The sequence below is a fragment of the Paenibacillus oceani genome (genome assembly GCF_014705615.1).
Lineage (GTDB): Bacteria > Bacillota > Bacilli > Paenibacillales > NBRC-103111 > Paenibacillus_AB > Paenibacillus_AB oceani.
Genome location: NZ_JACXJA010000007.1, coordinates 1 through 57671 on the forward strand (window position 1 = coordinate 1; position 57671 = coordinate 57671).

The 57671-nt window shown below is 56.1% G+C and carries 46 protein-coding genes and 1 other RNA gene; 42 read left to right on the top strand and 5 right to left on the bottom strand.

Annotated elements, in window-relative coordinates:
* Positions 1 to 276: 276 nt before the first annotated feature.
* The 5 genes from IDH45_RS06960 (at position 277) to IDH45_RS06980 (ending at position 7673) form a co-directional block, all read left to right on the top strand.
* Complete coding sequence (locus tag IDH45_RS06960) at positions 277 to 2034, top strand: ABC transporter ATP-binding protein (RefSeq protein ID WP_317891160.1); 1758 nt, start codon at positions 277 to 279, stop codon at positions 2032 to 2034.
* Between the two features lie 61 nt (positions 2035 to 2095).
* A complete protein-coding gene (locus IDH45_RS06965; protein ID WP_190926485.1) occupies positions 2096 to 4066 on the top strand; it encodes an ABC transporter ATP-binding protein in 1971 nt (656 codons plus the stop codon).
* 119 nt (positions 4067 to 4185) lie between these two features.
* A complete protein-coding gene (locus tag IDH45_RS06970) occupies positions 4186 to 5196 on the top strand; it encodes a LacI family DNA-binding transcriptional regulator (RefSeq protein WP_190925989.1) in 1011 nt (336 codons plus the stop codon).
* Between the two features lie 398 nt (positions 5197 to 5594).
* Positions 5595 to 6041, top strand: a complete 447-nt coding sequence (locus tag IDH45_RS06975) for a MarR family winged helix-turn-helix transcriptional regulator (RefSeq protein ID WP_190925990.1) — start codon at positions 5595 to 5597, stop codon at positions 6039 to 6041.
* 6 nt (positions 6042 to 6047) lie between these two features.
* Complete coding sequence (locus IDH45_RS06980) at positions 6048 to 7673, top strand: MDR family MFS transporter (protein WP_190925991.1); 1626 nt, start codon at positions 6048 to 6050, stop codon at positions 7671 to 7673.
* A 126-nt stretch (positions 7674 to 7799) separates the two neighbouring features.
* Here the strand turns inward: IDH45_RS06980 and IDH45_RS06985 are convergent, their stop codons facing one another.
* Entirely contained in the window at positions 7800 to 9758 is a 1959-nt protein-coding gene (locus IDH45_RS06985; RefSeq protein ID WP_190925993.1) for an LTA synthase family protein, read from the bottom strand.
* Positions 9759 to 9998: 240 nt separating this feature from the next.
* On the opposite strand from IDH45_RS06985, the gene addB reads away from it, so the two are divergent.
* Complete coding sequence (gene addB, locus IDH45_RS06990; RefSeq protein WP_190925995.1) at positions 9999 to 13574, top strand: helicase-exonuclease AddAB subunit AddB; 3576 nt, start codon at positions 9999 to 10001, stop codon at positions 13572 to 13574.
* A gap of 44 nt (positions 13575 to 13618) precedes the next feature.
* Positions 13619 to 17677, top strand: coding sequence for a helicase-exonuclease AddAB subunit AddA (addA, locus tag IDH45_RS06995; RefSeq protein ID WP_190925997.1), 4059 nt, complete (start codon positions 13619 to 13621; stop codon positions 17675 to 17677).
* A gap of 241 nt (positions 17678 to 17918) precedes the next feature.
* Here addA and IDH45_RS07000 read toward each other — a convergent pair whose 3' ends face one another.
* Entirely contained in the window at positions 17919 to 18155 is a 237-nt protein-coding gene (locus tag IDH45_RS07000; RefSeq protein ID WP_190925999.1) for a hypothetical protein, read from the bottom strand.
* Between the two features lie 83 nt (positions 18156 to 18238).
* Positions 18239 to 20044 carry a putative bifunctional diguanylate cyclase/phosphodiesterase gene (locus tag IDH45_RS07005; protein ID WP_190926001.1) on the bottom strand — a complete coding sequence of 602 codons (1806 nt, stop codon included), beginning with the start codon at positions 20042 to 20044 and terminating at the stop codon, positions 18239 to 18241.
* 538 nt (positions 20045 to 20582) lie between these two features.
* On the opposite strand from IDH45_RS07005, the gene IDH45_RS07010 reads away from it, so the two are divergent.
* Positions 20583 to 20924 (top strand): DnaJ family domain-containing protein, encoded by a 342-nt coding sequence (locus tag IDH45_RS07010; RefSeq protein WP_190926003.1) that lies wholly within the window; start codon positions 20583 to 20585, stop codon positions 20922 to 20924.
* A gap of 257 nt (positions 20925 to 21181) precedes the next feature.
* Here the strand turns inward: IDH45_RS07010 and IDH45_RS07015 are convergent, their stop codons facing one another.
* A complete protein-coding gene (locus IDH45_RS07015; protein WP_190926486.1) occupies positions 21182 to 23092 on the bottom strand; it encodes an FAD-dependent oxidoreductase in 1911 nt (636 codons plus the stop codon).
* Between the two features lie 510 nt (positions 23093 to 23602).
* Here IDH45_RS07015 and IDH45_RS07020 point away from each other — a divergent pair.
* The 33 genes from IDH45_RS07020 to rnpB all read left to right on the top strand — a co-directional run bounded on the left by IDH45_RS07020 (position 23603) and on the right by rnpB (position 54493).
* Entirely contained in the window at positions 23603 to 24481 is an 879-nt protein-coding gene (locus tag IDH45_RS07020) for an SMR family transporter (protein ID WP_190926005.1), read from the top strand.
* Positions 24482 to 24511: 30 nt separating this feature from the next.
* A complete protein-coding gene (locus IDH45_RS07025) occupies positions 24512 to 25333 on the top strand; it encodes an alkaline phosphatase family protein (RefSeq protein WP_190926007.1) in 822 nt (273 codons plus the stop codon).
* A 76-nt stretch (positions 25334 to 25409) separates the two neighbouring features.
* On the top strand, positions 25410 to 25709 hold the full coding sequence (locus IDH45_RS07030) for a hypothetical protein (protein WP_190926009.1): 300 nt from the start codon (positions 25410 to 25412) through the stop codon (positions 25707 to 25709).
* A gap of 187 nt (positions 25710 to 25896) precedes the next feature.
* Positions 25897 to 27003, top strand: a complete 1107-nt coding sequence (locus IDH45_RS07035; protein WP_190926011.1) for a M24 family metallopeptidase — start codon at positions 25897 to 25899, stop codon at positions 27001 to 27003.
* A 192-nt stretch (positions 27004 to 27195) separates the two neighbouring features.
* Positions 27196 to 28116 (top strand): proline dehydrogenase family protein, encoded by a 921-nt coding sequence (locus IDH45_RS07040; protein WP_190926013.1) that lies wholly within the window; start codon positions 27196 to 27198, stop codon positions 28114 to 28116.
* Positions 28117 to 28141: 25 nt separating this feature from the next.
* Positions 28142 to 29689: an L-glutamate gamma-semialdehyde dehydrogenase gene (gene pruA / locus IDH45_RS07045; RefSeq protein WP_190926015.1), complete on the top strand. Its 1548-nt coding sequence runs from the start codon at positions 28142 to 28144 to the stop codon at positions 29687 to 29689.
* A gap of 175 nt (positions 29690 to 29864) precedes the next feature.
* Positions 29865 to 30749 (top strand): cation diffusion facilitator family transporter, encoded by an 885-nt coding sequence (locus IDH45_RS07050; RefSeq protein WP_190926016.1) that lies wholly within the window; start codon positions 29865 to 29867, stop codon positions 30747 to 30749.
* A 156-nt stretch (positions 30750 to 30905) separates the two neighbouring features.
* Positions 30906 to 31673 carry a hypothetical protein gene (locus tag IDH45_RS07055; protein ID WP_190926018.1) on the top strand — a complete coding sequence of 256 codons (768 nt, stop codon included), beginning with the start codon at positions 30906 to 30908 and terminating at the stop codon, positions 31671 to 31673.
* Positions 31674 to 31694: 21 nt separating this feature from the next.
* Positions 31695 to 32045: a histidine triad nucleotide-binding protein gene (locus IDH45_RS07060; protein WP_190926020.1), complete on the top strand. Its 351-nt coding sequence runs from the start codon at positions 31695 to 31697 to the stop codon at positions 32043 to 32045.
* Between the two features lie 119 nt (positions 32046 to 32164).
* Positions 32165 to 32338 carry a 30S ribosomal protein S21 gene (gene rpsU / locus IDH45_RS07065; RefSeq protein WP_010491812.1) on the top strand — a complete coding sequence of 58 codons (174 nt, stop codon included), beginning with the start codon at positions 32165 to 32167 and terminating at the stop codon, positions 32336 to 32338.
* Between the two features lie 9 nt (positions 32339 to 32347).
* Positions 32348 to 32794 carry a GatB/YqeY domain-containing protein gene (locus IDH45_RS07070; protein WP_190926022.1) on the top strand — a complete coding sequence of 149 codons (447 nt, stop codon included), beginning with the start codon at positions 32348 to 32350 and terminating at the stop codon, positions 32792 to 32794.
* Between the two features lie 391 nt (positions 32795 to 33185).
* The gene (locus IDH45_RS07075; protein WP_190926024.1) at positions 33186 to 34574 is read left to right on the top strand and encodes an NfeD family protein; all 1389 of its coding nucleotides are present in this window, start codon (positions 33186 to 33188) and stop codon (positions 34572 to 34574) included.
* Between the two features lie 51 nt (positions 34575 to 34625).
* Entirely contained in the window at positions 34626 to 35621 is a 996-nt protein-coding gene (floA, locus tag IDH45_RS07080) for a flotillin-like protein FloA (protein ID WP_190926026.1), read from the top strand.
* Complete coding sequence (locus IDH45_RS07085; RefSeq protein ID WP_190926028.1) at positions 35621 to 36097, top strand: hypothetical protein; 477 nt, start codon at positions 35621 to 35623, stop codon at positions 36095 to 36097. Before floA ends, IDH45_RS07085 begins: the two co-directional genes overlap by 1 nt.
* A 19-nt stretch (positions 36098 to 36116) precedes the next feature.
* Complete coding sequence (locus tag IDH45_RS07090) at positions 36117 to 37313, top strand: PQQ-dependent sugar dehydrogenase (RefSeq protein ID WP_190926030.1); 1197 nt, start codon at positions 36117 to 36119, stop codon at positions 37311 to 37313.
* Between the two features lie 287 nt (positions 37314 to 37600).
* A complete protein-coding gene (gene yqfC / locus IDH45_RS07095) occupies positions 37601 to 37879 on the top strand; it encodes a sporulation protein YqfC (protein WP_190926032.1) in 279 nt (92 codons plus the stop codon).
* A 49-nt stretch (positions 37880 to 37928) separates the two neighbouring features.
* On the top strand, positions 37929 to 39113 hold the full coding sequence (gene yqfD / locus IDH45_RS07100; protein WP_190926034.1) for a sporulation protein YqfD: 1185 nt from the start codon (positions 37929 to 37931) through the stop codon (positions 39111 to 39113).
* A 66-nt stretch (positions 39114 to 39179) separates the two neighbouring features.
* Complete coding sequence (locus tag IDH45_RS07105; protein WP_190926036.1) at positions 39180 to 40151, top strand: PhoH family protein; 972 nt, start codon at positions 39180 to 39182, stop codon at positions 40149 to 40151.
* A gap of 42 nt (positions 40152 to 40193) precedes the next feature.
* Positions 40194 to 42440, top strand: a complete 2247-nt coding sequence (locus tag IDH45_RS07110; RefSeq protein WP_317891162.1) for an HD family phosphohydrolase — start codon at positions 40194 to 40196, stop codon at positions 42438 to 42440.
* Between the two features lie 14 nt (positions 42441 to 42454).
* Positions 42455 to 43006, top strand: a complete 552-nt coding sequence (ybeY, locus tag IDH45_RS07115; RefSeq protein WP_190926038.1) for an rRNA maturation RNase YbeY — start codon at positions 42455 to 42457, stop codon at positions 43004 to 43006.
* Positions 43003 to 43704 (top strand): diacylglycerol kinase family protein, encoded by a 702-nt coding sequence (locus IDH45_RS07120; protein ID WP_190926040.1) that lies wholly within the window; start codon positions 43003 to 43005, stop codon positions 43702 to 43704. Before ybeY ends, IDH45_RS07120 begins: the two co-directional genes overlap by 4 nt.
* Before the next feature lie 18 nt (positions 43705 to 43722).
* On the top strand, positions 43723 to 44145 hold the full coding sequence (gene cdd, locus IDH45_RS07125; protein ID WP_223836450.1) for a cytidine deaminase: 423 nt from the start codon (positions 43723 to 43725) through the stop codon (positions 44143 to 44145).
* 408 nt (positions 44146 to 44553) lie between these two features.
* Positions 44554 to 45450, top strand: a complete 897-nt coding sequence (gene era, locus IDH45_RS07130) for a GTPase Era (RefSeq protein ID WP_190926042.1) — start codon at positions 44554 to 44556, stop codon at positions 45448 to 45450.
* Positions 45451 to 45546: 96 nt separating this feature from the next.
* Positions 45547 to 45690, top strand: a complete 144-nt coding sequence (locus IDH45_RS07135) for a YqzL family protein (RefSeq protein WP_190926045.1) — start codon at positions 45547 to 45549, stop codon at positions 45688 to 45690.
* 59 nt (positions 45691 to 45749) lie between these two features.
* On the top strand, positions 45750 to 46496 hold the full coding sequence (recO, locus tag IDH45_RS07140; protein WP_190926047.1) for a DNA repair protein RecO: 747 nt from the start codon (positions 45750 to 45752) through the stop codon (positions 46494 to 46496).
* Between the two features lie 115 nt (positions 46497 to 46611).
* On the top strand, positions 46612 to 47424 hold the full coding sequence (locus IDH45_RS07145; RefSeq protein WP_190926049.1) for a pyruvate, water dikinase regulatory protein: 813 nt from the start codon (positions 46612 to 46614) through the stop codon (positions 47422 to 47424).
* Positions 47425 to 47523: 99 nt separating this feature from the next.
* On the top strand, positions 47524 to 47985 hold the full coding sequence (locus IDH45_RS07150) for a YaiI/YqxD family protein (protein WP_190926492.1): 462 nt from the start codon (positions 47524 to 47526) through the stop codon (positions 47983 to 47985).
* A 38-nt stretch (positions 47986 to 48023) separates the two neighbouring features.
* Positions 48024 to 49862, top strand: coding sequence for a DNA primase (gene dnaG / locus IDH45_RS07155; RefSeq protein WP_190926051.1), 1839 nt, complete (start codon positions 48024 to 48026; stop codon positions 49860 to 49862).
* A 60-nt stretch (positions 49863 to 49922) separates the two neighbouring features.
* Positions 49923 to 51038, top strand: a complete 1116-nt coding sequence (gene rpoD / locus IDH45_RS07160; RefSeq protein ID WP_190926053.1) for an RNA polymerase sigma factor RpoD — start codon at positions 49923 to 49925, stop codon at positions 51036 to 51038.
* Between the two features lie 241 nt (positions 51039 to 51279).
* Complete coding sequence (locus tag IDH45_RS07165) at positions 51280 to 52104, top strand: hypothetical protein (RefSeq protein WP_190926055.1); 825 nt, start codon at positions 51280 to 51282, stop codon at positions 52102 to 52104.
* 1 nt (position 52105) lies between these two features.
* Positions 52106 to 52867: a tRNA (adenine(22)-N(1))-methyltransferase gene (locus tag IDH45_RS07170; RefSeq protein WP_190926057.1), complete on the top strand. Its 762-nt coding sequence runs from the start codon at positions 52106 to 52108 to the stop codon at positions 52865 to 52867.
* On the top strand, positions 52843 to 53958 hold the full coding sequence (locus tag IDH45_RS07175) for a Nif3-like dinuclear metal center hexameric protein (RefSeq protein WP_190926059.1): 1116 nt from the start codon (positions 52843 to 52845) through the stop codon (positions 53956 to 53958). The genes IDH45_RS07170 and IDH45_RS07175 overlap by 25 nt, the downstream gene beginning before the upstream one ends.
* Positions 53959 to 54081: 123 nt before the next feature.
* Positions 54082 to 54493: RNase P RNA component class A (gene rnpB / locus IDH45_RS07180), an RNA gene on the top strand.
* A gap of 223 nt (positions 54494 to 54716) precedes the next feature.
* On the opposite strand, the gene IDH45_RS07185 is transcribed toward rnpB, so the two are convergent.
* Positions 54717 to 56540, bottom strand: coding sequence for a S8 family peptidase (locus IDH45_RS07185; RefSeq protein ID WP_190926061.1), 1824 nt, complete (start codon positions 56538 to 56540; stop codon positions 54717 to 54719).
* 241 nt (positions 56541 to 56781) lie between these two features.
* Here IDH45_RS07185 and IDH45_RS07190 point away from each other — a divergent pair, with 241 nt between their 5' ends.
* Complete coding sequence (locus tag IDH45_RS07190; RefSeq protein ID WP_190926063.1) at positions 56782 to 57282, top strand: YpuI family protein; 501 nt, start codon at positions 56782 to 56784, stop codon at positions 57280 to 57282.
* The last annotated feature ends 389 nt before the right edge of the window (positions 57283 to 57671 follow it).

The following is a 57671-nucleotide window of genomic DNA, read 5'->3' on the forward strand; positions in this document are numbered from 1 at the left end:
TGGTTTTCATTTTCCATGACTTCCAGCTCCCAACCTCGTGCTTCTTCCACCATCTTCCTTCAATTCCTGTCTAATTCCGAGAGGCTATAAATATATAGTTTAACACGCCAAAGGACCGTCCGGATGTTTTGACCGGACGTTTTTCTTCGTTCACAGGCCCAAACAATTAAACCGAAAAAATCAGCTTACCAGTTTATTCACATTCATGTATAATGATTAAACCGAATTCATAAACCAAACATATGTTCCTTTGTGAGAAAGGTTCGAGGTGATTTCGTGAATTTTATCGTAAAGCTTCAATGGTTTTTCAGGCAGCAATGGTCGAAGTACGTCTGGACCGTCATTCTGATGACGATCGTCAACGTCCTTAACGTCATCCCTCCGAAGATGATCGGGAACGTGATCGACAGCATCCGCCTGGATCAGCTGAGCGCGCCCCAGCTTACGAAGACGGTGGCGTTTCTGTTCGCCCTCGGCATTTTTCTGTACATCTTAAACTTTATATGGGTGTATTCGCTGTTCGGCAACTCATTTCTGCTGGAGAAGATGCTGCGCTCCAGGCTGTTCGGGCATCTGACCCGGATGGCGCCCTCGTTTTTCCATCGTAACCGGACCGGTGACCTGATGGCGCTCGCTACCAACGACGTGCCCGCGATCAGCCAGACTGCCGGCTATGGCGTTCTGACGCTCGTCAGCACCGTATCGGGGACGACCGTCGTTCTCATCACGATGGTTACACTGATCGACTACAAGCTGATGCTGGCGGCGCTTTTGCCGCTTCCGTTTCTGGCATTTGCGATCAGCGTGCTCGGCAAGCAGATGCGCAAACGTTTTTTGGCGGCGCAGGCGGCCTTCGGCAAAATGAACGACCACGCCCTGGAGTCCATATCCGGCATGAGAGTGCTGCGCTCCTATGTTCAGGAGACGAAAGATATGGAAGCGTTCGGCGGCGTGACGCAAGATGTGATGGACAAAAACAGAAGGGTCGCTTTCGTCGGCGCCTTGTTCCAACCGGTCGTCCAGACGATCGTCGGCATCAGTTACGCAATCGGGATCGGCTACGGCTCGTATCTCGTCTTTCACAGCGAGCTTACGCTCGGTCAGCTCGTCTCCTTTAACATTTATCTCGGCATGTTGATCTGGCCGATGATCTCGTTCGGCGAATTTATCAATGTGCTTCAGCGGGGAAGCGCTTCGGCCGACCGGGTCGATGCGGCGCTGCGCCAGCAGACGGACGTACCCGAGCCCCGCGAGCCTGTAAACGTGGAGGAGCCGCTCGTCATCGAGTTTGACCGGCTTACGTTCCGTTATCCGGGAGCGTCCGCAGACAGCTTATGCGATATATCCGTCCGGCTGAACCGCGGCGAGACGCTGGGCGTCGTAGGCCGAACGGGCAGCGGCAAAAGCACCTTGCTCAAACAGCTGCTGCGGCAATATCCGATCCCGGAAAACCGGCTGCGCATATCCGGCGTTCCGATCGAGAACATCTCCCAGGAACGGGTAAAAAGCTGGATCGGCTACGTCCCGCAAGAACATCTGCTGCTGTCCAAGTCGATCCGGGACAATATCATGTTCGGATTCCCCGAAGCCGGGGATAACCGTCTGCATCAGGCGATCGAGGCGGCCTGCTTCACCGGTGACATCGAACAGATGAAGGAAGGGCTTGATACGGTGATCGGCGAATACGGAGTCATGCTGTCGGGTGGACAGAAGCAGAGAGTCGGCATCGCACGGGCTATCGTGACCGATCCGGAAATTTTGCTGCTCGACGACGCGCTGTCGGCGGTCGATGCCCGCACAGAGAGCCGGATCTTACAGAACATCCGGTCCGAACGGTCCGGCAAAACGACGATTATCGCCACACACCGGTTGTCCGCCGTCAGCCATGCGCACCGCATCATCGTGCTGGAGGAAGGACGGATCGCGGAGCAAGGCACGCATGAGCAATTGATGGAGCTCGGCGGCTGGTACCGCCGGCAATACGATATACAGCAGATGGAATCGAATCTGATGAACGAATTGGAGAAGGGGTGAACCGGTGGACCACGATAACGTTACCCGATCGAGTGTAACCCGTAGACTGTTCCGTTACGCGATGTTCAGCCGCACGAAAATTATAATCGCCCTCGTGCTGCTCTGCGGCGCGGTAGGGACGCAGCTGGCCGGTCCTTATATCGCCAAAGTGATCATCGACGGCCATCTGCTGTCGATCTCACGTCCGTGGTTTGTGACGGCGCCAGCCGCTGTGCCGGAGGGAGTCCGTTCGGTCGCGATCGGGGACCAAGCCTATATCAGGCAAGACTGGGCCGAAGGCGTACCGGAGGCGTCCGGCTGGAGTGCGGCGACAATCCGCCAGGAGGGCGCGAGCTTCATGTTGGAGACGGCGGAGTCCGCCGCGCCGGTCCGCCTTACGAACGAAGATGTTATCCAATTGTACAGCTACGAGTTCGTGCCGGTACTAAGGCTGATCGGATTATATGTCGGACTGCTGGCGCTCTCGGGGCTGCTGACATTCGTCCAGTCTTATATGCTGCAGACGGCCGCCTTGTCGATTATCCGCAAAATGCGCATGGACGTCATGAACCATATTCATCGGATATCGGTCCGTTATTTTGACAATACGCCAGTCGGGCAAGTCGTATCCCGCATCGCCAACGATACGGAAGCGATCCGCGACTTGTTCATGAGCTTTATGGCAACGTTTGTCGTCAGCGGAGTGAACCTGATCGGGATCTATGTCGCGATCTTTCTGCTGGACGTGCGGCTGGCTCTGTTGTGCCTAGTGCTGATCCCGTTTTTCATCGTCGTGATGACGATTCATCTGAAATACTCGAAAGTGTACGTGGCCGCGATGCGGGCGAGGCTGAGCGACATGAACGCGATGCTGAACGAGTCGATCAACGTGATGCCGATGATCCAGGCGTTCCGCCGGGAGAAGACAAGAACCGGCGAATTCGAAGCGCTGAACGAGGACCGTTACGTCAATCAGCGCAAGCAGATGCGGCTGTTCTCGTTATCGTCGCGCAATATCGTCGGACTGACGGGAAGTTTGATGACGGCGGGCGTCATCTGGTATTTCGGGGGGAAGTCGCTGCACACGGCGATCTCGTTCGGCGTATTTTACGCTTTTATCGATTATTTGGGCCGGATATTTCAGCCGATTATCGGCATCTTCGATCAATTGACCAATGCGCAGCGGGCATTCGTCTCGGCCGAACGGGTATTTTCGCTGCTGGACCGCGAAGGCGAGAAGCTCGACGCGGAAGCCGCGCCGCCGCGTCCGGAAGGCAACGTCAAATTCGACAACGTCTGGTTCGCCTACAATCAGGAAGATTACGTGCTTCGCAGCATCTCGCTGGAAGCCCGCAAAGGCGAGACGGTCGCGCTCGTCGGCCATACGGGATCAGGCAAAAGCTCAATCATGAATTTGCTGCTCGGCTTCTACGAGCCTAGCCAAGGGACGATTACGATCGACGGCGAGGATATTACCGGGATATCGAAGCAGGCGCTGCGCAAACATATGGGCATCGTGCTCCAGGACCCATTTTTGTTTACCGGCGACATCAAGTTTAACGTGGGGCTGTATAACGAGCACATCGACCGGGAGAAGGTGAAGCAAGCGCTGCGCGACGTCGGGGCAGCCGAGTTCGTGGAGCAGCTGCCGGGCGGCTGTGACGAACCTGTCGTCGAGCGGGGCAATACGCTGTCCGCCGGCCAGCGCCAGTTGATCTCGTTTGCCAGGGCGCTTGCGCACGATCCGGCTATTCTGATTCTGGACGAAGCGACGGCGAGCATCGACAGCGAAACCGAAGGCATTATCCAGAACGCGCTCAAAGTATTGTGTGAAGGGCGGACGACGTTTGTGATCGCTCACAGATTGTCCACGATCCGAGAGGCGGACCGCATCTGCGTCCTTCATCACGGGGAAATCGTCGAGTCGGGCAATCACGAGGAACTGATGGCGCTGCAGGGCCGCTATTATAAAATGTATCAGTTGCAAAAAGGGGAAGGCTCGCCGCCTCCTGCCGCAACAGGCGAACATTCCCCGGCGATCCGCAGCCGTTAAACGGCGAATGGGCATGGAAATAATAAAGCGGATCGGATAACTAGTCTATGTTTGGGGCTCGGCCGTGTTATAATAGTTGTATTACGAATAGACGTACATTCGGCCGGGAGACTACCACTATGAAAACGACGATTTACGATATTGCCAAAGCAGCAGGCGTTTCGATCGCAACCGTCTCCAAAGTCATCAACGGTACCGGAAGGATCAGTTCCGATACGAGAGAACGGATTACGGAAATTATGCAGGAGCTGGATTATCAGCCGAGCGTTGTCGCTTCTGCGCTTACCGGGAAAAGCACGTTTACGATCGGTCTGCTCATCCCCGATCTCGCCAACCCGTTCTTCGCGGAAATCGCGAGAAGCGTAGAGGATCGCGGCCACGAGCTCGGCTTTAATCTGGTCATGTGCAGCACGGACAACAATTCGAAGAAGGAAGCCGGTTACATCACACTTCTGAGACAGAAACGGGTAGACGGCATTATTATCGCGACAGGTACGAGCGTCGAAGGCTTGCTAAGCGGCTTGGCCGACTATAATATCCCGCTGGCCCTGATCTCCAGAGACATCCCGTCGATCGAAGCAGACAGCGTCAGAGCGGACGATGATACCGGCGCTTATCAGGCCGTCGCTCACTTGACCGGTCTCGGTCACCGGCATATTGCCCTGATCGCCGAAGACATGGAGCTGCTGACGACCAGGGAACGGGTGAGCGGGTATCGCCGCGCCTTGGAGGAGGCGGGCATCGCTTATACGGACGATCTCGTCACGATAAGCAATTCTTCCGTCGAAGCCGGCAAGCAGCGTGCGCTGGAACTGATGGGCTCGGATCATCCGCCGACCGCGATCGTCGCCTTTAACGATCTGCTGGCGGTCGGCGTCGTCCAGGCGGCGAAGGAGCTGCGCTTGTCCATTCCATGGGACTTGTCGGTAATCAGCTTCGACAACACCGTACTCGCCGGCATCGTCGATCCTCCGCTGACGTCGGTCGCGGTGCCGATTCAGCAGATGGGCCGGCAAATTATGGACATGCTGATCGAACGGGTACGCGGGGAGAAGGGGGATAAGCAGCGTTTCGTGTTAAAGCCGGAGCTGATTATTCGTCAATCGACCACGTTTCCGAGCAAAGTGTAATGGGCGGAAGAACTACGATTTCGGAGCAAGGCAGCCGGTGATAAGCTGGCTGCTTTTTCGTTTTGCTTGCCCCACTACAGTCGGCAAACCCGCTGAAACGAAATTGTACATAACGAGCGGAACCGAAGGATATACTGTACCGAATACGCTCACCTTGAGGAGTTCAAGGGCTGCCGGGAAGCGGAGTCGGCGAAAGGAAGCCTCGTCTTTACAGATCTGAGGCTGGATACGCGATAAAAAGTAAGGTTTGCCGCACAAAAGGGCGCATTTTAACAAAATGGGCTTTTTTTCGTTGTGATTTCATAATTACTTTCTCTTGACTCGGACAAAACGTTTGTTGTAAGCTAGCTAATAGTTTACTGCTAAACTATTTACTAATAAACGATAGGAGGTGCAAAATGCCGGAAACGAACAGCCATCTGTTGGAGCTCCCTAATCTGTTTCGTACATTAGTGAAAAAAATGAGCCACGAATGGAATCGGAATATGGGCGACACCTTCTCGATGACTCAGTTTCGGACGCTTTATATGCTCAATGAGCGGGGGCCGCAAAAAGCGGCCGAACTGGCTGACTTATTATGCGTCACCTCCGGGGCGATCACGGGACTAGCCGATAAATTAATCGAAAAAGGACTTGTGGGGAGAGAGCGCAGCGAAGACGACCGGCGAGTCGTGTACTTACGCATTACCGATCCGGGCAAGCAAGTGCTTGAGGAACTGCGGGAGAAACAAAAAGAGACGATTGCCCGGTTGTTCGAAGGATTGCCGGAAGAAGACATCCTTCATTTGAAACGGATATTCACAACCCTGCTCGAACGAGTAGAACCTATGGACAAAAAGGAGTAGAGAACATTGGAGCATTTATCGCACAAACGTAAAGTTACGATCATGATGGCGATTGTAGCCGCTATGTTTTTCGCCGCCATCAACCAGACGATCGTAAGTACGGCGATGCCCCGGATTATTGCCATTCTTGGCGGTATGGACTATTATACGTGGGTCATTACGATCTACATGCTGACTTCCACGATTTCAACCGTACTTGTCGGGAAGCTGTCCGATATTTACGGGCGCAAGCCGTTTATTTTGGCAGGTATCGTATTTTTTATCATCGGTGCATTTTTAACCGGCTTTTCCAAAGATATTTTTCAATTGATTACGTACCGGGGCATTCAGGGCATCGGCGCCGGCATTATTATGGCTTCCGCCTTTACCGCGGTCGGCGACTTGTTCGCTCCCAGAGAACGGGGCAAATGGACGGGCGTGATGATGGCCGTGTTCGGCTTCTCCAGCGTCATTGGCCCTACGCTCGGCGGATGGATCGTCGACCATATGGACTGGGAATGGGTATTCTGGATCTTCCTGCCGCTTGGAGTCGTCGCTTTCGTGATGATTATGATGCTGTTCCCGAAAGTGGAACGGAGACAGGCCGAATCGATCGATTACATGGGCTCGTTGTTTTTGACGCTGACGATCGTTCCGCTGCTGCTCGGATTTTCGTGGGCCGGCACGAAATATGCGTGGGGTTCGCCGCAAATCATCGGCTTGTTCGCCGCAGCAGTTGTGGCCTTGCTTATCTTTATGTTTATCGAAACACGGGTAAAAAGCCCGGTTATGCCGCTGTCCTTGTTCCGCAACGGCATCGTGACGGTTTCGAACGTGATCGGATTTTTGATGAACGCCGGTATGATGGGCGCGCTGATCTATTTGCCGTTTTTCGTGCAAGGGGTGGAAGGCGTATCTCCGACGTATTCCGGTTATGTCACGATGCCGATGTCGATCAGTATGGTCATCTTGAGCTCGCTCGTCGGCCGGTGGATTACGAAGTCGGGCAAATACAAGCGGTTCGCCCTGATCGGGATGCCGATCATGGTCGCGGGTATGGTCATTATGGCGTTTATGGACAACATTCCGCTGGCGGTGCTCAGCATGATCGTGTTCGGAGTCGGTCTCGGCCTCGGGATGCCGGTTTTCTCGCTTACCGTGCAAAATGCCGTCAGACCGGAACAGCTTGGCGTGGCCACCGCCTCTTCACAGTTGTTCCGCAACCTGGGCGGAACGATCGGGATCGCGGTTATGGGTACGATCATGGCGACCAGTCTGCAAAACAGTCTGAAGTCGTCGGCGGCATCGGGCGGCGGCATCGATATGTCGAAGCTCGATCCGAAGGTGGCAGAGCAGCTGTCCGCGTTCCACAACCCGGAAATGCTGCTTGATCAGCCGAGGCTGGCGCAGCTTCAAGAGACGTTGCCGGCTGACGTGCAGCCGATCTTTACGAAGATGATCGACATGCTGCGCGACGCGCTCGCCTCTTCGCTGACGACCGTGTTTTTGTCCGGTGCGGCGCTGCTTGTAGTGGCTTCCCTGCTTGTCTTCCTGCTGAAGGAAATTCCGCTGCGCACGTCCAACCGGATGCCGGAACAGACTTCCGGAGACGGGGAGAAGCAGCCGGACGGGACGCCCGTCGTTGCCAAGTAAGGATAAAGAAGTTGAAGTCCCGCGAGTCCGGAATGTACCGGGTCCGCATAAAAAACCTCCAATCCGCTCTTATGGGCGGGCTGGAGGTTTTCGTCTTTGGGCTAGGATGTCCGGCTGGCAGCTTGTTTACGCGGCCGGTTTCTGGAACTCCCGATTGTAGTCGGGATGGACCGGTTTATTCAAATAGTCGGCGTCGATATAGTCGGCGGCATACTTTTTGCCGAACAATAAATCGTATTGCAGCATCCGGTAACGGTCCAATTCCTCCTGCACGTAATCGGGAGGCGAGTTGTACAAGTTCTGTTCGGTATCCACGACCAGATTGCGCAGCAGTCCCGGAATCTCACTGTACACGTCCCAGTTGACCGCGAAAGGAGCGGGCTTCTCCAGGCCGAGCGTATCCATCACGTAGGAGCCGAGAAACGAGGCGCTGATGGCCGGTACGTCGTCGGCCGGCAATTCGAAGTTCGCCCACATGACGAACGGCACGCTGCGCATATGTTTCAACTCCTCCAGCGTCCAGTTCTCCGAACGATCGGTGCGGATGAGTCCTCCCTGGTTGTATACGTCGTAGCTGTATCCGAGCATCGGAAGATGGTCTCCGTACATGACAATGACGGTCGGTTCACCGGATTGCTCGAAATGGTCGATCAACTGCTGCAGGCTCTGATCCGCATCGCGGGCGCCGATTGCGTATGTTTGAAGAATATCGAGCGCTTCGTCGGTCAGATCCCCTTCAATGTCCATCGCCGCGTCCCCGTAACGTTTATCGTCGTAAGGTCCGTGATTTTGCATCGTCACGGCATAGATGAACATCGGCCGTTCCGATTCGTCCACCTGTTTGATAATTTGCCGGGATACTTCGGCATCGGCTATGAACGGTCCTTTGAGCTCCGGCTCGGCGAAGTTTTCGCTGCTCATGAAGCTTTCGAATCCCAGTTGCCGGTAGGCGTTCTCGCGGTCCCAGAACCAGCCTTCGTAGGAGTGCACCGCCAAACTTTTATAGCCGAGATGCTCGAAATAACTGGCAAGGCTGGGCACCGGCTTTTTGACATATTGCTGATACGGCACCGAGCCGCTCGGCAGAAAGCTCATCGACTGGCCTGTCAGCACCTCGAATTCGACGTTGCTTGTACCGCCTCCGAACTGCGGGGACAGCAAGTAGCCGGAAACCGATTCGGCCTGAAGCTTGCGGACGGTAGGGATCGGATCGTCGTGAAAAAAAACGTCGGGCAGCAGCGTAGGGTCCCAGAACGCCTCATTCATAATGAAAATGACGTTCGGTTTTACGGTATCCGCGCCGGCATCGGTTGCAACGGTAGGGGCCGCCGAGGCGGAGGCGGTTCGCTTCTCGGTAATCGCATGGGCGATATCGGCCATGGCCTGTTCGCCGTAACCCGGCGGTTTGGCGACGATCGAATGTTTGACGTTCATCGTAAAGGCGAGCGTCAGTCCGTTGTGCCCGTAATTTTGCTGCTGGTTCCATAAAATTTCGCTTGCGCCCGCCTTGTACTGCATGTTTTCGGCCCAGGCGGCGTTGATGCCGAACGCATACAAGGCGATGACCGACAAGCTGCCGAGCGCGATCCGCGGCAGCCAAGGCAGCGCCAGCCTCGGTACGACCAGCCGCAGGGCGAACAGCAGCACGACGACGCCCAGCACAGTCCCGATTCGGAGCATCGCCGCTTGCCCGGTTATTAGCGGGGCAATATTCAGACCTTCTTTGTTAAGCAAGATATCCCAAGGAAAAAAAGGCTCTCCGATCAATTTTGTTTTGAAAAAGCTGATCAGCGACATCAGGCCGAACAACAAGGCGGCGATGGCGACGGACGGTACGAGCGAGCCGATCACGCAATAAACGAGTGTCAGCGCGCACAAGTAAAGCAGGGCGTTCAGCCAGAACAGCGACGGCTGATTCAGCGCCCAGTCCCATGTTTCTTCGAAGCTGCCGCGCTGGATCGTTTCCGCTCCCAGCACAAGCAGAATGGGGATCACCGCTAATAGGGCCGTAATGGGGATGGCTTGTTTGAGGCCGAATTTCCTCGTAACGGAGGATATAGTGCGATTTTTACTTAGATTGAGCATTTTTACCACTTCTCCCTTCCTACTCCGGGTTGTTGCTCTTTTTCTCTGTTTTTATCTATGGTTTTATTTACGTATTGTAAAGGAAGTTCCTTAAGAAAAGATTAAGCGCCGCCACCCGGTCTATTCCTCTCACCGGAATCCTTGGAGGAACAGATGGTAATCGATCGCAGCGGACAGCAGGAAGGATCTATGCTACAATAAAATAATATAAGAACATTTGTTTTCGTTTAGGAGGCCGGTATGTCAATCCGTTACATATTAGGTCGGTCCGGCAGCGGGAAGACGAACCTTTGTCTGGACGAGATCAGAAGCCAGTTGAAGGCGGAGCCGCAAGGGCCGCCGCTTGTACTGCTCGTCCCCGATCAGGCTACGTTTCAAGCCGAGCATGCGCTCGTCTCAACCCCCGGTCTGGGGGGAACGATCCGGGCTCAGGTGTTGAGCTTCCGTCGCCTGGCGTTCCGCGTGATGCAGGAGGCCGGGGGGGCGGCGCGCGTTCAGATCGACGACAGCGGCAAGAAGATGCTGCTTTATGAGCTGCTTCACAAACACGCGGACGAACTGAGACAATTTGGGAATATGTCCGACCAATCCGGATTTATCGACAATTTATACCGGATGTACAGCGAGTTTCGGCGGTATTGCATCTCGCCCGCCAGGTTTGAATCGTATGTGCAGACCGCAGAGCACAGGGAGGAACCGGGCGTCAGCGAGCTGCCGGCAGCCAAGCTTCACGATATGCTGCTGCTGTACAAACGGTTCGAGGAGCGGCTGTCCGGCCAATATATGGATTCCGAGCATCTGTTGACGAAAACGGCGGAGATGCTATCCGAATCCGAGTATGCACGCGGAGCCCGGATCTGGATCGATGGGTTTTACGGCTTTATCCCGCAGGAGCTGCAGGTCGTCGGCGAATGGATGCGCTGCGCCCCGCAAGTGACCGTAAGTCTGTGCATTGACCGCGACTACAGTTATTCCGATTCGCTTGACGAGCTCGACCTGTTTCATCCGACGGCGCGCACGCTTGTCAGGCTGAAGGAACTGGCGGCCGGGCTGAACGTGCCCGAGGAGCCGCCCGTGCTGCTGCAGCATCGAGGCCGTCCGCACCGATTTGGACGCAGTCCGATGCTGTCCCACCTGGAGCGGAACTTCGAATACCGGAGCGGCAAGCCTTATCAGGGCGGCGGACAAGCCGGGCGGCACGAGATCGTTCTGGCGGCGGCCGTGAACCGGCGGGCCGAGGCGGAAGGGACGGCGAGAGAAATCGTGCGTCTTGTCCGGGATGAAGGCTGCAGATGGCGCGATATCGCGGTAATGGTGCGCAATATGGAGAGCTACGACGACTTGCTGGAGGTCACTTTCCGGGATTTCGGCATTCCGTATTTTCTCGACCGCAAGCGTTCCGTGCTTCATCATCCGGTCGCCGAGCTCGTCCGGTCCGCCCTGGAAGTCGCTTTGGGGCGCTGGCATAACGATGCGGTGTTCCGCTGCGTGAAGACCGATCTGCTATTTCCGCTCCAGGCCGATACAGACGGGGCGGACGCGGCGAAGGAGCGGGACCGGCTTCGCGATGCGATGTGCCGGCTGGAAAACTACGTGCTGGCGGCAGGCATTCAGGGATACCGCTGGACGGAGCCGCGCAAGTGGACCTATCGTGTCGGTTCCGCGCTTGACGATGTTCAGCAGGGGAATGCCGCGTCGGACGAGGCGTTTCTGGACGAGATGGACCGGATGCGGAGCATCGTGGTCGGGCCGTTGTCCGCGCTCGAGAAAGCGTTGAAGGACGCCGATACGGTCCTGGATATGACTGTGGCTCTCTATCGGTTTCTCGAGTCGGCGGACGTGCCGGCCAAGCTGGAGCGGTGGAGCCTGGACAGCATGGAAGCAGGCAAGCCGGAGCAGGCGCGGGAGCATACCCAAGTATGGGGCAGCGTCGTCGATCTGCTCGACCAGATCGTAGAGATGCTGGGGGACGAGTCATTATCGCTGGAGCGGTTCGCCGGAATTGTGGAGTCGGGGCTCGAGAGCGTTCGTATCGGACTTGTACCGCCTTCTCTCGATCAGGTGCTGGTCGGTACGATGGACCGGACGCGATCCGGTTCCGTCCGCCACTGCTTCGTGCTCGGCGCCAACGACGGCGTTATCCCGGCCCGCCCGCAGGAGAACGGCGTATTGACCGAGCCCGAGCGGGATCGGCTGATCGCAGCCGGCCTGGAGCTGGTCGAGGGCAGCCGGAGGAAGCTGCTGGACGAGTCTTTTTTGATCTATATGGCGCTGACGGCCGCCTCGGATTCGTTGACGGTTTGTTACCCGTTAGCCGACGAAGAAGGAAAGTCGCTGATCCCTTCGGAGATCGTCAAGCGGTTGAAGACGATGTTTCCGTCCGTGAAAGAGCGGCTGCTCCTGATCGATCCGCCTTCCGGACCGGATGCTGCGGAGGCGGGCGGCGATCCGTACGAATACGCGGTGCATCCCGACAGGGCGCTGTCCCATCTGGCCGTACAGCTGCGCCACTGGATCAAAGGCGCGCCGATCTCGGACGTCTGGTGGGACGTCTACAACTGGTACTGTACGCGGCCGGAATGGCGAGACAAGCTGTACCGGACGTTAAAATCGCTTGTTTACACGAACCGGGAGGAGCCGCTTCCCGAGTCTGTGAGCCGCGAGTTGTACGGCGAGATGCTGCGTGCCAGCGTATCGCGGATGGAGCGTTACGTCGCCTGCCCGTTCTCGCAATTTGCTTCGCACGGCCTGCGTCTGTCCGAACGGCGCGTTTACAGGCTGGACGCCCCGGATATCGGCCAGCTGTTCCACGCCGCGTTAAGCCGGGTTGCGGCCGAGCTGCAGGGGGAAGGCGAAGACTGGGGGGCTCTGACCGCCGAACAATGCTACGAACGCGCATCCAAAGCGGTGGACGAGCTGGCTCCCCGTCTGCAAGGGGAAATTTTGCTGAGCTCGAAGCGTTATGGCTATATTGCCAGAAAGCTGAAGCGGATCGTCGGCCGGGCCTCGATCGTACTGGGCATCCATGCCCGGCGCGGCCTGTTCGTGCCGATCGGGCTGGAAGTCGGCTTCGGGCCGGGCGAGCCGCTGCCGCCGCTCGAATTTACGCTGGATAACGGCTGCCGGATGGAGATCGTCGGGCGGATCGACCGCGTGGACCGGGCCGACAGCGAGAAGGGCGTCTTGCTGCGCGTCATCGACTACAAATCGAGCTCGACGTCGCTTCGATTGGCCGAAGTTTTTTACGGAATGTCGCTTCAGATGCTGACTTATCTTGACGTGGTCATTACGCATGCGGAGCGCTGGGTGGGCGTGAGCTCGATCCCGGCGGGTGTCTTGTATTTTCATGTACATAATCCGCTTCTCGTACGAAAAAATGCGCTGAACGCGGAGGAAGCGGAAGAGCAAATGCTTAAGCGCTTCAAGATGAAAGGGCTCGTCCTCGAGGATGCCGAGACGGTCCGGCTGATGGACGATTCGTTCCGCGAGCGGAACGGACATTCGCAGCTTATTCCGGTAGCTCTCAAGGCGGACGGAGGATTTTACAAAAGCTCCTCGGTCGTATCGGAGCCGCAATGGGACCGGCTGCGCTACTATGTACGGGGAATGATTACGAGTATCGGAACCGAGATAACGAACGGGAACGTCGATATCCGGCCGTTCCGGATGGGGACCAAATTCGCCTGCGCATTTTGCCCTTACAAGCCGGTATGCCAATTCGAGCCGCTTTTCGAAGGGAATGAATACAAGAAGCTGAACCGGATCGAGAAGGAAGCGGTATGGCAGGCGATCGACCAGGCGGTGAATGAAACTTGACCGGAGCGGAAGGAGAGCGGAAAGAGGGAGGGGAAGCACCAGGCATGACACTGGAACGGGAAAAAGACGGTACGTATGCGGCAAGACCGGCCAAGCCGGAAGGAAGCAGTTGGACGGACGAGCAGTGGGAGGCGATCCGGCTGCGAGGATCGGATATCCTGGTCGCTGCGGCCGCCGGGTCAGGCAAAACGGCGGTTCTGGTCGAACGAATCATCCGGCGGATCACCGATGAGCACGATCCGGTCGACGTTGATCGGCTTCTCGTTGCAACGTTTACGAATGCGGCCGCAGGCGAGATGCGGCAGCGGATCCGGGAGGCGATCGAGAAGCGGCTGCTGGAGCAGCCGGGCTCCGAACATCTGCGTAGGCAGATTGCGCTCATACACCGGGCCTCGATCACGACGCTTCATTCGTTTTGTCTGGAGGTGATCCGCCGCCATCATCAGCTGATCCGGCTCGATCCGTCTTTCCGGATAGCCAATGAGACGGAAGCCGAGCTGTTGCGGCAAGATCTTATGAGCGAGCTTCTGGAAGAACATTATGGCAATAGCGGGGAAGACAGCGCGTTCTGGCAGCTGGCGGACGCCTACGGCGGCGAGCGGGGCGACGACGCTTTGTTCCGGCTCGTGCAGCAGCTGTATGACTTCTCGCGCAGTCATCCGTGGCCGGATCATTGGCTGCTCGAGACCGCTTCGCGGTTTGAGCCGGGCAATAGGGACGGCGGCGGGACGGATCGCTGGCGCGTCACGCTGACAGAAGGCGTGAAGCTGGAGCTTCAAGGGATGGCCGGCATGCTGGAGGAGGCGATCCGGCTGTGCGGCCGTCCCGGAGGTCCGGCTCCTTATGCGGCGAATCTCCGGGACGATCTCGTCCAGATCGCGGCAGCTCTGCAGGCGGCGGATGTTTCCTGGGAGGCGCTGTATGAGGCGTTCCGCGAGAGCGGGTTCGGCAAGCTGAACGCCTGCCGCGCAAGCGATGTGGACAAACAGCTTCAGGAGCAGGTGAAGCAGCTGCGGGACCGTGTCAAAAAGCAGTTTGCCGACATCCGCGAGGAACTGTTCGAACGGTCGCCGGAACAGTACGAGTCCGAGATGGCGAGGATGGCTCCGGTCGTCCGGATGCTGGCCGAAATCGTCATCGAATTCGGCCGGAGGTATCAGTTGAAGAAGGTCGAGAAGGGGCTGGTCGATTTCGCCGACCTGGAGCATTACTGCCTGGCTATTCTTCGCAGTCCGGATTCGACTGCGGACCGGCTCCTTCCATCGGAAGCGGCGATGCAGTACCGGGAGCAATTTGCGGAAATCCTGCTTGACGAATATCAGGACACCAACTCGGTGCAGGAGGCGATCGTTAGTCTCGTCTCCCGTCCCGCCCCGGGCAACCGGTTCATGGTTGGGGACGTGAAACAGAGTATCTACCGATTCCGTCTTGCCGAGCCCGGTCTGTTTATGGATAAGTACAAATCGTTTGAACCGTCCGGCAACGATCATCCGTCCGGCGGACGCAAAATCGATCTGGCCCGCAACTTCCGCAGCCGGCAGCAGATCGTCGACGGCGTCAACTTTGTGTTTAAACAGATTATGACGGAGCGAGTCGGGGAACTGGAGTACGATGAGGCGGCCCAGCTCGTTTGCGGTGCGTTTTATCCGGACAGTCCCGAAAATTTGAATGTTGAACTGGCGTTGATCGACAGAGGCAATACGGCCGGGGAAGAGGACGAGTCTGCTGTGCCGTCCGAAGCCGAGGACGATGAGGAATTCGCCGGCATGCCGGAAACCCATCCGCTACTGTTAACTCCCGAGCAGGAGGAGCAGCAGACGGAGACGGCCCAGCTGGAGGCGCGGTTTATCGCGTCGCAGATCCGCCGGATGACCGGGATGGACGGGGATGCTCCGTTTCAGGTGTACGACCGGGGGGCAGGCGGCTTGCGGCCGATCCAATTCCGGGATGTCGTCATCCTTCTGAGGGCGACGTCGAGCTGGGCTCCTGTCTTTATGGAAGAGCTGAGAGCGGCGGCGATTCCGGCATATGCCGATCTGAATACCGGCTACTTCACAGCGACCGAAGTGGAAACGATGCTGTCGCTGCTGCAAATCGTCGACAATCCGTATCAGGATATTCCGCTGGCGGCGGTCCTGCGTTCGCCGATGTTCGGCCTGACCGCCGCCGAGCTGGCGCTTGTTCGTATTCACGGCCGGCATTTGCCGTTTTACGAGGCGGTGCTGGCCTATCTATCCGATTCCGATCCGAGCGGCGGGACGACAGAGCGGTTGAACGGCTCTCTCCCGGCGGCGGATGCCGGGCAGCAAGAGATGCAGTCCGAAGCAGTGGACGAGCGGAAGGTCCTCTCCAAGCTGCTGTCGTTCCAAGCGATGCTTGGCCGCTGGCGGGACGAAGCGAGACAAGGCTCGCTCGCCCAGCTGATCTGGAACATGTACCGGGAGACCGGCTATTACGATTTCGTCGGCGGCATGCCGGGAGGCTTGCAGCGGCAGGCGAACCTGCGGGCGCTGTACGACCGGGCGTGGCAGTACGAAGCTACTTCGTTCCGGGGGCTGTTCCGTTTTCTCCGTTTCGTGGAACGGATGCGGGACAGTGGGACGGATCTTGGAGCCGCGCGTGCGCTCGGCGAACAGGAAGACGTCGTGAGAATCATGTCGATTCATAAAAGCAAGGGTCTGGAGTTTCCGGTCGTGTTCGTCGCCGGACTCGGCAAGATGTTTAACCAAACCGATCTGAACGGTACGTTTCTGCTGCACAAGGAGCTTGGCTTCGGACCTTTGTTCGTCGATCCAGAGCTGCGCGTCGCCTGCCCTACGCTTCCGATGCTGGCGATCCGCAGGCGGATGAAGATGGAGATGACTGCCGAGGAGCTGCGTGTGCTGTACGTCGCTTTGACCCGTCCGAAGGAAAAGCTGATTCTGGTCGGAACCGTCAAATCGGCGGACAAGACGGTCCAGAAGTGGAGCCGGATGCGAGAGGAGACGTTGTGGCATCTGCCCGCCCACGAAACGGCCAAAGCCCGCACCTATCTCGATTGGCTCGGACCGGCGCTGATCCGTCACCCGGCGGCGCAAATTTTGCGGGTACGGGGCGGCGGCGAACAAGCAGAGCCGTATATACTGCCACCGGTGATGAAGGACGAGCCGTCCCGATGGAGCGTCGGCATCCTGCCCTCGGTCGGTTTCGCTCAGGCGGCTGCGGCCGTCGAAGTGAAATTTGCCGATGAGCGGATGGAGTCGCTGGCCCAGCTCGAGCCGGTCGGAGACGGCAGCGCACAGGGCGCTGACGGCGTTGACGGAGCGGAAGATCCGATAAGCCGGCGTTTCGACTGGACGTACGAATACGGGCAAGCGTCGGGGATGTTTTCGAAAACGTCGGTGTCCGAGCTGAAACGGCAGGCGGAACGCGCTTTTGCCAAGGAGGAAGGAGCGTCGGCGGAATGGTCCGAACTTCCGGTCCCGGGTATTGCAAGTCAGGCTGATTCCGCCGCTATAAGGAAATCCGATCTTCACAGCCTGGCGCGGCGGCCGAAGTTTTTGAGCGAACAAACGATGACCGCTGCGGAGCGGGGCACTTTATTTCACTCCGTCATGCAGCATCTTCCATTGGATGGCGAAGTAGGACCGGCCGACGTGGAGCGGACGCTGGACCGGATGATCACGCGCGAGCTGTTGCTGCCCGAGCAGCGGAAAGCGATCGATACGGAAGTGATCGTATCGTTTTTCAAGGGCGAGCTGGGCCAAAGGCTGCTTCGCGCCGATAAAGTGTACCGCGAAGTTCCTTTCAGCTACGGGCTGGCCGCCGAGCAAGCTTATCCGGGTGCGGACGAGTCGGTGCGTGGGGAGACGGTTGTGATGCAAGGGGTGATCGATTGCGTCTTTGAGGAGAGCGGCGAACTGGTGCTGCTGGATTATAAGACGGATTCGGTGCGCGGCGTCTCTTTGGAACAGTTAAAGGAGCGGTATAACGTCCAACTGAGCTTGTATGCCGAGGCGATCGAGCGGATCTGGCACAAGAAGGTGAAGGAAAAGGCGCTGTTTTTCTTCGACGGCCCTTATACGCTGCAACTGGATGCTTCAGACCGCAAGGGAGAGAGCTAGTATGGAAAGGGAGCCGGGAAACCGGCTCTAAGCTTATACCATGCTCTAACGGACATGGTGGAGGCTAATTCACTAAAAAACAGGGTTTTAAAAATGTAACGGTCACCGCAGCACTTATTTACTCCGAACCACCTCCAAAAGTGATACTTCCCATCAAATAGTTGCATCTATGTCCGTTAGAAATCAAATGAATCGAAATTCACCGCAATAACGGCCGCTGTGTCCGTTAGAGCTTTTGTTCTTATAGTGTGTGTTGCAGAAAAAGCATGACCGGCTTGCTTCGATCGGCGCCGCGGATCAAGATCGATTGCTTAACTCCCCCCAGGACCACTTGCTCAATCTCGGCGATGCTGTCCGGAAGAATGCGGCCTTCGGCGTCTTTGATCGGGGGAGTGCGGGGAGGAGAGAACAGCACGATCACAAGCAGCACAAGCGATAGGACTACGGTGGTGAGCCGCATTTTGTTTCGTTTCCTCATCCTTACCATCCTTTGGTAACAAGAATCCCCGGCAGCGGTAGGTTGCGGCTCCGGGGATTCGGATTATGTATTAGTAATAAGGGCTAAGTTTCGTGAGAGAGCATCAAATCTTTATCGGTCGTATTCAATCGGACCCATTCCTCGAAAATATCCGGCGGCATCGGTTTGCCGAACAAATAACCTTGCGCCTCGTCGCAGTGGTGCTGCCGCAAAAATATGTACTGTTCTTCCGTTTCGACCCCTTCGGCGGTTACTTTCAGCTTCAGCGTCTTGGCGAGTACGATAATGGCGTTCACGATCGCGGCGTGATCGGGATCTTCGTGAATACCGCTTATAAACGAACGGTCGACCTTCAGCACGTCGATCGGGAACTTCTTCAAATAGCTGAGCGAGGAGTAGCCTGTTCCGAAATCGTCGATCGATATTTTGACGCCCATTTCCTTCAGTTCCCGCATCATCAAAATATTGCGGTTGACGTTTTGCATCGCTGCGCTTTCGGTAATCTCCAGCTCCAAATATTGCGGGCGCAAACCGGCCTGCCGCAGGATGCGGGCGATCACCGCAGGCAAATTTTGCTGGCGGAACTGATGCGGCGACAGATTGACGCTGACGGACAGCTCGGGCAACCCTTCGTTTTGCCACCTCTTGATCTGGTTGCACGCTTTGCGCAGCACTTGCTCTCCAAGCTGAACGATCAGGCCGGTTTCCTCGGCCAGCGGGATAAATTCAGCCGGAGGCACGATGCCGAGGCTCGGATGTTTCCAGCGGACCAGCGCCTCCACGCAGACGACCCGCTCCGATTTCGTATGAATGCGGGGCTGGTAATAAACGAGCAGCTCGTCTTTCTCCAGCGCCTTGCGCAGCATGGCCTCCATGGCGAACCTCTCGAGCTGGGCCTCCGTCTTCTCCGGAGCCATGTAGTACTGGAAATTGTTGCGGCCCTGCTGCTTGGCCCGGTACATGGCGACCTCGGCGTTTTTCATCAAATTCTCCGACGTTGATCCATGGTTGGGGTAGAGGGCGACACCGATGCTCGTCGTGGCGTATATTTCGTGCGGTCCGAGAAAGATGGCTTCCTGCAAACATTGAAAAATCAGGTTGCACACTTGCGTGGACTCGTCAGATTTGGAAATGTTCGGGACGAGCAGGGCGAATTCGTCGCCTCCCATACGGGCGAGCGTGACATCCTTGGAGATCGCCGTGCGGATTCGTTGTGCAACCGTTTGCAGGAGAGAGTCCCCCGTCTCGTGACCCATCGTATCGTTCACATGCTTGAAGCCGTCGAGATCAAGGAAGATGACGGCAAGGCCTCGCTGCCTCAAGCTTTTTTTGTTCAGATAGGCGGTCAGCCGCTCCTTGAACATCTCCCGGTTGGGCAGTTCGGTCAGCGAGTCGTAGTAAGCCATCCGCACCAGATTGTCAGAGGTACGCCCGACCAGCCAAATCAGCACAACCATACCCATCAGGCCCATGACGGTGTCGAGAGCAAAAAACGATCGGCCCTGCACGGTTGTAAAGAGGACAATTTCGCCGATACCCAGTGCGCATATGACGACCGCCGTTCGTTTGCCGAGCTCGGATGCGTACAAAGGCAGCAAAAACAGCAGCAGCCAGGTAGGATTGGCATCCGGCGGCCACTTGGGCAGTATATAAACCATCGTAACGATGGCCATGTCGAAAAAAACGATTGCCGCGAGCCCGGGCATCCGCAGCAGCTGGCTCAAGTCGCCGACGCTGTACGCCCGATGAATGAGAAATGCGGTGTAAATAAGCGACAAAGCCGCGAGCGCTAAAAAAATAAATTGCTTATGGCTGACGAACAGAAGCAGCAATACCGCGGGGAAGATGGAATGTCCGATGGCAAACACGTTGGCGTTTTTTTGGTTCATGCTACTTGCTGCACCCCTCGCGATGATTGGATGAATCGGAGCCTGTATCTCGTGCGCGAATCGCGCGCGGGTTCGGCGGTGTCGAATCCTACTCAGTATACCTTATTTCCTTGCCAGATTCTATGAAAAATCGTCTGATCTTGTCGATTCAACGGGAAAATTGTTGGTTCGAAGCAACATGTGTTGTTTTGATAATTGTCACAATATTCCCTCAATTATACCGATCGCCGGTTTCGTATGTGGAATATAATGGATTTAGAGAGGTAAAGAAGCTTAACCTATACGCCGATGAAAGGATGATCGTATGCGTTTCTGGTTCCGCCGATCCAGTCCCCGATCCGATCCGAAGAGCGTTCCCGATAAGGAGGCTGGGCGATCAAACGCCCCGTCTCAAAGCGATTCCTTGCCTCCATCTGCGGACCTAGAGATCCCGGATGGCTCCGAATGGATGTATGCAGCCTCGGACCGAGCCGACTCCGCAGAGCGGGATAGGCCTCCCCCGGCACCCGCCGCGCGGAAACGAAAGGCGAATCACTGGATGGATGAAGCAATAGAGGAATGCGCACTAAACGGGGGCTTCGATCATTTGAAGGGGAATGGGGAACCGATCCTGATTCCGGACGGGGATGTGCTGAGCTCCGTCCTGAAACAGGCGAACGTGCTTCCTCCGTGGCTTGAGCTGCAGCACGAAATCCGCAACGATCTTCGGGCGTACGTGAGCTCCGGCCGGGTTAACCCGCCTGCGCCTTCCGAATCGGCGGACCTGGATGCGATCAACCGGAAAATTTCCCGCTACAATATGCTCGTCCCGACGCCGATCCTGCAGAAGGGCCGGGTAAAACCGGATACGGCCGAGGAGCAGCTCAAGCTGTGGGAGTGACGGGGAAGCTCCCCGGACCGCCGCCTCCCGAGATACCGGGTAAGAGGAGCGCCGATGGCCGCGATCTAAAGGGGAGCTGTCCTGAACGTGCTCGGCCTGACACAGGAGCGTCCCGATTACGAAACGAAAGGACCTCGGCTTCCACGGTAACGTGGGGGCCGAGGTCCTTTTACTTGAAAAAATCGGTTCTTTAAGCGGGCGCAAAAAAATCGCAAAAAAACTTTGGCGACAGTCCCTGGTCCTTCTTAAGCTCCGATCTACGCAAGCGCCGCAGGCTGGGGAATTTCTTTCAGGATCGCCTTCGCCACGTTGCGCGCACTTCCGAAAGCGCGTTCCGCCAGTTCTCCTTTACCTACGCAGCCGTCCCCGCAAAAATAAAACGGCACATTTTCGATCCGGTTGGGCAGCAGCGAATTGGTGGCGATGTTTTTTACGCTGGCGACCATCGCTTTTTTGGATACGCGCTTCACGGCGATCGCATCGCGCCAGCCCGGGTAATGTTTGTCGAACAGCTGCTCCATCTGGACGGTGCGCTGCTCGAGATATTGCTTGCGGAGCTCGTCGCTCTCGAACTCGTCGCTCAGATAGGCGATCCCCTGAAGAAGCTGGCCGCCTTCCGGTACGAGCGTATGGTCGGTGGCGGAAACGTCGCTAATGAAAAGCTTGTTGTTCATGTCGCTGATGTAGGAGAACGGCCGGGCCACCACCCGGCTCAGTCCGACGTCGTACACCATCACTTCCGTCGCGGTATTCGTCTCGTACGGGGCGAGGAACGGCTCCCAGGCGGTTCCTTTGAGCAGCTTGATCACCTGCTGCACCGGCATGGCGAAGACGATCCGGTCGAACGCGAGTTCCCTCGTTTTGGATTTGAGGATGAACTTCTTATCCTCGTACCGGATGCCGTCGATCCCTTCCTGCAAAGCGATTTCCCATTGTCCGGACGCTTCGATTTTCTCTTTCAGCTGATTCGTAATGACCGCCCAGCTGCCGAGCACGTAGTTCACCGGCCGGGAAGAGAGGAACAGGTTCTGGTAATAGTCGGCGATGACCGGCCCCGGTACTTTGCGCGCATCTTCCGGAGTGATGAAAAAATTCGAGCAGACGAGATGCTCCCACAGCTCTTTGACATCTTCAGCGGCGTCGGAATCGGCGAGGAAGTCGCCCAGCGTCTGATAGTTTTTCATCTGATGGATATTCGCGATAATCGCTGTTATTTCGCCGACGAACCGTACTTTCTGCATCGTGCTGAGCAGCTCGGTTTTCATCAGGTTGACGAAATCGAGCGGAGCCGGCGTAATCTGGTCGTGCTTCTCGTACATCACCTTCCGTTTATCGACCTGCTTACTGCTGAACGACAAGCCCAGCTCCTTCTCCAAGGTCGTCAGCTTGTGGCGGTCGATCCCGTAGATTGCATGCGCCCCGTAGTTCAGCGTGAAGCCCGCTTTCTCGTAGGTGAACGCGCGTCCGCCGAGCTGGGGGCTGCGCTCGAACAGTACGCCTTCGATGCCGGATTCCTCGGACAAATAAGCGGCGGCAGTCAAACCTGCCAGTCCGCCTCCGATTACAGCCACTTTCATAGGTGAATCCTCCTTTTGTTTCGGAGCGACGGACAGAGGCTCCGCCCGGGCGTCCGACCGCAGCCCGGCCCACAGCAGGGCGAACTCGGTGCGGATCAGTTGCTCCAGGTCGTCTCCTTCGCTCATACACCATTTCGTTACGATCCCGGTGTATGCGCTGATCAGCAGAGCCGCCTTGTCCGGATCGGGCAGCCAGCGCAGCAACGCGTCGTTCAGTTTCTCCGTCTGCTCCCGTTGATTCCGGTTGATTTTGTCGTTTTGCAGGGCGAGCGAGGTCATGCTGCGCATCAGGCGGGGGGAGGCGCTAATGCCTGCCGCCAGATCGAGGAACAGCCGGTTAATGTGGCTCTCCAGCGATTGCACCTGCGCCGGGGAGTGGCGCAGCCAGGCGGCGATCACCGCTCTTTGCCGCTCGCCGACTTCGGCGATAATATCTTCTTTATTGTTGAAATAGTGGTAAAACGTGCCCTTTGACGTGTGAGTAGCTGCGATGATGTCATCGACGGTTACACTTTCGTAACCTTTTTCCATAAACAGCCGAAGCGCCGTTTCGATGACCAAGTCGCGTTTCTTGAGAGTGGAGGCGCGCATTATGTTCACGATATCACCCTCTGAGACCCAGTATAGCTCCATTGTAGCTTATATTAGACCGGCAGTCTATCGGGAATTAGACTATTAGTCTAATTAGGCTGTTCCGGTCGAAATTCAGCCTTTTCCGGCTTGGGTCGGACGTCTTTTTTTGCGAGTTATCCCCGAGAACCGCGACATTTTGCAGCTTTTGTTTTTTGTCACGATATGGACGGTTTTTTTGGAGGGAAATTAGACCTTTAGTAATAATAAGTTTCGGACGTTGTAGACGCGATCGCGGCCGGAGCCGTAAGCAGGTGGTTCGGATGTATGGGGAGCTTAATGGAGCAACTGGACTGCTGTTGTTGATGCTGTCGTGTTGATGGGCTGTTGTGATGTTGTTGTTGTTGTTATTGTTGTTGTTGTTGTTGTTGTAATGTTGTGCTAATTTGCAGTATATTAACGTGTTATTAGATTTGATTTGTTGCATTTAATTGCGTTTCCTATTGACGATATTCATTTCACGGCGTTATGATGGGATCGACAACATGGGGATGGGAGGGGACGGAGATTTCCATTGCGCTCGGATTGGTGCTCGCCTCGGGATTTACGCATGCCGTCTGGAACTTATTTACGAAATCGAGTATTAACAAAAGCGCTTTTTTGTGGGCGATTCATATTGGGTCGTTTGTGCTGCTGCTGCCTTTTTTCATCGTGGAGCTAAGCGAAGCCCATATCCCGCTTCGTGGATACGCTTTTATGGGGCTGTCCATGCTGTTTCAGTGCGGGTACTTTCTCCTGCTCCCGCTCGCTTACTCCAAGGGGGATATGTCCCAGGTATACCCGCTCATGCGCGGAATCGGAGCGCTGCTCGTCCCGGTTGCCGGAGTGACGATATTCGGCGAATCGTTGACGCAGGCCGGATGGCTCGGGATCGGCTGTATCGTGTTCGGGCTGTTTGCGATCGGAGGCGGTTCCTTGTCGGTTACCAGGCTGAGGCATCTATGGCCTGCGGCGTCGGTCGGGTTGTGCATCACCGGATATGTGTCCACCGATAAAGTGGTGCTGGAATACATATCCCCGCTCGCGCTAATCGAATTGTGCAATATCGCTTATATCGGGCTTATGACGCCGCTTGCTTTGCGCAAAGGCAGGCTGCGGACGGAGTGGAAGGCGAATCGCTGGAGAATTATTGCCGGCACCTTTTTGTCTCCGGGCTCGTACTTGCTGTTTTTGCTGGCCGTGAAGCTCGCTCCACTATCGCATCTCGCTCCGATCCGGGAGATGGGAACCGTGTTCGGGACGATACTCGGCATATTTATTTTGAAGGAGCAGCAGGGAAGCAGACGTATCGCCATGTCTGTCGTGATAACGGCCGGCGTAGTGTCCGTCGGGCTGTGGGGCGGTTCGTAAGTCGGATCAGATGATGGGAGGAGATGGATCATGTTCGCCAAAAGAGTGATCGTTATCGGATGGGACGGTGCGGGCAATTTTGTCCGCGAAGCGAGGACGCCGCACTTGGACCGGCTGATCGCAAGAGGGGCTTATACTTACGAGGCGAAAGCGGTTATACCGACCATTAGCGCGCAATGCTGGGGTTCCATGCTGCACGGAGTCAGCCCTCTCAAGCACGGACTCGACAACGGAATCGCGGCAAGCCGCGCGTATCCGGAGCAGTCCCCTTATCCGTCCGTATTCCGAGCGGTGAGGGAAGCGAGACCGGCTGGCGAGCTGGCTTCTTATGTATGCTGGAAGCCGATCAATAACGGAATTATTGAACAGTCGGCCGGCGTCCGGTTCGTCAGTCAGGCTGACGAGGAACTTGCCGAAGCGGCAGCCGGGCATATCCGCGAATGTTCCGGCCTGGACCTGATGTTCATCCAATTCGACGCTCCGGATATAGCCGGTCACAAGGACGGATACGGCACGGCCGGACAAATGCGGACCATCGCCGAAACCGACGGCCGGACCGGCAAGGTGATCGAGGCGGTGGCGGCCCGGGGATGGACGGAAGAGACGCTGTTCATCGTGCTGTCCGATCACGGCGGCGGGGGAGAGCGTCCGGACAGTCATGGAAGCAGCCATCCGCTGGACCAAACGATATTTTGGGCATGCGCGGGGCCGGGCATCCGTGCGGGATCTGCGGTCCCGGTCAGCTTGACGATTACCGATACGGCTGCTGTTATCGTTCATGCGCTTGGTCTTGAAGCACCGTCCCAATGGGAAGCGAAGCTTCCGGAAGGATTGTTTTCCGGCACAGCTTAAGCGAAGCTTAGCCGCCGCTTGAACGGAACCATCCGGCCATGGGTGAATATCATGGTTGGTATGGAGGTGCTGGGTGATGCATAAGCATGAAGCACAGGCGTTATGCCGGGAGCATATGCACCGGTATGTGCGCATTCAGGTGGCGGACGGGGGCACTGTGGACGGAATTATCGAGTTTGTAGACGAGGAATACGTTTATATGGCCGTTCCGGTGAGGCCGGGCGACGAGGCCAACGACCGGCGCGGGTATTTTCCGTATGTGCCGGGAGGGTTTTACCCGCCTTATTTTAATCCGTATTACCCGGGCGGACGATTCCGCAGAGTCGTACTGCCGCTTGCGGCGCTGCTCGCCTTGTCGCTGCTTCCTTTCTATTGAAAAAGGCGTAAAAAGATAGAAAAAGGGGTCTTCTCCCGTACGTGCGGAGGCGGCCCTGTTTTTTTGCCGGTTCGTCCTGCGGAAGGAAAGGGCGCCGAATGCGAAGAATAAGGATAAGGGTACGGGCCGCAAAGCGGGATACCGGAGCGTTACAGGCCGGCAATGTCATTTCCCTGAGAAAGGATCGATGATCGCGATGATGAACGGGTCGCCTTATCCCGTAAGAATAGGAAAGCTCCGGCAGTTGCTGGAGCAAGTGCAAGCCGATGCGGTGATCGTAACGTCCGCCGCTAATCTGTTTTATTTTACCGGCGTCTGGATCGAAGCGCATGAACGGCTTACCGCTTTGGTCGTCCGCCGTGAGGAAGACGCATTCCTGATTGCGCCCGATCTGCACCGGGGCGAGTTTGGTTCGCTTGGGATGGAGACGCTGTTTTGGAGGGACGGCGAAGACGCACCCGCCCTGCTGGCCAGGGGAATCGCTCATGCGGACGTTGTCGGCATCGATGACAGCTGGCCCAGCGGCCATCTGCTCCGGCTGATGAACCACCGGCCTCATGTCAACTGGCGCAGCGGGACGGAGATGACCGGCAGGCTCCGGATGGTGAAAGACCGCGGCGAGCTGGAGCTGATCCGCAAATCGGCGGCTGTCGCCAACCGGGTGATGGAGTCATTCCAGACTTATCTTCGCGTCGGCAGCAGCGAGGAGAAGCTGCTGGACGAGCTGCAGGAACTGTGGCGCCGCGAAAGGATTCGGGAGCTGTCGTTCGATCCGACGGTGGCGGCCGGCGCGAACGGCGCCAATCCGCACCACGCACCGGGTACGGCCGTTGTGCGCGAAGGCGACTTCGTAATCGTGGACACCGGAGGGAAGCTGGACCGCTACTGCTCCGATATGACCCGGACGTTTGCCGTGGGCGGCGAGCCTTCAGCCGAGCAGAGGGACGTGTACGAGCTCGTGAAGGAAGCGCATTTGGCCGGTCTGCGGGCGATTCGTCCCGGAGTGACGCTGTCCGAGATCGACCGTACGGTCCGCGCGGTCATTGAGGAAGGCGGCTATGGCCCGTATTTTATTCACCGGACCGGTCACGGGCTGGGCATTGACGTGCATGAGGAGCCGAGCGTGCAGACGGGGAACGGGCTGCCGGTAGAAGCAGGTATGGTGTTCAGCATAGAACCCGGCATTTATTTGCCCGGCAAATTCGGTGTGCGGATCGAAGATATTGTAATTGTAACAGACGACGGAGGCGAATCGGTGAATGCTTCCGTTTCCAAAAAGCTAACCGTGGTATAATGGATAACCCGGGAGGATTGCCTCCCGGACGGTTGTGGAATGCAAATTGCGGGAGTCGCCTGAATCGGGGCGGCTCCTGTTTCTGTTCGTCCGGGATTGCCGAGTCACGCTGCGACCGAGGGTGGGCATATAGTATTGCAGGCGGCCGATTTCGCATGAGAGCGAAGCGCCGGCACGGAGGTGTCAGTCGTCATGGAACGATTGATGAGGAATACGCTGCTGTATTTATCCAGAAACCGTTTGGCCCACCGCACGGCTAAACGGTTCGGGCTTCGGCTCGGGGCAAGCCGGTTTGTCGCCGGAGTCACGGTCTCCGAGGCGATCCGGGCCGTCACCGGGTTAAACGAAGCCGGCATTGAAGGGACGCTCGATCATTTGGGCGAGTACGTGGAGACGAAGGAGGCGGCGGCGGAAGCGGCGGAAGCGTGCCTTCATACGCTGGATGAGATCGAAAAGGCCGGAATACGCTGCAATTTGTCTGTTAAGCTGACCCAGCTCGGATTGGACTTCTCCGCTGGCGATTGCCGGAGCCATATGAGGCGGATTGTCGGCCGGGCGGCGGAGTACGGAAGCTTCGTCCGGATCGATATGGAGGATTATGCCCATAACGAACCGGCGATCGAGCTGTTTCAGTCGCTTCATAACGAATTCGGCGGGGCGGTGGGGCTTGTTCTTCAAGCCTACTTGTACAAAAGCGAAGCGGACTTGGATCGGTTAGCCGTTTATGCACCGAATGTGCGATTGGTGAAAGGCGCTTACAAAGAGCCTGCCGAGGTCGCATTTCCGGATAAGTCCGATGTGGACCGGAACTTCATCCGTCTGATCGAGAAACAGTTGCGAAACGGCCATTATGCCGCTGTCGCGACACATGACGACCGGATCATCGATTCCGTCATCCGTTTCGCTAAGGAGAGCGGCATGCCCCGTTCCGGTTTCGAATTTCAAATGTTGTACGGCATCCGCCCCCAGCGCCAGCGGGAGCTTGCCGGTCTGGGCTACAAGATGCGCGTGTACGTCCCGTTCGGCCGGGACTGGTACGGCTATTTCATGCGGCGGCTGGCCGAGCGTCCGGCGAATGTGAGCTTCGTCTTGAAATCGATGTTCAAATCTTGAATTCGCGGTCAGGAGGTTCGTATACATGAACAGAAATGAATTCCGGAACGAGCCGTTTACCGACTTCTCGCTCCCGGCGAATGCCGATGCTATGCGGCAGGCTTTGCGTCTCGCGGCGGGCCAATTGGGCCGGACTTATCCGCTCGTCATAGACGGGGAGCCCGTATACACGGGACGTGTCGCCGCTTCCATCGACCCGGGCTCGTTAAGCCGGACGATTGGTCTCGTGGCGCAGGCGGACGTTGCCACCGCCGGTAAGGCGATGGCCGCGGCGAAACGCGCATTCGACACATGGCGCTTCGTCGCTCCGGACGTCCGGGCCGGCTATCTATTCAAAGCGGCCGCTCTCATGCGAAGACGCAAGTTCGAGTATGCGGCCTGGCTCGTGTACGAAGTCGGCAAAAACTGGAGCGAAGCCGACGCGGACGTTGCCGAGGCGATTGATTTTCTCGAATTTTACGGGCGCGAAGCAATCCGGCTCGGGGCTCCCCAGCCGCTTACTCCGGTTGCCGGAGAGGACAACCGGCTGACCTACATCCCGCTAGGGGTCGGCGTCGTCATCTCGCCCTGGAATTTCCCGCTGGCGATTATGGCGGGCATGACCGCGGCGGCGATTGTATCCGGGAATACCGTCCTGCTGAAGCCGGCCTCGACCTCTCCGGTCATCGCGGCCAAATTCGCCGGGCTGATGGCGGAGACGGGTCTGCCTGCCGGAGTGCTGAACTTCGTGCCGGGAGCGGGATCGGAGATCGGCGATTATCTGGTCGATCATCCGCTTACGCGGTTCGTCTCCTTCACCGGCTCCCGCGATGTCGGCTTGCGGATTCATAAGCGGCTGGGCGTTACCCATCCGGGCCAGCTGTGGATCAAGCGGTTCATCGCGGAGATGGGCGGCAAGGACGCGGTTGTCGTGGACAGCTCGGCCGATCCGGAAGAAGCGGCGACGGCGATCGTGCAGTCGGCATTCGGCTATCAGGGGCAGAAATGCTCCGCAGGCTCGCGCGCCATCCTGCACCGGGACGTATACGACGAGGTGCTGAAGCGGGTCATAGCCAAGACGGAAGCGCTCCGGGTCGGTCCGCCGGAGCATAATGCGGACATCGGTCCTGTCATCGACAGCAAGGCGTATCATAAAATATTGGACTATATCGAGATCGGCAAAGGGGAAGGGCGGCTCGTTGCGGGAGGAGCCAAAGCGGAGGGAGACGGATACTATATCGCTCCTACGGTTTTCGCCGACGTCACAGAGGACTCGCGCATCATGCACGAAGAAATATTCGGTCCCGTGCTTGCCGTATGCAAGGCGGAATCGTTCGAGCACGCGGTCGACATATTCAACAATACGGAATACGGATTAACCGGCGCCGTATTCTCGAACGACCGGGGGCATCTGGAATACGCCCGGGACCGGATGCACTGCGGCAACCTGTATTTCAACCGCAAATGCACGGGAGCGCTCGTCGGCGTTCATCCGTTCGGGGGCTTCCATATGTCGGGGACCGACTCGAAGGCGGGAGGCCGCGATTATTTGCTGCTGTTCACCCAGGCGAAAGTCGTCTCCGAACGGTGGTAGCCCGTATAGGGCTAAAGGGTGGCCCTCCGGCAATACTATTTGCCGGAGGGAAAATTCTTTCCCCCTCTCATCAAAGCGGCTTCCGTATAAAACTGTTTCTCTAGACCCACTCGATTGTCGTCTGGTACGATGGGTTCATGTTTTTTCGGCAGGTTGGCAATCGGAGGGAGCAAGCATGGACGGATACGCAGATTTGAAGCAAGGGGAAAAAGGAGCCTGGGTCAGCATCGCGGCTTACATCCTGCTGTCCGTTTTCAAGGTGGGCGCAGGATTTTATTTCGCATCGGAAGCGTTAACGGCGGACGGTATGAACAATATGTCCGACGTGTTCGTATCGGTCGCCGTCCTGATCGGGCTGAGGATCGCCCAAAAGCCGCCGGATACCGACCATCCGTACGGGCATTTCAAAGCGGAAACGATCGCCGCGCTGATCGCTTCGGTCGTGATGGCCGGCGTAGCGGTGAACGTGCTGTGGGGGGCGATGCAGTCGCTGTTCGCCGGCGAACGGCCCGCACCGGATCTGAAGGCCGGCTGGATCGCGATCGCCGCTGCGATCGCCATGTACGCCGTCTATATGTACAACCGCAAACTTGCCGAGAAATTGGACAGCCAGGCGCTGCATGCGGCGGCCCACGACAACCGATCGGACGCTTTCGTCAGCATCGGAGCGGCGGTCGGCATATTCGGCTCGCAGCTCGGCCTCCCCTGGCTCGATCCGCTTGCCGCAGTGGCGGTTTCCATCGTCATCGGCAAGACGGCGTGGGACATCTTCAAGTCTTCCACCCATGCGCTGACGGACGGCTTCGAGGAAGACAAGCTGGACGGACTGCGTGCGACGATCGGCCGTACGCCCGGAGTGACGTATACGAAAGATATTCGCGCCCGCGTGTACGGCAGCCGGGTGCTGCTGGACGTGATCATCGAGGTCGATCCGAATCTGAATGTGATCGAGAGCCATGGCATTAGCGAACATATCGAGAAAAGACTGAAAGCCAAACATAAGATTATGGAAGTTCACGTCCATATCGAGCCGGGAGACGTTCCGGAACGAACCCCTTAAGGCTTTCTTGCCCGCGCGTTAGCCGGAGTTAGCCGGACGGACAGCGGGCAAAGCCGTGCCGGGCCCGGCGCCGAGCAACATTTCCTGCACGAGTCTTCGTTTTCTGGTATCATGAAGAGGACAATTGAAACCTACCAGGAGGGAGTCTCCACTTTAATGACGACGATTACGTATACCGGCATCCACGATATTCATGCCGTGGTTGATTATTTTATGGCGAACGACGAGATGATGGTGAATAATCCGGTTTTTGCCGAGGCATCGAATGTAAGCATTTTGAAGCAAAGTTTGCATAGTCTGCTGTCCAGAGTCGAACATGAGAAAGATTTCCATGATCTGCTCAACTATAAAAATCTGGTGTTTAACCAGCTTGTCCATTACTGCGATTCGATCGAATCGATCGAAGGGCTGAAGGACGATCTGCACGAGCTGCTCGTCCACCGCATCTACACCGGGTCCGAGCTTAAAATTCTGGCTTGGATCTACAAGCAGTCGTACGGTTCAGACGCCGACATGAGCAATCCGGAAGGCAGCTCGCCGCAAGGATTTCTCCGTTATTTGAAGATGAACTGCAAACCGGAAGTAACCGCGCACTTTATCGGTCTGGGGATGCAGCAATATATCCGCACCAAATATCCGGAAGAGCAATTTTACCAAAATGAGAATACGTTCGCCGGATGTTACAACTATATAACCGAGCTCGTTCTGGAGGCGGAGGAGCTGGAGAAGCTGGTGAAGACGGTGCAGGAGCAGCAGGAAGAGCTCGTCTGGCTTCGCGACGAACTGATCGCCTCCGAGGAGCAACTCCAGAAAGCGCCTGACGACGAAGAGCTCAAGCAGCGCCAGCAGAAGCTGATCGTCGATTTTATGACCGAGCGGCTGGAGATGGAATATTTGTCGCAAGTGATTATCCGTTTATTCTAACGTGAAAATGGAGTGTTGGAGATGGATGACTGCATTTTTTGTAAAATCGTCAAGGGAGAAATCCCGTCCCGCAAAGTGTTCGAGAACGACCGCGTACTCGCTTTTCACGACATCCAGCCGCTTGCGCCGGCCCATGTGCTCGTCATCCCCAAGAAGCATATCGCTTCGATGAACGAAGCGCAGGAGGAGGATGCAGCCGTCCTGGGCGAGCTGCTGCTTACGGCCAAGCAGGTAGCGGGCGATCTGGGCATCGCCGAATCGGGGTACCGGCTCGTAAACAATGTGGGGCCCGACAGCGGTCAGCTCGTGTATCATATCCATGTGCACGTGCTCGGCGGCGAGCAGCTTGGCGGCTTAAACGTCAAGGCTTGAGGCGGCTGCCGAAGGGGTTCAGGGCGGTAGGTTGACACCCCCTTTCCGTTTCAATTATAATGTAGTTTGATAAACAGTGTTTTCGTCTTGGACGGTCTGTTCGGAGGGAGGGAAAACTAGTGTCCGAAACTCGAGTTCGCAAAAATGAAACCATAGATGCTGCACTTCGTCGCTTTAAGCGTTCCATTGCGAAAGACGGTGTCTTGGCGGAAGTCAAAAAGCGCAAACACTATGAGAAGCCTAGCGTTAAGCGCAAGAAGAAGTCGGAGGCTGCTCGTAAGAGAAAGTTCTAGGAGGATCTCATGAGCTTAAGCGAACAGTTGAACGAAGATATGAAGCGAGCCATGAAGAATCAGGACAAGTTCTCACTATCCGTCATCCGAATGATTCGATCGGCGATTAAAAACGTTGAGATAGATCAAAAGAAGACGTTGGACGACAACGAAGTACTTGATATTCTGAATCGCGAGATCAAACAACGCAAAGACTCCCTCCAGGAATTCGAAAAGGCGGGCCGGGACGATCTCGCCGAGACTTTGAAGAAAGAACTTGAAGTCATTGCCGTATATATGCCGGAGCAATTAACCGAGGAAGAGATTAAAACGGTCGTATCGCAGACGATCCAGGAAACTGGAGTCTCTTCCAAAGCGGAATTAGGCAAATTGATGAGCGCGCTGATGCCTAAGGTGAAGGGTCGTGCCGATGGCCGACTCGTTAACCAGATCGTTCAGCAGCTTCTTTCTCAGTGAAGGCCGAGATGTTCCGACACCGTACTACCGACAAAAACAACACTCCATGCGGGGTGTTTTTTTGTTGGGTGCAAGATCGTCCGGATCATTATGAACATTTATTGAAACATTCTTTCTCCGCTTACGTAGAACATACTTAAAGTGCGAGTTCAAAAAGTCCGGTTTTCAGCACCGAGAAGATGGGATGAAGCTGGGAAATGAGGAGCGCAGCGTAGTGGAACTTTTGTGAGCACCGGAAGTTCCGGCTGAATTCCATATTCGATGTCGACCAGGCATCCTGATCTGCTTCGTGATCAAAAGTGGAATTTTGAACAACCTTTTTAAAGAGGAAATAGGATGGATGGCGGCGCTCCGGTTCCCCCCGGTTTAGGTCCGTCATGAAGGAGGAGCTATGAGAAATGGTGTTCATGGACCTCGGTTGAAGCTGTTGACATATGTGCTGCTCGCCGTCGTTCTGGTCGGTGCGGTGATGCTTGGGGTAGGGGTGCAACTCGCCAGCAAGACCGCTCAGGCGGCTCAATCGGACGGAGTGTCGCCGGGGAAGCTCGTGTATGTCGTTCCCGTCCAGCAGACGGTTGAAAGCGGTTTGTACAGCTTTCTGGAGCGGGCGTTCAAGGATGCCAGGGAGGCTCGCGCCGAGCTGATCGTGCTCGATATCGACACGCTTGGAGGACGCCTCGATTCTGCTGAGCAAATCGGCCTGCTGATCCGGGAAAGCCCGGTTCCGACTACCGCGTTCGTACACGGCCGTGCGGTATCCGCCGGCAGCTACATCGCCTTGAACGCCGGTAGCATCCTGATGAGTCCCGGCAGCACGATCGGCTCGGCCGCCGTCGTCGATCTTGGAGGCAACGAGATCGAGAGCGCCAAGATCGTATCGCACTGGTCCAGCGAGATGCGGGCGGCGGCCGAGCTGAGAGGGCGCAATCCGGAAATCGCCGAAGGTATGGTCGACAAAAACGGGATCACCGAAATGCCGCAAATCGGCAGGACGGTCGGCAAGGGCGAGATCGTATCGCTGACCGCGGACGAAGCGCTCAAAGTCGGGTATGCGGATCAAATCGTATCGTCGGTGGAGGAAGCGATTGCTAGTAAAGGGCTGACGGGCGCTACCGTCATCATGTTCGAGCCGAGCTTCGCCGAGAAGCTGGCGCGGATTCTCGTTCATCCCGTCGTGATGACCGCGCTGCTGATCGTCGGAATCGCCGGTGTTGTGATCGAGCTGCTGATTCCGGGTTTCGGCATTCCGGGGATACTCGGCATCAGCGGATTCGGGCTTTATTTTTTCGGTCACTACGTGGCCGGATTTGCGGGAGGGGAGGATATCGTGCTGTTCATCGCGGGCGTCTTGCTGCTTCTTATCGAAATCGTTGTTCCCAGCTTCGGCATTCTCGGTATATTGGGCATCCTATCGATCATCAGCGGTGTCGTGCTGGCGGCTTTCGATACCGGCAATGCGCTGCTGTCTCTTGGCATCGCCTCCGCGCTCTCCGCGATCGTGATTTTCATCGTGGTGAAACTATTCAAGCGGTACGGCATATGGAACAAGTTCATTTTGCGCGACGAGATGAAGACGGAGCAGGGCTACGTCTCGCACACCTCGAAAGACCATCTGTTCGGGGCGGTCGGTACGTCGCTGACCCCGCTTCGCCCGGCCGGTACGGCGGAATTTTTTAATGAGAGAGTCGACGTCGTGACAGCAGGCGAGTTTATCGAAGTGAATCGTCCGGTCAAGGTAGTCAAGGTCGAAGGCGGCGTCGTAACCGTCCAGCAAATGTAGCTGCGTGGTAATCAGGCACGTCCAATATTTATCAGGGAGGTAGTTCGATACATGGAGCCGTCTTACATTTTCATTTTACTTATCGTTGCCCTATCGATTATCGTACTGTCGGTTTTTTTCAGCTTTTTCCCGGTTATGCTGTGGATTTCGGCCCTGGCGTCTGGCGTTCGCATCGGGATTTTCACTTTGGTGGCGATGCGTCTCCGCCGGGTCATCCCGAGCCGGATCGTCAACCCGCTGATCAAGGCACATAAGGCGGGATTGCCGATTTCGAACAACCAGTTGGAAAGCCACTACTTGGCCGGAGGTAACGTAGACCGCGTTGTTAACGCGCTGATCGCCGCCCAGCGGGCGCAAATTCCGCTGTCGTTCGAGAGGGCGGCCGCGATCGATCTGGCCGGTCGGGATGTGCTGCTGGCGGTACAGATGAGCGTTAACCCGAAAGTAATCGAGACGCCGATGGTATCTGCGGTAGCGAAGGACGGAATCGAGGTCAAAGTACGGGCGCGGGTAACGGTGCGTGCCGACATCGACCGGCTTGTGGGCGGCGCCGGCGAAGAAACGGTTATCGCGCGGATCGGCGAAGGCATCGTTACGTCCGTCGGTTCGAGCGATACACACAAGCAGGTGCTGGAAAACCCGGACATGATCTCCCGTACCGTTCTCGGCAAAGGGCTCGACGCCGGCACGGCATTCCAAATTTTGTCGATCGATATTGCGGATGTGGATATCGGCAAAAATATCGGCGCGCACCTACAGACCGAGCAGGCGGAAGCAGATAAGCGGATCGCCCAGGCGAAAGCCGAGGAGCGCCGCGCTATGGCCGTCGCCCAGGAGCAGGAGATGAAAGCCCGCGTCGTGGAGATGCGCGCCCGCGTGGTCGAATCCGAGTCGCAGGTGCCGCTGGCGATGTCCGAAGCACTCCGGGAAGGCAAGATGGGTGTGATGGACTATATGAACTTGCGCAATATCGAGTCGGATACGCAGATGCGATCTTCGTTCGGCAAGATGGGGCAGCCGGACAAAAGCGATAAGGATCACATGTGATGGAACGGCTGCTGGAGTTCATATCGGGCAATTTGGGACTGGTGATCTTCGTCGCAGGTGTTGCGCTGACGTTTCTGGCCAAGCTCCGAAAAGAAGGTGGGAACGGGCAAAACGGCCGCAGACGGCCCAAGTCCAATCCGATGATGCCTTCGTTCGGAGGAGAACCGAGCCACACGGACCGCCGTTGGCCGGAGCCGTCCTCCACGCAGCCGGAAGCATCCGGTTCGGAGGAGCGCACGCAGACTCGTCCGGCGGAGCGGACCGACAGACGAGCTGACTTGACCGCCCCGCTCTCCGCCGCAGCGTCCGGAATGGGAGATTCTCCACGATCTGGAACGGGACGGGGACCGTTCGCCGCTCCCGGTGAGGAGGAAGAGCCGGAGCTGTCCCCAAGTGAGGCGATGCGCGGCATGATGTGGGCGGAAATTTTAGGACCTCCGCGTGCCAAGAAACCTTTCGGCGCGAAAAACCGCTAAAGGGAGGAAACAAATAAAAATGAAACGATACGGATGGATTCGGAGCAGCATCGCGGCGGTTGCGGTGCTGCTTTTTTTCACTGGCTGTCAGCGGGAAGAGGCCGGGACGAGCCGTGATGCGGCGAATCCGGTTCAAGCCGGACAGGACGGCTCCGGTCACCGGGGCGCTGCGGAGGCAGTTCCTTACGGAGAGCCGGAAATCGTCGCAGACAAACTGAATGTGCCGTGGGATCTCGCTTTTGCCCCGGACGGCCGGATGTTCTTCACCGAGCGGCCGGGGACGATACGGGTTATCACGGACGGCAAGCTTCTTCCAGAACCGGTATTCGCCTTTAGCGGGCCGCCGTTCGTCAGCACAGGCGAAAGCGGTCTGCTCGGCCTGACGCTGGACCCGGACTTTGCGGCAAACGGTTACATGTACACCTACCATTCTTACGAGATGAACGGAATCAAAAACCGGGTGCTCCGTCTCGTGCTGGAAGGGAACAAGGCGAAGCTCGACCGTGTCCTGCTCGCCGACATTCCCGGACAGCGCAACCATGACGGCGGGCGAATCCGCTTCGGACCGGACGGGCTGCTGTACGTGACGACCGGAGACGCCCAGGAGCGGGAGTTGTCGCAGACTCCGGGCAGTCTGGCCGGCAAAATTCTCCGCATCCGCTCCGACGGCACGATTCCGGCGGACAATCCCGATCCGAAATCGCCGATGTACAGCTATGGCCATCGCAATCCGCAAGGACTGGCGTGGCAGCCGGGGAGCGGGCGGCTGTTCAGCTCGGAGCACGGTCAGACGTCCAAGGACGAGATCAATATCATCGAGAAGGGCGCCAACTACGGCTGGCCGCTGATCGAGGGAGATGTGAAGGAGGCGAAGCAGCCGCTGCCGGCAGGAACCGTCCTGAGAACGCCTCTGCTCCATTCTGGGGCGTCCGTGACCTGGGCCCCGTCCGGAATGACCTTTGTTGCCAACGGACCGTGGAAGGGCCAGTTGCTGGTCGCCGGGCTGCGGGGCGAGCAAGTGCTGAAGCTGACGCTCGAAGGCGCGGACCCGGTTCGCGTCACCGGGCAAGAGTCGCTGTGGAAGGGGCAGTTCGGGAGAATCCGGAACGTGACCGAAGGACCGGACGGGTCGCTGTACCTGCTGACCAACAACCGGGACGGACGCGGAACGCCGGCTGCCGGCGACGACCGGATTATACGCTTCAAGCCGAAATGATTCGGCGTTTAGGCTCATGGAGTCTCACCGTGATGATACTGTCGCGGTGAGGCTTTTGGGATTCGCGGCCATCCGTGGGTCATAACACCGTCGAACGAAAAGCGCTTTTCTTTGCGTTTGATCTGCCATGGGCGGGGAATCCGCCTAATTCAGCGATCAAGGACATAGAAAAGGGCTTTTTTTAATTGCGGCAAAGTGACGGCAGGGGCCGTCTAACGGTCTTTTTTGCCCTTTTCCCGCATATGGTGGTAGAAGCTACGGTTATAAGGCAAGGAGGACCGCACGACATGCTGCCATGGAACCGGCGACTGAGCAAACTAACAGCCAAACTGCTCGACCTCCCTCAGGACGTCGTGCTGGATATTCCCCGATTCACGATGATCGGCAACCGACAGCTGTATATCGAGAACCATCGCGGCGTTCTCCATTTTTCCAGCGAAGTGCTTAAGCTTGGCTTGACCCAGGGTCAACTGGAAATACGCGGCAAGCAGCTGGTGATCAGAGCGATCTTACCGGAAGAAGTGTTCATCGAAGGGGTCATCACCGATATCCGGTATTCGGAATAGCCCCTTGCGGGCGTATCGTGTACAAGCCGTTGTGAAGGAGGAGCAGAACGTGAAAACTACGTTATTCAACCGGATGCGGGGATATGTGTGTGTCGAGCTGCGGGGTCCCCGGATGGAGAAAGTGCTGAATACGCTGATCGACAGCCGGTTCGTTATCTGGGATATCCGTTACACGGATCAGGAGACGGCGGAGCTGTATATCGTCATCCGCGATTTTTTCAGGCTTCGCCCGATTTTGAAGGAATCGGGCATGAAGCTGCACGTGAAAGGCCGGTACGGGTTTCCTTTCGTGCTGGACAAGCTCGGACGGCGAAAAATGTTTCTGGTCGGCATTGTCTGCTTTTTCCTGGCGATCTACACGCTGTCCATGCTAGTCTGGCAAGTGGAGGTGGAAGGCAACGAGAAGCTGAGCAGGGCTGAGATCGTCCAGGCGGCGAAAGAGCACGGCATATACCGGTTTCAATGGAAGTTCCGGCTCGAAGACCCGGACATGCTGTCCCACAGGCTGCAAAACCGGCTGCCCGGCACCGCTTGGGTAGGCGTGGAGATGCAGGGGACGCATATTCGGATCAAGGTGGTGGAATCGTCGCGTCCCGATCCGCGCGAGCTGATGAGTCCGCGCCATCTCGTCGCGTCCAAAAACGCGCTGGTCACTCAAATATTGGCCGAAAAAGGAAAGCCGTTAGTGAAGCCCAACACCAACGTAAACAAAGGCGATATTCTGATCTCGGGCATTATCGGCGACGAGTCCAATCAGCAAACCGTAGTCGCCCAGGGAACGGTTCGGGGGATCGTCTGGACCGAGGCGACCGTGGACATCCCGCTTGTTCTGACCCGCAAAGTATATACCGGGGAGACGAAGACGCGCTCCTATCTGGTGATCGGCAGCAGGGCGCTGCAGGTGAGCGGTTACGGCGATCTGCCGTTCGCTCAGTTCGAATCGATCCCGGACCATCGGACGGTCCAATGGCGGAATTGGAAGCTGCCGTTCGGCTGGCTGAAGGAGACGCTGCGGGAATCGCATATCGAGGAAGTCCAACTGGAGCCCGAGGAGGCGAAAGCGATCGCGCTCGAGCGGGCCCGGACCGAGGTTGTATCGGCGGCGGGAGAAGGCGCCGTATACAAGAGCGAAAAGATTATTTTGCATGAAAAGTCGGACAATGGTAAAGTTTATATGAAAGTGCTTTTCGAGATCGAACAGCCGATCGCCGTCGAGCAGCCGATCGTTCCATGACCGGCCGGCGGCAGCGGCGCAGAGGAACCCGCATTCGACTACGACGACAAAGGGACTGAGGCTTTTTTGAACCAAGCGACACATTTGAAAATCACACTCAAAAATGCGGCGGAAGGGCTTGCATTGCTGGGACCGCAGGACAAGTTCATCCAACTGATCGAACGTGAAACGGACGCGAAAATCAATACCCGCGAAGCGGAGCTCGTTATCCAGGGATCATCTGCCGAACTGAAATGGCTGGAGCAGCTGTTCGACGTGCTGCTTCAATTAATCCGCAACAATTATCCGCTTACCGAGAGGGACATTCTGTACGCAATCGAGCTCGCCAAAGAGTTGAAGGCCGATCAGTTGCTCGATCTGTTCAAAGGGGAAATCGCCTCGACCTACCGCGGCAAGCCGATCCGGGTCAAGACGATCGGCCAGCGCCACTACGTCTCGACGATCCGCAAGCGGGACATCGTGTTCGGCATCGGACCTGCGGGTACGGGCAAGACGTATTTGGCCGTCGTGCTCGCCGTCGTCGCGCTGAAGGAAGCTCAGGTCAAGCGTATCGTGCTGACCCGCCCGGCAGTGGAAGCGGGAGAGAGCCTCGGCTTTTTGCCCGGAGACCTCCAGGAAAAGGTTGACCCCTATTTGCGACCGTTGTATGATGCACTTAACGACGTGCTCGGACCCGAGCAGGTGGCCAAGTCGCTGGAGCGCGGGCTGATCGAGATCGCGCCGCTCGCCTATATGCGCGGGAGAACTCTGGACGATTCGTTCATCATTTTGGATGAGGCGCAGAACACGACGCCGGAGCAGATGAAGATGTTTTTGACCCGCCTCGGATTCGGTTCCAAAATGGTGATCACCGGCGACAAGACGCAGATCGATTTGCCGAGAGGCAAAAATTCCGGCCTTGTCGAGGCGGAACGCATCCTGAAGTCGATCGAGGAGATCGGAATCGTCTATTTCGCCGACCAGGACGTAGTCCGCCATTCGCTCGTACAGAAAATTATCGTCGCGTATCAGCAGGAAGATATGAACATAAAGGGCTGACCCTGATTTTAGTCCTGACCATAAAGAAAGGACTGAACGAGAGTGGTTCAAAACCAGCGGAATTCCAACGACGGACAACCATCGATCCGGCCGGGCGGCTGGAAGACCAGCTTCGGGATCCGTCTTCTGCTGTTCGTATTGCTGGGATTGTTGTTTTACATAGCGGTTGATTCGAGAGTGATCCCGCAGACGTTTAATGTCCAGCTTGGAGCAGTCAGCGAGAAGACGATCTACGCCACGGAACAGTACCAGAACGCAATCGAAACCGAAAAGGTCAAGGAAGAAGCAGCAAGACGGGTGCAGCCCGTCTATTCCATTTTGTCGATGAAAAACGAACAGCTGGTCGAGGCGATCATCGCCAAGCTGCGGCAAATCAACGCCGACGATCAGTTGGCGGCGGCAGACAAGGTCAATGTGTTCCGTTCGGTGTTTCCGACGATGTACAACGACCATGCCGAGATGCTGTACGGCTCGATCAAGTCCAGCGACCCGGCCAACGAACCTTTGCTGAACGAAGTGAAGGCCGCGCTGCGCGACCAGCAGTACCGGATTCCCGAGGAAGTGTACTTCAAGCTGCCGAGGTTGTCCAAGGAAGATCTAGACGCGATGGAGCCGGTAGCGATCGACGTAGTCGGCAGACTGATGAGCGACCAGCTGCTCAACGCGCAGACGGCGCGCGCACGGGTCGCGGAACTGGTCAACACGTCTACGCTTACCAAAAATACGACCCGCGAGATGGTTCAGGAAATCGCCAGATTCGTCATCACTCCGAACAAATTCGCCAACCAGAAGGGGACCGAAGAGGAGCGGGCGAAGGCGCGGGAAAATACGAAGCCGGTCTACATCAACAAGGGCGACGTGCTGATTCACAAAGGCGAGCTGGTGACGGAGGAAACGTACGAACGGCTAAAAGCGATGGATCTGCTTAAGGAAAAGGTCAGCTATTTGCCGCAGCTGGGGCTGATTGTGCTGAGCGGGCTGCTCGTGCTGTCCTTGTTCATGTTTATCCGTCAAAGCGAACAGCCGATCCGGACAGGCAACGTCCAGTTGCTGATGCTCGTCCTTATTTATGTCTTGAACGTAGCCGGGATGAAGATTGTCGCGCTCGGGCAAAACCTCGAATATTCGAATATCGGTTATTTGGCGCCGGTCGCTTTGGGCGCCATGCTGATCACGATTTTGATCGGGATGCCGATCGCTTTGATTTCATCGGTCATTTTCGCTATCCTGGCGAGCATTATATACAACCAGGGGAGCGTATCGCTGTTCGATTTCCGGTACGGGTTGCCGGCGCTGGTCGTATGTCTGACTTCGATTTTTGCGATCCAGCGGGCGCACCAGCGGGCGTCGATACTCAAGGCAGGCATTATGGTGTCGCTGTTCGGATCGATCACGATCGTGGCTCTTATTTTTCTCGACAATATTTATTCGCGCACCGAGATTATACTGGCCTTTGCTTTCTCCGTTTCGTCCGGGCTGCTGACGGCGGTGCTTGTCATCGGACTGATGCCGTTCTTCGAGGTGGCGTTCGGCATCTTGTCGCCGCTCAAGCTCGTCGAGCTGTCGAATCCGAATCATCCGCTGCTGCGCAAGCTGCTGACGGAGACGCCGGGCACGTACCACCACAGCGTAATGGTCGGCAATCTGTCGGAGGCGGCGGCCGAGTCGGTCGGAGCGAACGGTTTGCTTTGCCGGGTAGGCTCGTATTACCATGATATAGGCAAAACGAAAAGACCCAGCTATTTTATCGAAAACCAGACGAACATTGAAAACCCTCACGATTCTATCGAGCCTTCCTTGAGCAAATCGATCATCGTCGCTCACGCCCGCGACGGAGTCGAGATGCTGAAGGAGCATAATATGCCGAAGCCGATCCGCGATATTGCCGAGCAGCATCACGGAACGACGCTGCTGAAGTTTTTTTACTTCAAGGCCAAGAAGCTGCAGCAGGAGGGCGAAGAGCCGATTCCTGAGGAGGAATACCGCTACCCGGGTCCGAAGGCGCAGTCGAAGGAAGCGGCGATCATCGGCATCGCCGACGGCGTGGAAGCGGCCGTACGGTCGTTGCGCAATCCTTCGATCGAACAGATCGATACGATGGTGCGTAAAATTATAAAGGAACGTCTGGACGACGGCCAATTCAACGAGTGCGACTTGACGCTCAAAGATTTGGAGACGATCGCGAAGACGTTGAACGAAACGCTGCTGGGCATCTTCCACTCCCGGATCGAATATCCGGCGGACACCCCGGCGGCAAGCACGGATGCCAAGGAAGCGAAACAAGCGTAAGGAGACGGTGACGGATGAGTTTAAGCTTAAACTGGAACAGCGAGCAGGATGCGATACAGATCGGTGAGCCCCTCATCGCCCGGCTGGAGGAACTGCTGAAAATTGCCGCCGAAGCGGAAGGGATCGAGGACGGCGAAGTGGTCGTAAGCTTCGTCGACGACGAGACGATCCGGCAGTTGAACCGGGAGTACCGCAATATCGATAAAGCGACCGATGTGTTGTCGTTTTCGATGCTGGAGAGCACCGAAGACGAGCCGGGCATCGTATACGGGACGGATGACGAGGAAGAGGACGACGAGGAGAAAGCCAGCCCGGCCGGCGATGAGATCGGGAACATTCTGGAAGACGAGTCCTACCCCGATCCGATCGGCGACATCGTGATCTCCGTCCAGAGGGCGATCGCGCAGGCCGAAGAGTACGGACATTCGCTCGAGCGCGAGCTCGGCTTCCTGTTCGTACACGGTTTCCTGCACCTGGTCGGCTACGATCATGAGGACGAGGAATCGGAGCGCGCGATGTTTGGCAAGCAGGAGGCGGTTTTGCAAAAAGCCGGGCTGCATAGATGAGAGACGTCAAGAAGTTCCGCAGGAGCTTCCGGTACGCTTACGAAGGGCTGAGGTACGCCTTAGCTTCCCAGCAGAATATGCAGTTTCATTTTTCGGCGGCGATACTAACGCTCATTCTGGCGATCGTATTCAAGCTTCCGAAGACGGAAATCTTATTCGTGTTGTTGTCGGTTACGCTCGTGATCGTCTGCGAGCTTATCAATACCGCAGTGGAGAAGGCGGTCGATCTGGCGATGCCGGACCGCCATCCGCTAGCGAAAATCGCTAAAGACGTAGCTGCGGCCGCCGTTCTCGTATCGGCGGTTTTTGCCGCTATAGTCGGTATGGTTGTATTCTACGAACCGATCGAGAGATTGATCCGGGAGGCTGGCACCGCTAAGAGCGGCCTTACGCCGGGACTGATCTGGACGCTGGTCGCATTGGTTGCGATGACGGTCATCGTCGCCCAGACGCGGTTTTCCAATCAGCGGATTCCGCTCCGGCCGAGCTTGTTGACCGCCGTATCGTTTGCGATCGCCACATGGATCGCTTTATTGACGGCGAATACTTTAGTCGCCTTGCTGGGCTACAGCTTGTCGATCCAGCTTATGTTCGTCCTGTACGACAAGCGGAGCCGGCAACTGCCGCAATTGGCGGCTGGAGCCCTCATCGGGTCAGTCATGACCGCACTTGCCTTTTACTTGATTAATTATATGTGACGAAGAAGGGAGCCGCCTATGAACAGCAACGGGATCGACGAGCAGCAGCTTATCCGCCACGCGCTGGCCGCCCGCGAACGCGCCTATGCGCCCTATTCCGCTTTTCGCGTCGGCAGCGCTTTGCTGGACGGACAAGGTGGCATTCATTACGGCTGTAATGTGGAAAATGCGGCTTACAGCCCCACGAATTGCGCGGAGCGGACAGCGCTCTTCCGGGCGATCGCCGACGGTCACCAGCCCGGTACGTTCGCTGCGATTGCGATTGCCGGCGATACGGAAGGGCCGATCTCGCCTTGCGGCGTTTGCCGCCAGGTACTGCTGGAGCTGTGCGCTCCGGACATGCCGGTTATTATGGCCAACCTGAAGGGGGACATCGCTCGGATGACCGTTTCCGGGCTGCTCCCGGGCGCTTTTGGTCCTAACGATTTGTTGGAAAAATGAGGTTCATAAGTTAACAGCGAGGAGTGCTCCATTTAGATAGAGACCAAAAGGTATTCGCATGACCGTAAATAGGTTAACATAAGGAACAAGATGCCCGTCATTTTCAACGCTTAGGTTTTTTAATTTTTCACTTCTTTTCGACCTCAAGAGCCACGACTGAAAGCGTGCATCCCTAGCCGTTGCCGGCAGGCGAAGGCTAGGGATGCGAAAGCGGTCCAAACTCGAAGCTGCGGTAGTTCACTTCTCTTATCTCTCTCGAAAACTTGGCTGGGTCCAGGGGCGCGAGCGCCCTGGTCCTCCCCCTTGGCGAAGGGGGAAAGAGGGGGTTGGATAATCCATAGAGGCAGATATTTATAAAGGGAAACTATAAAGAAACAGGGGATTGTCCCCAACCAACTGGAGGAAACTATGAAGGACCAACATAAATCGGGCTTTGTTGCCATTATCGGCCGGCCGAACGTCGGCAAGTCGACCTTGCTGAATCAGGTGATCGGCCAAAAAATCGCCATCATGTCCGACAAAGCCCAGACGACGAGAAATAAGATTCAGGGCGTGTACACGACGGAAGGAATGCAAATCGTCTTCCTCGATACGCCGGGCATTCACAAACCGAAGTCCAAACTCGGCAGCTATATGATGAAGGTAGCGGAAAATACGCTGGACGAGGTCGATGCCGTATTATTCCTTGTCGACGTCGTAGACGGTCTCGGAGGCGGCGACCGGTTCATTATTGAACGGCTCAAAAACGTGCAGACTCCGGTATTCCTCGTGCTGAACAAAATCGATCAGGTTCATCCGGAAGCGCTGCTTCCGATCATTACCGCTTACAAGGATCTATATCCGTTTGCCGAGATCGTCCCGATCTCCGCGCTGCAAGGCAACAATGTGAACACGCTGCTGGAGCAGATCGGCAAATATTTGCAGCCCGGACCGCAGTATTATCCTTCCGATCAAGTGACGGATTACCCCGAGCAGTTCATCTGCGCCGAGTTGATCCGAGAGAAAATTCTTCACCTGACACGGGAAGAAATCCCGCACTCGATCGCGGTCGCCATCGAAAATATGAAGGTGGAAGACAACGGGATCGTGACGATCGGCGCGGTGATCTATGTGGAGCGCGATTCGCAGAAAGGGATCGTGATCGGCAAGCAAGGGGCGCTGCTGAAAGAAATCGGCAAGCAGGCGAGACGGGATATCGAAGCGCTGCTCGGCTCCAAAATTTTTCTGGAGATGTGGGTAAAGGTCAAAAAAGACTGGCGCAACCGCGAGCATGTGCTTAAAGATTTGGGCTTCCGTCACGACTGAGGCAATAGGCTATTTTTACATTGGATACTCGATACGCTGACCGCTCATCCTATGACAGAACAAGCAGAATATTTCCTCTGTGAAAGGATGGGCCGCATGCGTGACTTTTCGTGGAAGTATTTTACGATGACCGGAGACGTTGAGTCGTATCTGCTGTATAAGGAGTTTGATTATCAGACATCTGTCCGCCCCGAGGAGGAGGAAGATATCGTTTCGGACGACGCTGACGAGTTGAATTAACCGGGACGAGCGATAGAGGAAAGAACAAGTTCGATCTCTCATGGGAAGAGGGAATGGTTGTGCTGGTTCGGGTCGAGGGCATCGTAATTCGCAGCGTCGATTACGGGGAAGGCAACAAAATTTTATCGATTTTCTCGAAAGAGGCAGGGAAGCTTAGTGTGATGGCGCGTGGCGCCAAAAAGCTGAAAAGCCGCCATACGGCCATCGCACAGCCCTTTACATACGGCGAATTCGTCATTTACAAAGCAGGACAGATGGGTACGCTGAACAGCGGGGAGATCGGGAACGCTTATCAGGGACTCCGGGAAGACATCCATAAGGCGGCTTACGCTTCTTATCTAATGGAGCTGACGGAACGGACGGTGGGGGAGAACGAACGCAACGCCCCCTTGTTCGACCAACTGAAAGCGGCGCTGGACGCGATCGACGAAGACAAAGATCCGCAAATCGTCGTGCACATCTACGAATTAAAAATATTGGCGATCGCAGGTTACATGCCGGAGCTTGGCAAATGCGTCTCCTGCGGCTCCACCGACAGCGCTATGTCGCTAAGCATCCCGATGGGAGGAACGTTATGCCCACGCTGCCGGCATAACGACCCCGGTGCCCTTGCCGTAACGGAAGGTATGCTCAAGCTGCTGCGGCTGTTTTTGAACATGGATATCCGGCGGCTCGGCAGAACGGATGTCAAAGCCGGGACGAAAAGCCAGCTTAAGCTGTTCATCCGCAAATTTCTGGACGAGCATATCGATGTGAAATGGAAATCGCGCAATTTTATTGACCAGATGGATAAATACGGGCTCTAACGGAGCTGCTTGCTTTCCTCTTCCGAATCTGGTATTATTTCTCGAACCCGTCACCGAGGCTAAGCGTCCCGGGAGTCGGGATTTTTTAACGATCTCATCCATGGGCGGTGAAGCCATGAATCGCAATTATCCGAAACCTATCGTCTATGTCGTCTCCGATTCCGCCGGCGAGACGGCCGAGTCTGTGCTCAAGGCTGCGGCTATCCAGTTTCATCCGAACCATGTGGAAATTCGCAGGGCGCCTTATGTGAACGGCAGGGAGGGCGTCGATTTTGTCGTGGCCGAAGCGGCCAAGGCGCACGGAATCGTCGTGTTCACCCTGGTCGTTCCGGAGCTGCGCGATTATTTGATCGCCCAGGCGCGCAAGCGCAAAGTGATCTCCATCGACCTGCTCGGTCCAATTATCTCGACGCTGGAGAAAGCATTCGATCAGGAGCCGCGGCATCAGCCCGGACTTATTCATCAGCTCGACGAGGATTATTTCAAAAAGGTCGAGGCCGTGGAGTTTGCAGTCAAATACGACGACGGACGCGATGCGACCGGCGTGCTGCTGGCCGATATCGTGCTGGTAGGCGTATCCCGCACGTCCAAGACGCCGCTGTCGATGTATTTGGCGCATCGGGGACTAAAGGTAGCGAACGTTCCCCTCGTACCGGAGCTTCAGCCTCCCGAACAGCTGTACACAGTTTCTCCCCAGAAAGTAATCGGACTCGTCATCGATCCGGACAAGCTGAATATGATCCGCCGCGAGCGTCTCAAAAGCCTAGGTCTCGCCGACAACGCCCTCTACGCCCAGTTCGAGCGAATTCACAAGGAGCTGGATCATGCCAGAACGGTCATGTCCCGCGTCGGCTGCAAAGTGATCGACGTATCCAACAAAGCGGTGGAGGAAACGGCGGGCATTATCCTAAGCCTGATTCGCACTTAAAGGCATGTTGAACCAATTTCAACTACGGAAGCAGGATTTTTTGTTTCTTCATCGTATATAATATTACGGTAACAATCGGGAAGGAAATTGGTGGTAGCCATCGCGGTCAAAATTATTGTCGATGCGGACGCATGTCCGGTCAAAAGCGAAATCGCAAGTGCCGCTTCACAGTTCGGCATTCCCGTTATGATGGTCGCTTCCTACGATCACCGGCTGCAGCCAGGGGAAGGCGTCACGATCATTCAGGTGGATCGCTCGGATCAGTCCGTCGATCTGTATATCGCAAACCGGGTATCTGCAGGCGATATTCTCGTCACTCAGGATTTCGGGTTAGCTACGATCGGGCTGGCCAAACGGGCGGTAGTGCTTTCGAACCGCGGGCAGATCTACACGGACCGGACGATCGATTTTTTGCTGGAAAAAAGGCATGAGTCCGCCAAACAGCGGCGGGCCGGCAAATTCGGAAAAGGCCCGAAGCCGTTTACCGAGCTGGATCGACAGTCATTTCTACAAACTTTGACAAAAGTTTTGACCCGTTTGCAGGAGAATGGGACGATTTAGCGAATACGTATACGTGTACTTTGCAAAGGGTGATTAGGATGAGTAGCGGACTTATTCCGGACGACATCATCGAAGCAGTCCTAAAGCACCACGATATCGTCGACGTGATCGGCAAATACGTGCACTTGTCCAAGCATGGCCGTAATATGAAGGGACTCTGCCCGTTTCATTCGGAGAAATCGCCTTCTTTCAATGTCAATCCGGAGAAGCAGATTTACAAATGTTTCGGTTGCGGCGTCGGCGGACATGTAATCCGGTTTATCCAGGAGATCGAAGGATATACGTTCGGCGAAGCGGTTCGGCATTTGGCCGAAGAAGCGAACATTGCTTTCGAATGGGAGCAGCGGACGCCGGAGCAGGCGGAGCGGCAGCAGGAGAAGGAACAGATTATCAAAGGTCATGAATTTGCAGCCAAGCTGTACCATTACTTCATGGGCAATACGGCTGAAGGAAAGCACGCTCTGGACTATTTGCGTTCGAGAGGCTTCACGGATTCGTTGATCGACACGTTCCAGATCGGATACGCTCCGGCCAGATGGGATTTCCTCGCCTCTTATTTGGAAAAACGGGAATTTCCTATGCCTTTAATGGAAAAGGGCGCGCTTGTTGCAGCTAAGTCATCCGGGGGGTATGTCGATAAATTCCGTGATCGTATCATGTTTCCGATCCGCGATGCGAAGGGGCAAGTGATTGCCTTTGCAGGCCGGACGATGGGAAACGAGCAGCCGAAATATTTAAACAGTCCGGAGACGGCGCTGTTCCGCAAAAGTAAAGTGCTGTACAACTTTCATGCGGCACGGGCAGAAATCAAGAGAACGTCACGAATCGTATTGTTCGAAGGGTACGCGGACGTTATTAAAGCGTGGTCGGCCGGCGTTCACAACGCCGTAGGAGGGATGGGTACCGCTCTCACCGAGGATCACGCCTTATTAATGAGGCGTAACGCCGAACAAGTCGTGCTATGCTACGACGGTGATGATGCCGGACAATCGGCGGCTTTCAAAAATCTGGGCATGCTGCTTAAGGCGGGCCTGGATGTAAAGATCGCCATGCTGCCGAACCGGCTGGACCCGGACGATTATATGGAGAAGTATGGACCGGACCGTTTCAGAACGGAGATTGTAGAAGGTGCGGTTCCGCCGGAGAAGTTCAAGCTCCTTCACTTGAGACGGAACTTCAATCTGCAGGATAATGAAGCGAAGCTTCGGTATGTACGAACCGCGATTCGCGAGGTTATCGCAACCATCGAATCGCCTACCGGGCGGGAGCATTATTTGAAGGAGCTTGCCTCGGAATTCAGCGCTATTTCCTCGTTCGAGTCGATGAAGCAGGAGATGCATGAAATCCGCGAACAGCAGCAAAAAAAGCAGCGTTATGGGGATAATAACGACATTTCGTGGAATAATGTTAGGAATGACGGGACCGATTCCGCCCCTCTGCCCAAGCTGAGGCCGGCATACGATAAGGCGGAACGCCACCTGCTGTACGTGATGATGCACGACCGCGACGTAGCGGAGCTCGTTCAGCAGCGGCTGGGAGAGACTTTTAACGAAGAAGCTCATGCAGCGTTGGCTGCTTATTTATATGCCTATTACGCGCAAGGATTCGAACCGGACGCGAGCCGATATATGGCCACGTTGCAGGACGACCGGCTGGAGCGACTGGCCAGTTCGATTCTGATGACGGAGTCCGATCAGGGGATAAATCCCCAAGTTCTCGAAGACTATATGAGACAAATCGATAAGCATCGGCAGCAGCAGGCGATTGAGCGGTTGGAAGAAGAACGGATACGCGTGGAGAAGTCGGGGGATGCAATTGGCGCCGCGCGAATCGCAATAGAGATAATAGCCCTAAAGAATCAACTGAAAGCGATGTAACCAACCAAGCATGGCGAGAGTTGGAGCCGTTGATCATTTTAGGGAGGAGGGAGCTTGGATATGGCGAACGATCAACATACCGAACTGGAAACGGAACTGACGCTCGAACAAGTCAAAGACCAGCTGATTGAGCTAGGCAAAAAGCGGTCTTCTCTGACTTATAAGGATATCATGGAAAAACTGGCTCCGTTCGATCAGGATCCCGAGCAAATGGATGAGTTTTTTGAGCATTTATCCGAGCTCGGCATCGATGTAGGGAACGAAGCGGAAGACGACATGGTGATGGGTCAGGACGAGGAGCATGACGAATTTCATCTGGACGACGATTTGTCGCTTCCTCCCGGCATTAAGATTAATGATCCGGTTCGTATGTACTTGAAAGAAATCGGCCGCGTTCCGCTTCTTTCGGCCGACGACGAGGTTGATCTGGCCAAGCGGATCGAGAAAGGCGACGAGGAAGCGAAACGCCGGTTGGCTGAAGCGAATCTTCGTCTTGTCGTCAGCATTGCCAAGCGTTATGTCGGACGGGGCATGCTGTTCCTCGATCTGATTCAGGAAGGGAACATGGGCCTGATCAAGGCGGTCGAGAAATTCGATCATACGAAAGGCTACAAGTTCAGCACCTATGCGACATGGTGGATTCGTCAAGCGATTACCCGCGCAATCGCCGACCAGGCGAGAACGATCCGGATTCCGGTCCATATGGTGGAGACGATCAACAAGCTCATTCGTGTATCGAGACAGCTGCTGCAAGAGCTGGGACGAGAGCCGACGCCGGAAGAAATTGCGAAGGAAATGGATCTGAGCACCGAAAAAGTACGGGAAATTATGAAGATCGCTCAGGAGCCGGTATCGCTGGAAACGCCGATCGGGGAAGAGGACGATTCGCATCTGGGGGATTTCATCGAAGATCAGGAGGCGCTTGCGCCGGCCGATGCCGCTGCTTACGAGCTTCTGAAGGAGCAGCTCGAGGACGTGCTGGACACGTTAACCGAGAGGGAAGAGAACGTGCTTCGGCTGCGCTTCGGACTGGATGACGGCCGTACGCGGACGCTGGAGGAAGTAGGCAAAGTATTCGGTGTAACCCGGGAACGAATTCGCCAGATTGAGGCGAAGGCGCTGCGCAAGCTGCGTCATCCGAGCCGGAGCAAGCGGCTGAAAGATTTCTTGGAATAAACCGTTCGGGCTGTTATTCGCTTTAATGCTAAGGCAGCGCTCAACGGCTCTTGACGAATAACCGCCGATGGGGATCGAATAAACGGATACCGGAGACCTTTCTGTCGACAAACAGTGAGGTCTTCCTGACTTTATAGCGGCTATTGCGATCCGAGTGCGGCCGCAGGGTGCTCTCTGAATAAAAGGAATCGAGCAGTGAATCGATAACCATACAGCCGCGTGGGAGGTTGCAGTACCCAAAATGGAACACGACAAACGAACGATTATAGTGCGTGAAATCGAACATTGGCGGAGAAGCAAGCTGCTGCCCGAGCATTACTGCGACTTCCTGCTGAATCTGTACGATGCGAGTCCGGCCGAGCGGGATACCCGGGTTATGGGAATTTCCAAGCAAGCTCTAAAAAACAGCAATTGGAAAAACTGGTTTTTCGGATTCGGTCTTGCGGCGCTTGTTGCCTTTATCGTCCTTCATTTTAACTCTTTTCGATTCCCAATGCAAATTGCCGTCGCCGCCATTCTTGTGGCCGGTTGTTATACGGCAGGCATCCTGCAATCGCGAAAATCGCCGCTGGCCGGATACGCCCTGGTCGGCGTCGGATCGCTTATGCTGCTTGGGGCGGGCGTTTATCTCCTTCGCGCGTATGAGATGGACGAAGCGCCGATTATGCTCGCCTACGTGACGTTTTGCAGCTTCGTCTGGATCATCGTCGGGTTATCCGCGAGGCTGGGGTTGTTTCATTATTGCGGGTGGGCGGGTCTGCTGCTCGTATACGCGATGGTGTTGAATGCCAGGTTGGATTTGGATTGGATCGGGGCGCAAGTAAGCTGGCTGCCGCTGTGTGTCGTGTTCGGATGGGTAGGATGGCTGCTGCACCGGGCGAGCAAATCGACCGGAGCCGTATTGCTTCTTGTTTGCTTCACAATATGGTGGATGCCGGAGCTGCATTTACTTTTCTCGGGCGAGGCTGATCTGTCGCTGCTTCAGCTCGTATTTCTGATCAAGCTGATCGTCGCAGGTTCCGTCTTGTTCGGATTACGAAAAAAATGGATAGAGTGGGTTTTCTGACATGGTAAAATTATCGAAACGACTGCAAACGATCGCCTCCTTCGTCCCTCCAGGGAGCGCAGTGGCGGATATCGGATCGGACCACGCGCTGCTGCCGGTGTATCTTGCCGAGCGGGGGCGCGTTTCCTTCGCAGTAGCGGGAGAAATTAACGCAGGACCTTTCGAGGCTGCGGACAAACAGGTCAAGATGGCGGGTTTGTCGAATATCGTTCAAGTCAGGTTGGGCGACGGTCTGGCCGTCGTGAAGCCCGACGAGGTTGATGTGGTGACGATTGCCGGGATGGGGGGCAGTCTTATCGCGCATATATTGGAGGAAGGGCAGCAGAAACTCGGCTCGGTCCGAAAGCTGATCCTCCAGCCGAACGTCGGAGAAGATCAAGTCCGTCTCTGGCTGATGGCGCATGGCTGGGTATTGGAGAACGAAGTGCTGCTGGAAGAGGACGGCAAGTATTACGAGGTGTTGTGCGCCGTTCGCAGTGCGAACGCAGATCAGGACAATCTTGACTTGTACCGGCCGCGTCCGCTGGATGGCGGAGTGATACTGGAGACGCCCGAGCTGATCCGGTTTGGGCCGATCTTGAGCACGCGTCCGGATGAATCGTTTTATGACAGATGGTCGTCGGAGATCGAGAAGCTGGACAAAATTATGCACGGCCTGGAGAATGGCGGCACGGAAGCGGCGCGGAAGCGCTGGCAGGAAATGAACGACGAACGTAACCGGATCGAGGAGGTCATCCAATGTTTGCGAAAGGTCAAACCGTAATTCAGCTGGTTGAACGTCTGGCGCCGAAGCATATCGCGATGGAGGGTGACAAAATCGGACTGCAGCTCGGCTCTCTTCGCAAAGAAATTCGCACTGTACTGGTCACGCTGGATGTGACGGAAGAGGTCGTAGAGGAGGCAATCCGGCTTCAGGCGGAGCTGATTGTGGCGCATCATGCGATCATTTTCCGTCCGCTAGCTCATCTGCAGACGGATACCCCGGCGGGTAAGCTATATGAGAAACTGATCAAGCACGATATTGCCGTCTATATCGCCCATACGAATCTGGATGTGGCGGACGGGGGCATTAACGATATGATGGCGGAAGCACTGGAATTGAAAGTAACCGGCCATCTGGAGGACGTTCATACCGACAAGCTGAAAAAGATGGTTGTGTTCGTACCGGAATCGCATCAAAATGAAGTGCGCGACGCGATGTTCTCCGCCGGGGCGGGCTGGATCGGACATTACAGCCATTGCAGCTTTAATATTCCGGGCACCGGCACGTTTTTGCCGCGGGAAGGTGCGGAACCGTTTATCGGAACGAAGGGCAAGCTGGAGCAAGCGTCCGAGGTGAGAATCGAGACGGTAGTGCCGGAAAGCGTGGAGAAGCAGGTGATCCAGGCGATGCTGAAGGCTCATCCGTACGAAGAAGTCGCTTACGACATCTATACGATGGATCTGAACGGACGGACGTTCGGTCTGGGACGGGTCGGCCGCCTGGAAGCTCCGGTGACGCTGGACGCTTTCGCCCAGAAGGTCAAGCAGGCTCTGGACGTGCCGTTCGTTCGCGTTGTTGGGGAACCGGACCGGGAGATTAAAAAGGTAGCGGTACTCGGCGGCTCTGGAAGCCGTTATGTGAAACAGGCGTTATTCGCGGGAGCGGATGTGCTCGTTACGGGAGATATCGATTATCATACGGCACAGGACGCCATAGCCGCCGGCATCGCGATTGTCGATCCGGGACACAATGCCGAGAAAATTATGAAGAAACGCGTTGCCGAATGGTTGCAAGCCCGGCTGGACGAGCAGAAGGTGTCCACGCGCGCCGTAGCTTCACAGGTCGATACGGAGACGTTTAAGCTGATGTAACGGTGCGTGCGGCCGCCGTCCAACAAATGCAGTTTCCAGCGGAAGCAGCATTCTCCTGATCTGACAATGAATTCGGGGTTGCAGCGACTGCCGCCGTTCGGTTATACTAGAAAACAGTTTCGGAAAGTTTGACAGACAATCGCCGGTGCGCTAGCGCACGGGAGGAAAGTCCGGGCTCCATAGGGCAGGGTGCTGGATAACGTCCAGTCAGCGCGAGTTGAAGGATAGTGCCACAGAAATGGACCGCCGATGACGCCGCAAGGCGAACAGGCAAGGGTGGAACCGTGGTGTAAGAGACCACGAGGGGATAGGGTGACTTATTCCCTGGTAAACCCCACTTGGAGCAAGACCGAAGAGAACGCAGCGGACGGCTTGCCGATCCGCAGTCCTTGCCCGGGGCGCGTTCGGGTTGGTCGCTGGAGTCCGTCAGCAATGGCGGGCCTAGATAGATGATTGTCACTTCGATGGTGGGAGGGTTGTGGTGCCCGTTACGACCACCGGAAGTACAGAACCCGGCTTACGGCAAGCTTTCCGGCATGCCACACTTGTTTGCTTATCCGTGCATAGCAGTACCGCTAACCGCGGTCGCCATCTGCGAAAGAGGTCTGGAGATCCGTTCTCCTCATAAGCATACGAAGAAAGGCGGCCCCTTCCAGGGCCGCCTTTCTGTGTCCAGACTTATCCGGATGACATTCAGGCTTATGCAGGTACATAAGCAGGTACGGAGCGGGCAATAAACAGGTATATAGGAGAAACAGTTACTGCTGCTTGTATTTACGGGCAAGCTGCTCCAGTTCACGCTCGAACCTTTGCGGCCAGAAGGTGAGCGAATCCCGGTTTTGCGCCGCCTGCGACAAAGCTTTGACGATGTCGATCTGGCCGTAGCCGAAATATTTGTCTTTGCCGCTTGTCCCCAGATCGACGGCCGTCTGGCGCATCAGCTCCATTACTTCGGTATTGGTCAGCTGCGGATTGACCGAGCGGATCAGTGCGGCCAGGGCGGTAACGTGCGGACTGGCCATCGAGGTGCCGGACAGCGCGGCGTAATGGTTGTCCGGATAGGTGCTGGCGATATTAACGCCGGGAGCCGCGACATCGATGTAATCGCCGTAATTGGAGAAAGTCGCTTTCTTTTGATCCGGATCGGTTGCCGCTACGGCGAACACTTCGGGATAAGCCGCCGGGTAACCGGGCTTTTCCGTGTTGTCGTTGCCGCTCGCTGCGATCAGCACGATATCCCGGTCGAAAGCGTAGCGGATCGCATCGTGCAAAAATTGCGAGTCGGCATAGTTGCCGAGACTCATATTAATCACTTTGGCTCCGTGATCGGCCGCCCATATGATGCCCTGAGCAACCGAATAAGTGCTGCCCGCTCCGGTCTCATCGAGCACTTTCACCGGCATAATCCGATTGAACCAGGAGATGCCGGCGACGCCTTCCCGGTTGTTCACGAGCGCCGAGATGATGCCGGCGACGTGGGTGCCGTGACCGACATCGTCGGTTGGCTCGCTGTTTTTGCTAACGATGTTAATGCCCGGTACGGTCCGTCCGCTCAAGTCGGGGTGCTCCAGATCGACCCCGGTATCGATGACGGCGACGACCACGTCTTCGCTGCCTCTGGATACGTCCCAGCCGGGCACGGTTTCGATGGCCGGCAAGTTCCATTGATACCGGGCGTACAGCAGATCGTTAGGTTCGGTCGTTTCATTGGTCAAATACAAAAAGTGCGGCTCGGCGTAATCGACATCCCATTTGCGGAAATAATCGATCAGCTGCTTCGCTTCCATGCCGGACGATTCGAACACGTAGGTGTAGCCCATCTTCTCCATGGAGGAGGCGCCGATTTCCGTGCGGATCTGTTTTAATTGCTCCTCGGTGGGCTCCTGACGAAATTTCACTACGATCTGATTGACGTGGTAATGGCTCGTTCCTTCATTATCTTCCGGGTGATCGACCTTGACGTCGCGGAGCGTTTTGGAATCGACGGATTCGATCTTCCACCGCTTATCGCTGGGATAAGGCACGAGGCGCAAGTTTTTACGCTGATGGATCGCCACTTTGTGTAAAATATCCTGATGAATGATGCCGACGAGCGACGATTGACCGTCTTCCGAAGGCTCGCCGATTACGATGTACTGCTGTTCGCCTTCGCCGATTTTGGCGGACTGGTAAGGCTGCCCCGAGCGGACGCTGCTGCGCGCTTCCTCAAGCAGCGGCTCGGCCTTGCCTCTCACGGATTCGGGAATATGGCCGGATTCGGCAGCCGTTTCGCCCGCTCCATGCCCGCTCCATGCCACATAATCCATCTGCTCGTGATGGTGGCGCAGGTCGTCCAGAGCGGACTTGACATCGTCCGTTATTCCGGGTTTTAATTGATGAAGTGCTTGTTTGAAATCCAGGGAACATTGCGCGCGGCACAACTGTTCCGTCATATCGACGTCGCGCCCCAGCATCATTTGCTTCAGCTGCATTTCCTTCTCCGGCGTGGGATTCGCCGGGTCCGGAACTTTGTTGCAGCTCGCCAAGATCAAAGCGAACGCGCAAAGGATAGTAAAAGAAGCGGAAGCTGTCTTATTCCACATGTTCGATCGTCCTCCTTGCCTGATAGCGGCGGTAACCGGCGCGTGTAACTGACGCGGTCCGAGAGCTGCGGGCTTCTATGCCTTAAGGTGGGGAAGTCGCAACCGAATTATGCATGCGCGTCCTTGGCGGTAATTTGGATGCAGGATTGGCTTACTTTTCAATACGAATTATGATACGATGAATGAAAAGGGCGGGGACATTCCTGCTTAGCAGGTCCGACATTATGAGGAGGTCAACGATATGGCAACGGGCCAAGTGAAAAATTTATGCGAAACGACCCGGACGAAGTTAAAAGAAGTCATCGCCAAGATGGAGCTCTTCTTGAATCATTACAGCTTGCCGCAACTGCTTACCGAGAACGATCCCGCGATGGACGAATTTTACCGCGGCTATTTGTCGGATACCCGGCATCTGCTCGTATTTTGCGAGGTAGCGTACGAGAAGCTCGGCGTCAGCTTGCGCCGCCCGAACTTCAATGAAGATTTTGCGGAAAGAACGTTGTACGATGTATATCATAATTGCGTAAACGGATTTTATTACCCGAAAAACGAATGTTATTCGGAAGACGGCCGTTATGCCTACACCGGACAGGACGCGATCCGCTTCCGCAAAAAGCCGAGCCGCGAGGCGCGCAACCTGACGATCGAGCTTTCCAAAATTTTCGAAGAAATGCGCGAAGATTTGGCTTATTACGAAACCGATTATATGACTCAGCGCCGGATGCAGGGCGAGCGGGTCTAATAGAAGCGATCGAAGGTGCGGGCCGGAGCCCGCGTCTTTTTTTGTTGCGCAAATTAGAAGTTTGCTATGGGGAGAGCTTCTAAGAGTCGCTTTGCGGGCGGGGCGAATTGCGGAATTGCTGTATTCATATTCAACTTAAGCAAGCTCGGGTAATGCCTGGCTTTTGGGAAGAAGGGTAACTAGGTATAAAGAGGTATATCGTTTAAGAGCGGTTTGTACCCTTTATTTGGCCCGAATCCTCCATGTACGGGGAAATAAGAGCGGTTCGCGACTGCTAAAATCGGCGAAAGGATGCAGAATCCGATCAGATGGTGGATATAGGAGGTACAAACCGCCTTTATTTGTTGCGATTTTTCGAAAAGGCCGAGAATAGCGGGTGGCAAAGACTC

What these genes read in the sequence shown, in the direction of transcription:
- IDH45_RS06965 (WP_190926485.1), top strand. Translation starts at nt 2,096, where the DNA reads ATGTTCAGCCGCACGAAAATTATAATCGCCCTCGTGCTGCTCTGCGGC.
- IDH45_RS06970 (WP_190925989.1), top strand. Translation starts at nt 4,186, where the DNA reads ATGAAAACGACGATTTACGATATTGCCAAAGCAGCAGGCGTTTCGATC.
- IDH45_RS06975 (WP_190925990.1), top strand. Translation starts at nt 5,595, where the DNA reads ATGCCGGAAACGAACAGCCATCTGTTGGAGCTCCCTAATCTGTTTCGT.
- IDH45_RS06985 (WP_190925993.1), bottom strand. Translation starts at nt 9,758, where the DNA reads ATGCTCAATCTAAGTAAAAATCGCACTATATCCTCCGTTACGAGGAAA.
- addB (WP_190925995.1), top strand. Translation starts at nt 9,999, where the DNA reads ATGTCAATCCGTTACATATTAGGTCGGTCCGGCAGCGGGAAGACGAAC.
- addA (WP_190925997.1), top strand. Translation starts at nt 13,619, where the DNA reads ATGACACTGGAACGGGAAAAAGACGGTACGTATGCGGCAAGACCGGCC.
- IDH45_RS07000 (WP_190925999.1), bottom strand. Translation starts at nt 18,155, where the DNA reads ATGAGGAAACGAAACAAAATGCGGCTCACCACCGTAGTCCTATCGCTT.
- IDH45_RS07005 (WP_190926001.1), bottom strand. Translation starts at nt 20,044, where the DNA reads ATGAACCAAAAAAACGCCAACGTGTTTGCCATCGGACATTCCATCTTC.
- IDH45_RS07010 (WP_190926003.1), top strand. Translation starts at nt 20,583, where the DNA reads ATGGATGAAGCAATAGAGGAATGCGCACTAAACGGGGGCTTCGATCAT.
- IDH45_RS07015 (WP_190926486.1), bottom strand. Translation starts at nt 23,092, where the DNA reads ATGCGCGCCTCCACTCTCAAGAAACGCGACTTGGTCATCGAAACGGCG.
- IDH45_RS07020 (WP_190926005.1), top strand. Translation starts at nt 23,603, where the DNA reads ATGGGATCGACAACATGGGGATGGGAGGGGACGGAGATTTCCATTGCG.
- IDH45_RS07025 (WP_190926007.1), top strand. Translation starts at nt 24,512, where the DNA reads ATGTTCGCCAAAAGAGTGATCGTTATCGGATGGGACGGTGCGGGCAAT.
- IDH45_RS07030 (WP_190926009.1), top strand. Translation starts at nt 25,410, where the DNA reads ATGCATAAGCATGAAGCACAGGCGTTATGCCGGGAGCATATGCACCGG.
- IDH45_RS07035 (WP_190926011.1), top strand. Translation starts at nt 25,897, where the DNA reads ATGATCGCGATGATGAACGGGTCGCCTTATCCCGTAAGAATAGGAAAG.
- IDH45_RS07040 (WP_190926013.1), top strand. Translation starts at nt 27,196, where the DNA reads ATGGAACGATTGATGAGGAATACGCTGCTGTATTTATCCAGAAACCGT.
- pruA (WP_190926015.1), top strand. Translation starts at nt 28,142, where the DNA reads ATGAACAGAAATGAATTCCGGAACGAGCCGTTTACCGACTTCTCGCTC.
- IDH45_RS07050 (WP_190926016.1), top strand. Translation starts at nt 29,865, where the DNA reads ATGGACGGATACGCAGATTTGAAGCAAGGGGAAAAAGGAGCCTGGGTC.
- IDH45_RS07055 (WP_190926018.1), top strand. Translation starts at nt 30,906, where the DNA reads ATGACGACGATTACGTATACCGGCATCCACGATATTCATGCCGTGGTT.
- IDH45_RS07060 (WP_190926020.1), top strand. Translation starts at nt 31,695, where the DNA reads ATGGATGACTGCATTTTTTGTAAAATCGTCAAGGGAGAAATCCCGTCC.
- IDH45_RS07070 (WP_190926022.1), top strand. Translation starts at nt 32,348, where the DNA reads ATGAGCTTAAGCGAACAGTTGAACGAAGATATGAAGCGAGCCATGAAG.
- IDH45_RS07075 (WP_190926024.1), top strand. Translation starts at nt 33,186, where the DNA reads ATGAGAAATGGTGTTCATGGACCTCGGTTGAAGCTGTTGACATATGTG.
- floA (WP_190926026.1), top strand. Translation starts at nt 34,626, where the DNA reads ATGGAGCCGTCTTACATTTTCATTTTACTTATCGTTGCCCTATCGATT.
- IDH45_RS07085 (WP_190926028.1), top strand. Translation starts at nt 35,621, where the DNA reads ATGGAACGGCTGCTGGAGTTCATATCGGGCAATTTGGGACTGGTGATC.
- IDH45_RS07090 (WP_190926030.1), top strand. Translation starts at nt 36,117, where the DNA reads ATGAAACGATACGGATGGATTCGGAGCAGCATCGCGGCGGTTGCGGTG.
- yqfC (WP_190926032.1), top strand. Translation starts at nt 37,601, where the DNA reads ATGCTGCCATGGAACCGGCGACTGAGCAAACTAACAGCCAAACTGCTC.
- ybeY (WP_190926038.1), top strand. Translation starts at nt 42,455, where the DNA reads ATGAGTTTAAGCTTAAACTGGAACAGCGAGCAGGATGCGATACAGATC.
- IDH45_RS07120 (WP_190926040.1), top strand. Translation starts at nt 43,003, where the DNA reads ATGAGAGACGTCAAGAAGTTCCGCAGGAGCTTCCGGTACGCTTACGAA.
- cdd (WP_223836450.1), top strand. Translation starts at nt 43,723, where the DNA reads ATGAACAGCAACGGGATCGACGAGCAGCAGCTTATCCGCCACGCGCTG.
- era (WP_190926042.1), top strand. Translation starts at nt 44,554, where the DNA reads ATGAAGGACCAACATAAATCGGGCTTTGTTGCCATTATCGGCCGGCCG.
- IDH45_RS07135 (WP_190926045.1), top strand. Translation starts at nt 45,547, where the DNA reads ATGCGTGACTTTTCGTGGAAGTATTTTACGATGACCGGAGACGTTGAG.
- IDH45_RS07145 (WP_190926049.1), top strand. Translation starts at nt 46,612, where the DNA reads ATGAATCGCAATTATCCGAAACCTATCGTCTATGTCGTCTCCGATTCC.
- dnaG (WP_190926051.1), top strand. Translation starts at nt 48,024, where the DNA reads ATGAGTAGCGGACTTATTCCGGACGACATCATCGAAGCAGTCCTAAAG.
- rpoD (WP_190926053.1), top strand. Translation starts at nt 49,923, where the DNA reads ATGGCGAACGATCAACATACCGAACTGGAAACGGAACTGACGCTCGAA.
- IDH45_RS07165 (WP_190926055.1), top strand. Translation starts at nt 51,280, where the DNA reads ATGGAACACGACAAACGAACGATTATAGTGCGTGAAATCGAACATTGG.
- IDH45_RS07170 (WP_190926057.1), top strand. Translation starts at nt 52,106, where the DNA reads ATGGTAAAATTATCGAAACGACTGCAAACGATCGCCTCCTTCGTCCCT.
- IDH45_RS07175 (WP_190926059.1), top strand. Translation starts at nt 52,843, where the DNA reads ATGTTTGCGAAAGGTCAAACCGTAATTCAGCTGGTTGAACGTCTGGCG.
- IDH45_RS07185 (WP_190926061.1), bottom strand. Translation starts at nt 56,540, where the DNA reads ATGTGGAATAAGACAGCTTCCGCTTCTTTTACTATCCTTTGCGCGTTC.
- IDH45_RS07190 (WP_190926063.1), top strand. Translation starts at nt 56,782, where the DNA reads ATGGCAACGGGCCAAGTGAAAAATTTATGCGAAACGACCCGGACGAAG.